57 protein-coding genes, 4 tRNA genes, 2 pseudogenes and 1 riboswitch (1 of these 64 running past the window's edge) are annotated in these 57,541 nt (G+C 47.8%); of the genes and pseudogenes, 8 read left to right on the top strand and 55 right to left on the bottom strand.

From position 1 onward, the window contains the following. From DXA97_RS09400 to DXA97_RS09305, 21 genes are all read right to left on the bottom strand, one after another. A protein-coding gene (locus DXA97_RS09400) for a response regulator (RefSeq protein ID WP_118719751.1) crosses the window boundary here: on the bottom strand, positions 1–1,656 show its 5' portion. 126 nt of this gene lie to the left of the window's left edge; only the first 1,656 of its 1,782 coding nucleotides appear in the window; the start codon lies at positions 1,654–1,656; the stop codon falls past the left edge of the window. 44 nt (positions 1,657–1,700) lie between these two features. Beyond that, complete coding sequence (locus DXA97_RS09395; RefSeq protein ID WP_118719749.1) at positions 1,701–2,612, bottom strand: hypothetical protein; 912 nt, start codon at positions 2,610–2,612, stop codon at positions 1,701–1,703. 207 nt (positions 2,613–2,819) lie between these two features. Further along, positions 2,820–2,892: transfer RNA gene (locus tag DXA97_RS09390), tRNA-Thr, on the bottom strand. Between the two features lie 39 nt (positions 2,893–2,931). After that, positions 2,932–3,003, bottom strand: a tRNA-Glu gene (locus DXA97_RS09385). Between the two features lie 27 nt (positions 3,004–3,030). After that, positions 3,031–3,104, bottom strand: a tRNA-Pro gene (locus DXA97_RS09380). Between the two features lie 77 nt (positions 3,105–3,181). Continuing rightward, positions 3,182–4,456, bottom strand: coding sequence for a bifunctional diguanylate cyclase/phosphodiesterase (locus DXA97_RS09375; protein WP_182436852.1), 1,275 nt, complete (start codon positions 4,454–4,456; stop codon positions 3,182–3,184). 65 nt (positions 4,457–4,521) lie between these two features. After that, positions 4,522–5,187, bottom strand: coding sequence for a hypothetical protein (locus DXA97_RS09370; protein ID WP_118719745.1), 666 nt, complete (start codon positions 5,185–5,187; stop codon positions 4,522–4,524). Between the two features lie 67 nt (positions 5,188–5,254). After that, positions 5,255–6,742 (bottom strand): AAA family ATPase, encoded by a 1,488-nt coding sequence (locus tag DXA97_RS09365; protein WP_118719743.1) that lies wholly within the window; start codon positions 6,740–6,742, stop codon positions 5,255–5,257. A gap of 118 nt (positions 6,743–6,860) precedes the next feature. Further along, entirely contained in the window at positions 6,861–7,721 is an 861-nt protein-coding gene (locus DXA97_RS09360) for a DMT family transporter (protein ID WP_182436851.1), read from the bottom strand. Beyond that, a complete protein-coding gene (locus DXA97_RS09355; protein WP_118719739.1) occupies positions 7,705–8,265 on the bottom strand; it encodes a DUF3877 family protein in 561 nt (186 codons plus the stop codon). Before DXA97_RS09355 ends, DXA97_RS09360 begins: the two co-directional genes overlap by 17 nt. 121 nt (positions 8,266–8,386) lie before the next feature. Then, positions 8,387–8,797 (bottom strand): ACT domain-containing protein, encoded by a 411-nt coding sequence (locus DXA97_RS09350; protein WP_118719737.1) that lies wholly within the window; start codon positions 8,795–8,797, stop codon positions 8,387–8,389. 153 nt (positions 8,798–8,950) lie between these two features. Continuing rightward, entirely contained in the window at positions 8,951–9,418 is a 468-nt protein-coding gene (gene ribE, locus DXA97_RS09345; RefSeq protein WP_118542984.1) for a 6,7-dimethyl-8-ribityllumazine synthase, read from the bottom strand. Between the two features lie 61 nt (positions 9,419–9,479). After that, the gene (locus tag DXA97_RS09340) at positions 9,480–10,682 is read right to left on the bottom strand and encodes a bifunctional 3,4-dihydroxy-2-butanone-4-phosphate synthase/GTP cyclohydrolase II (protein WP_118719735.1); all 1,203 of its coding nucleotides are present in this window, start codon (positions 10,680–10,682) and stop codon (positions 9,480–9,482) included. 27 nt (positions 10,683–10,709) lie between these two features. Further along, the gene (locus DXA97_RS09335) at positions 10,710–11,393 is read right to left on the bottom strand and encodes a riboflavin synthase (protein WP_118719733.1); all 684 of its coding nucleotides are present in this window, start codon (positions 11,391–11,393) and stop codon (positions 10,710–10,712) included. Further along, complete coding sequence (gene ribD / locus DXA97_RS09330) at positions 11,374–12,477, bottom strand: bifunctional diaminohydroxyphosphoribosylaminopyrimidine deaminase/5-amino-6-(5-phosphoribosylamino)uracil reductase RibD (protein ID WP_118726649.1); 1,104 nt, start codon at positions 12,475–12,477, stop codon at positions 11,374–11,376. Before ribD ends, DXA97_RS09335 begins: the two co-directional genes overlap by 20 nt. 372 nt (positions 12,478–12,849) lie before the next feature. After that, positions 12,850–12,964, bottom strand: a riboswitch (FMN riboswitch). Between the two features lie 145 nt (positions 12,965–13,109). After that, positions 13,110–13,838: a Fic family protein gene (locus DXA97_RS09325; protein ID WP_118719731.1), complete on the bottom strand. Its 729-nt coding sequence runs from the start codon at positions 13,836–13,838 to the stop codon at positions 13,110–13,112. 109 nt (positions 13,839–13,947) lie between these two features. Beyond that, the gene (locus tag DXA97_RS09320) at positions 13,948–15,345 is read right to left on the bottom strand and encodes a DNA/RNA helicase domain-containing protein (protein WP_118719729.1); all 1,398 of its coding nucleotides are present in this window, start codon (positions 15,343–15,345) and stop codon (positions 13,948–13,950) included. Positions 15,346–15,381: 36 nt separating this feature from the next. After that, positions 15,382–16,578: a type I restriction enzyme HsdR N-terminal domain-containing protein gene (locus DXA97_RS09315; RefSeq protein ID WP_118719727.1), complete on the bottom strand. Its 1,197-nt coding sequence runs from the start codon at positions 16,576–16,578 to the stop codon at positions 15,382–15,384. 364 nt (positions 16,579–16,942) lie between these two features. Next, a complete protein-coding gene (locus tag DXA97_RS20845) occupies positions 16,943–17,050 on the bottom strand; it encodes a hypothetical protein (protein WP_243107604.1) in 108 nt (35 codons plus the stop codon). Then, on the bottom strand, positions 17,043–17,300 hold the full coding sequence (locus tag DXA97_RS09310) for a hypothetical protein (protein ID WP_243107603.1): 258 nt from the start codon (positions 17,298–17,300) through the stop codon (positions 17,043–17,045). The genes DXA97_RS20845 and DXA97_RS09310 overlap by 8 nt, the downstream gene beginning before the upstream one ends. Before the next feature lie 20 nt (positions 17,301–17,320). Further along, positions 17,321–17,836: a hypothetical protein gene (locus tag DXA97_RS09305; RefSeq protein ID WP_147355554.1), complete on the bottom strand. Its 516-nt coding sequence runs from the start codon at positions 17,834–17,836 to the stop codon at positions 17,321–17,323. A 274-nt stretch (positions 17,837–18,110) separates the two neighbouring features. On the opposite strand from DXA97_RS09305, the gene DXA97_RS09300 reads away from it, so the two are divergent. From DXA97_RS09300 to DXA97_RS22140, 3 genes are all read left to right on the top strand, one after another. Beyond that, the gene (locus DXA97_RS09300) at positions 18,111–20,234 is read left to right on the top strand and encodes a M28 family peptidase (protein ID WP_118719723.1); all 2,124 of its coding nucleotides are present in this window, start codon (positions 18,111–18,113) and stop codon (positions 20,232–20,234) included. Between the two features lie 88 nt (positions 20,235–20,322). After that, complete coding sequence (locus DXA97_RS09295) at positions 20,323–20,829, top strand: N-acetyltransferase (protein ID WP_347561544.1); 507 nt, start codon at positions 20,323–20,325, stop codon at positions 20,827–20,829. Then, a complete protein-coding gene (locus DXA97_RS22140; RefSeq protein WP_347561543.1) occupies positions 20,826–20,957 on the top strand; it encodes a hypothetical protein in 132 nt (43 codons plus the stop codon). Before DXA97_RS09295 ends, DXA97_RS22140 begins: the two co-directional genes overlap by 4 nt. 68 nt (positions 20,958–21,025) lie before the next feature. Here DXA97_RS22140 and DXA97_RS09290 read toward each other — a convergent pair whose 3' ends face one another. From DXA97_RS09290 to DXA97_RS09270, 5 genes are all read right to left on the bottom strand, one after another. Then, positions 21,026–21,745: a biosynthetic peptidoglycan transglycosylase gene (locus tag DXA97_RS09290; protein ID WP_347561542.1), complete on the bottom strand. Its 720-nt coding sequence runs from the start codon at positions 21,743–21,745 to the stop codon at positions 21,026–21,028. A 200-nt stretch (positions 21,746–21,945) separates the two neighbouring features. Beyond that, a complete protein-coding gene (locus tag DXA97_RS09285; RefSeq protein WP_118719721.1) occupies positions 21,946–22,512 on the bottom strand; it encodes a chromate transporter in 567 nt (188 codons plus the stop codon). Next, positions 22,509–23,075: a chromate transporter gene (locus DXA97_RS09280; protein ID WP_118719719.1), complete on the bottom strand. Its 567-nt coding sequence runs from the start codon at positions 23,073–23,075 to the stop codon at positions 22,509–22,511. The genes DXA97_RS09285 and DXA97_RS09280 overlap by 4 nt, the downstream gene beginning before the upstream one ends. A gap of 14 nt (positions 23,076–23,089) precedes the next feature. Next, on the bottom strand, positions 23,090–24,844 hold the full coding sequence (locus DXA97_RS09275) for an ABC transporter ATP-binding protein (RefSeq protein ID WP_243032192.1): 1,755 nt from the start codon (positions 24,842–24,844) through the stop codon (positions 23,090–23,092). A gap of 1 nt (position 24,845) precedes the next feature. Then, positions 24,846–26,597: an ABC transporter ATP-binding protein gene (locus tag DXA97_RS09270; protein WP_118719715.1), complete on the bottom strand. Its 1,752-nt coding sequence runs from the start codon at positions 26,595–26,597 to the stop codon at positions 24,846–24,848. A gap of 258 nt (positions 26,598–26,855) precedes the next feature. Between DXA97_RS09270 and DXA97_RS09265 the strand changes: the two genes are divergently transcribed. Both DXA97_RS09265 and DXA97_RS09260 read left to right on the top strand, forming a co-directional pair. Then, positions 26,856–27,680 (top strand): YihY/virulence factor BrkB family protein, encoded by an 825-nt coding sequence (locus DXA97_RS09265; protein WP_118719713.1) that lies wholly within the window; start codon positions 26,856–26,858, stop codon positions 27,678–27,680. Between the two features lie 291 nt (positions 27,681–27,971). Then, the gene (locus DXA97_RS09260; protein ID WP_118719712.1) at positions 27,972–28,847 is read left to right on the top strand and encodes a LysR family transcriptional regulator; all 876 of its coding nucleotides are present in this window, start codon (positions 27,972–27,974) and stop codon (positions 28,845–28,847) included. Here DXA97_RS09260 and DXA97_RS09255 read toward each other — a convergent pair. The 23 genes and pseudogenes from DXA97_RS09255 to DXA97_RS09165 all read right to left on the bottom strand — a co-directional run bounded on the left by DXA97_RS09255 (position 28,831) and on the right by DXA97_RS09165 (position 49,405). Next, positions 28,831–31,215, bottom strand: coding sequence for an ATP-dependent DNA helicase (locus DXA97_RS09255; RefSeq protein WP_118719710.1), 2,385 nt, complete (start codon positions 31,213–31,215; stop codon positions 28,831–28,833). The two genes, DXA97_RS09260 and DXA97_RS09255, sit on opposite strands and share 17 nt — an antisense overlap. Positions 31,216–31,300: 85 nt before the next feature. After that, positions 31,301–31,370: transfer RNA gene (locus DXA97_RS09250), tRNA-Trp, on the bottom strand. Between the two features lie 276 nt (positions 31,371–31,646). Then, positions 31,647–33,012 (bottom strand): annotated as a pseudogene (gene radA / locus DXA97_RS09245) (DNA repair protein RadA). A gap of 28 nt (positions 33,013–33,040) precedes the next feature. Next, a complete protein-coding gene (locus tag DXA97_RS09240; RefSeq protein ID WP_118719708.1) occupies positions 33,041–33,454 on the bottom strand; it encodes an endosialidase in 414 nt (137 codons plus the stop codon). Positions 33,455–33,677: 223 nt separating this feature from the next. Then, complete coding sequence (locus tag DXA97_RS09235) at positions 33,678–36,146, bottom strand: ATP-dependent Clp protease ATP-binding subunit (RefSeq protein ID WP_118719706.1); 2,469 nt, start codon at positions 36,144–36,146, stop codon at positions 33,678–33,680. 34 nt (positions 36,147–36,180) lie between these two features. Further along, entirely contained in the window at positions 36,181–36,486 is a 306-nt protein-coding gene (locus DXA97_RS22135; protein WP_347561541.1) for a hypothetical protein, read from the bottom strand. Continuing rightward, positions 36,414–37,214 (bottom strand): ATP--guanido phosphotransferase, encoded by an 801-nt coding sequence (locus tag DXA97_RS09230; RefSeq protein ID WP_347561540.1) that lies wholly within the window; start codon positions 37,212–37,214, stop codon positions 36,414–36,416. Before DXA97_RS09230 ends, DXA97_RS22135 begins: the two co-directional genes overlap by 73 nt. After that, on the bottom strand, positions 37,211–37,342 hold the full coding sequence (locus DXA97_RS22130) for a UvrB/UvrC motif-containing protein (protein WP_347561539.1): 132 nt from the start codon (positions 37,340–37,342) through the stop codon (positions 37,211–37,213). Before DXA97_RS22130 ends, DXA97_RS09230 begins: the two co-directional genes overlap by 4 nt. A gap of 176 nt (positions 37,343–37,518) precedes the next feature. After that, a complete protein-coding gene (locus tag DXA97_RS22125) occupies positions 37,519–37,830 on the bottom strand; it encodes a hypothetical protein (RefSeq protein WP_347561538.1) in 312 nt (103 codons plus the stop codon). A gap of 55 nt (positions 37,831–37,885) precedes the next feature. Then, positions 37,886–38,269 carry a GntR family transcriptional regulator gene (locus DXA97_RS09220; protein WP_118719704.1) on the bottom strand — a complete coding sequence of 128 codons (384 nt, stop codon included), beginning with the start codon at positions 38,267–38,269 and terminating at the stop codon, positions 37,886–37,888. Between the two features lie 194 nt (positions 38,270–38,463). Then, positions 38,464–39,180 (bottom strand): hypothetical protein, encoded by a 717-nt coding sequence (locus DXA97_RS09215; RefSeq protein ID WP_118719702.1) that lies wholly within the window; start codon positions 39,178–39,180, stop codon positions 38,464–38,466. Then, the gene (locus DXA97_RS09210) at positions 39,126–39,605 is read right to left on the bottom strand and encodes a cadherin-like beta sandwich domain-containing protein (RefSeq protein ID WP_118719700.1); all 480 of its coding nucleotides are present in this window, start codon (positions 39,603–39,605) and stop codon (positions 39,126–39,128) included. The genes DXA97_RS09215 and DXA97_RS09210 overlap by 55 nt, the downstream gene beginning before the upstream one ends. After that, the gene (locus DXA97_RS09205; protein WP_118719698.1) at positions 39,581–40,090 is read right to left on the bottom strand and encodes a cohesin domain-containing protein; all 510 of its coding nucleotides are present in this window, start codon (positions 40,088–40,090) and stop codon (positions 39,581–39,583) included. The genes DXA97_RS09210 and DXA97_RS09205 overlap by 25 nt, the downstream gene beginning before the upstream one ends. 85 nt (positions 40,091–40,175) lie before the next feature. Continuing rightward, complete coding sequence (locus tag DXA97_RS22120) at positions 40,176–41,120, bottom strand: cadherin-like beta sandwich domain-containing protein (protein WP_118719696.1); 945 nt, start codon at positions 41,118–41,120, stop codon at positions 40,176–40,178. Beyond that, positions 41,041–42,108: a hypothetical protein gene (locus DXA97_RS22115; protein ID WP_347561537.1), complete on the bottom strand. Its 1,068-nt coding sequence runs from the start codon at positions 42,106–42,108 to the stop codon at positions 41,041–41,043. The genes DXA97_RS22120 and DXA97_RS22115 overlap by 80 nt, the downstream gene beginning before the upstream one ends. Positions 42,109–42,174: 66 nt before the next feature. After that, positions 42,175–42,231: pseudogene (locus DXA97_RS22110) on the bottom strand (hypothetical protein); the annotation flags it as partial. Between the two features lie 56 nt (positions 42,232–42,287). Beyond that, complete coding sequence (locus DXA97_RS22105; protein WP_347561536.1) at positions 42,288–42,428, bottom strand: hypothetical protein; 141 nt, start codon at positions 42,426–42,428, stop codon at positions 42,288–42,290. Positions 42,429–42,673: 245 nt separating this feature from the next. Further along, on the bottom strand, positions 42,674–44,086 hold the full coding sequence (locus tag DXA97_RS09190; RefSeq protein WP_118719694.1) for an oxaloacetate decarboxylase subunit alpha: 1,413 nt from the start codon (positions 44,084–44,086) through the stop codon (positions 42,674–42,676). Between the two features lie 67 nt (positions 44,087–44,153). Next, complete coding sequence (locus DXA97_RS09185) at positions 44,154–45,302, bottom strand: sodium ion-translocating decarboxylase subunit beta (RefSeq protein ID WP_118543006.1); 1,149 nt, start codon at positions 45,300–45,302, stop codon at positions 44,154–44,156. Positions 45,303–45,341: 39 nt separating this feature from the next. Further along, positions 45,342–45,707, bottom strand: a complete 366-nt coding sequence (locus DXA97_RS09180) for a biotin/lipoyl-containing protein (RefSeq protein WP_118543007.1) — start codon at positions 45,705–45,707, stop codon at positions 45,342–45,344. A gap of 21 nt (positions 45,708–45,728) precedes the next feature. Continuing rightward, the gene (locus DXA97_RS09175) at positions 45,729–46,505 is read right to left on the bottom strand and encodes an OadG family protein (RefSeq protein WP_118719692.1); all 777 of its coding nucleotides are present in this window, start codon (positions 46,503–46,505) and stop codon (positions 45,729–45,731) included. Positions 46,506–46,522: 17 nt separating this feature from the next. Continuing rightward, a complete protein-coding gene (locus tag DXA97_RS09170) occupies positions 46,523–47,971 on the bottom strand; it encodes a carboxyl transferase domain-containing protein (protein ID WP_118719690.1) in 1,449 nt (482 codons plus the stop codon). Between the two features lie 162 nt (positions 47,972–48,133). Then, positions 48,134–49,405, bottom strand: coding sequence for a D-alanyl-D-alanine carboxypeptidase (locus tag DXA97_RS09165; RefSeq protein ID WP_243032191.1), 1,272 nt, complete (start codon positions 49,403–49,405; stop codon positions 48,134–48,136). 118 nt (positions 49,406–49,523) lie between these two features. Here DXA97_RS09165 and DXA97_RS09160 point away from each other — a divergent pair, with 118 nt between their 5' ends. The 3 genes from DXA97_RS09160 (at position 49,524) to DXA97_RS09150 (ending at position 52,284) form a co-directional block, all read left to right on the top strand. Further along, positions 49,524–49,787 (top strand): hypothetical protein, encoded by a 264-nt coding sequence (locus DXA97_RS09160; RefSeq protein ID WP_118719688.1) that lies wholly within the window; start codon positions 49,524–49,526, stop codon positions 49,785–49,787. 4 nt (positions 49,788–49,791) lie between these two features. Beyond that, positions 49,792–50,724, top strand: a complete 933-nt coding sequence (locus DXA97_RS09155) for an RluA family pseudouridine synthase (protein WP_118719686.1) — start codon at positions 49,792–49,794, stop codon at positions 50,722–50,724. Between the two features lie 123 nt (positions 50,725–50,847). Beyond that, positions 50,848–52,284: a DUF1576 domain-containing protein gene (locus DXA97_RS09150; protein ID WP_182436850.1), complete on the top strand. Its 1,437-nt coding sequence runs from the start codon at positions 50,848–50,850 to the stop codon at positions 52,282–52,284. 96 nt (positions 52,285–52,380) lie between these two features. Here the strand turns inward: DXA97_RS09150 and DXA97_RS09145 are convergent, their stop codons facing one another. The 6 genes from DXA97_RS09145 to DXA97_RS09120 form a co-directional block, all read right to left on the bottom strand. Further along, the gene (locus DXA97_RS09145; protein ID WP_118719682.1) at positions 52,381–53,817 is read right to left on the bottom strand and encodes an RsmF rRNA methyltransferase first C-terminal domain-containing protein; all 1,437 of its coding nucleotides are present in this window, start codon (positions 53,815–53,817) and stop codon (positions 52,381–52,383) included. Between the two features lie 180 nt (positions 53,818–53,997). After that, entirely contained in the window at positions 53,998–54,399 is a 402-nt protein-coding gene (locus DXA97_RS09140; RefSeq protein ID WP_118719681.1) for a DUF6465 family protein, read from the bottom strand. Between the two features lie 147 nt (positions 54,400–54,546). Further along, positions 54,547–54,855, bottom strand: a complete 309-nt coding sequence (locus DXA97_RS09135) for an AzlD domain-containing protein (RefSeq protein ID WP_118719679.1) — start codon at positions 54,853–54,855, stop codon at positions 54,547–54,549. Further along, complete coding sequence (locus tag DXA97_RS09130) at positions 54,845–55,450, bottom strand: AzlC family ABC transporter permease (RefSeq protein WP_347561535.1); 606 nt, start codon at positions 55,448–55,450, stop codon at positions 54,845–54,847. The genes DXA97_RS09135 and DXA97_RS09130 overlap by 11 nt, the downstream gene beginning before the upstream one ends. A 124-nt stretch (positions 55,451–55,574) precedes the next feature. Next, the gene (locus tag DXA97_RS09125) at positions 55,575–56,666 is read right to left on the bottom strand and encodes a M20/M25/M40 family metallo-hydrolase (RefSeq protein ID WP_118719677.1); all 1,092 of its coding nucleotides are present in this window, start codon (positions 56,664–56,666) and stop codon (positions 55,575–55,577) included. A 26-nt stretch (positions 56,667–56,692) separates the two neighbouring features. Beyond that, positions 56,693–57,505 (bottom strand): M55 family metallopeptidase, encoded by an 813-nt coding sequence (locus tag DXA97_RS09120; RefSeq protein ID WP_118719675.1) that lies wholly within the window; start codon positions 57,503–57,505, stop codon positions 56,693–56,695. Positions 57,506–57,541 lie beyond the last annotated feature (36 nt).

The following is a 57,541-nucleotide window of genomic DNA, read 5'->3' as shown; positions in this document are numbered from 1 at the left end:
CTCTGCAAAAGCATTAGCGGTCAGTGCGATGATGGGAATGGAAGAAGCATCCGTCCTGTCAAGCTTCCGGATCTGGCGTGTGGCCTCGTATCCGTCCATCAGAGGCATCATAATATCCATAAGTATCACATCAAATGTCCCCTCGGGGTGACGGGAGAAAAGTTTTACAGCTTCCCTGCCATTGGATACTGCAGTTACCACAGCACCTTCCTCTTCAAGGAGTACCTGTGCCACTTCTCTGTTTATTTCATTATCCTCTGCCAGCAGGATCTTTATGCCCTGAATGGAGTTTCGCTCAGATTCTGGCTCAGAAGAGATATCCGTTTCTTCTGCCTCTTCAAATGGCAAAGTGATCACAAAAGTACTTCCGATACCCGGAGTACTGGAAATCTCAATGGTACCCCCCATCTGTTCAAATAGCGCTTTGGCAATGCTCATACCCAGTCCGGTGCCATGATATACACTTCGGGCATCCATATTCTCCTGAGTAAAGGGTTCAAAGATCTTCTCCAGATATTCTTTGTTGATGCCGATTCCCGTATCAGAGATCGTCCATCTGCAGACCAGCTTATGATCATGGGAAGGGAGAGCATGGATCTCCGTATGGATTGCCCCATTTTCTCTGTTGTATTTGATACAGTTACTGTAAATATTCATCATGGCACGACGGAGGTGCAAAGGGCTGCCGTATACAAAGGGATGTGCGTATATCTCCGGTGCGATATGAACGGTGAAATCAATGCCGTTTTTCTGTGCCTGCATATCAATCAGCATCTGTGTCTCTTTTTCATATCTGATCAGATCAAAAGGTTCATGGTTGAGTACAAGTCCGCCATCCTCGATCTTGGACATATCCAGTACATCATTGATAAGAGAGAGCAGATGACTGGCTGAAATGAATGCTTTTTCACGATTACTTTTCAGGACTCCGATATCATTTTCGTGCTTTTTATCAATTTCCAGCAGACCAATGATCCCATTCAACGGCGTACGCATATCGTGGGACATACGGGAAAGAAAATTGGATTTCTCTGCATTGGCACGTTCGGCAGTATCAAGAGCTTCTTTGAGAAGCTTCTGGTGTCTGATTTCTGATTCCACCACATCGTCCACATTCAAAAATCCCAGAACAATGATACCGGAGTCTTCGTTTTTGATAAAGCGGAACTGATAGTAATGGATACCATCCCTGTCATTTATCCGGTAATTCCCCTTGTATTCGGACTGACTGGACAAAACACTCATTACATTATCCAGTTCCAGTGATTCTTCCAGCATTGTACGGTCATCCGGATATACACGCTGCCGGATATAGTCTGAGAGGAAAAGATCATAGGGGTATGTATTGTTGTGTTTTTTGTCCGGAGCAGGGACATCGCGGTCTTCCTGCTTGATCACAGAGAGAGTTTTTTCTCTGGGATTGATCAGGTATACGTTCAGGTAGTTGCTGCTCAGTGTCTGGACAATACTTACCTGTGTCTCATAGGCTTCCTGTGTTCTGGTGACATCCTCACCGTAGAGGATTGCTTCCAGATGGTTATTGGAAGGATTGAGCAGCAGTCTTGTCACATATTTGGAAAGCCTGGTTATATTGTCATCGTAGAGACAGCGGGAAACTCTGGTGACTTCTACCTGACCGTCCTCGTAGCTTTTCATCAGGGAACTGCGGCAAAATGCGTTGATGAAATCGTTTCTGTCCTTTAATACCGGTATAAAACAGCAGTCTCTGCAATAAAATGGTCAATGGAAGCGTCAGCATCTATCTTATAGGCCAAGGCAGAAGTGCCTCCGATCTTCAGAATCTTATCATCTGTAAGGTCGAGATGAAAGTAGCCGGCAGCATGGGTAATGGATGCCAGAAGAGAGTGGAGCTGATTTTCATAGATTTTGCGTGCTGTCACATCATTGTCTTCACAGGCCACTGCAATTACGAAATCCCGATAGTCATCGGCGTTTCCGTTTCTGGCAATGAGCAGATAATAGTAATGGACAGTATCTGTGACAACCCTGAAATGGAATTTGAAAGAGGCTTCCTGAGAAAGTCTTTCCAGCAGGGTTTCATAATTCAGGTGTCTGGACACATAGGAACGCTCATCCGGATGAATATATTTCTGGATGAGAAAATTAAATGACAGCTTATAGTCTGCATTATCTTTAATATCCGCAAAAGCATCAGTAAATCTGGAACGATATACGGAGATTTTCCCGGTTTCCCGGTTTACGCCATAAACAGACATGTAGTCAGAAGCAAGCAGGTTGATGGCACCCAGCAGACGGAGAGAGTTCTCACCTGTGGGAATAGACTTTGACAGGCTTTCTCCTTCGGCTACTGTGCTGAATACAAGTGCATGTCCTCTGCTACCGTCGGGCTGTACAGTCTCTACTGCATCAACTGTCTCATAAATATGACGGATCGGATCCAGGTAGGTCTTTGGCCCCTGTATCCCCAGTGCTACAGGGCAGGGCGGGCATGGGGAATTAAGCCCCATAAGTGCCTTATAGCATTTCACTCCCGGCTGGAGATTGGGGTACAGTTGTTTGGCAGTGTCGTTATAGCTTAGGATATTATAGTCTTTGTCTATGCTGTAATATCCGGATGAGTGTGTGTTCATAATTTTATACTCCTGGTGTTTAGTGCTTTAAAGTATACTCTTTTTACCAAAAAATAGCAATGATAATGGACGAATTTGTAAAGGTTGTACAATGTTTCGATTACTGTTCACTCCGTTCTTAATCATCCATGCAATAAAAAATCCCCCATCCAGCCGGAAACCCTTGATTTTCCTTGCTTTTTGGGAGATTTTTTTACTTACTTATAAAGCTCCTGGCCGGACTCGAACCGGCGACCCACGCATTACGAATGCGTTGCGCTACCAACTGCGCTACAGAAGCGTCCTAACAAAAATGCTTTGGACAAAAATCCAAAGCATATGACCTCATCGGGAATCGAACCCGAGTTTACGCCGTGAGAGGGCGTCGTCTTAACCGCTTGACCATGAGGCCATTCCTTCAGGTAAAACCTGAAGTGAGTCGAGGCGACAAGATTCGAACTTGCGACCTCTGCGTCCCGAACGCAGCGCTCTACCAAACTGAGCCACGCCTCGCTACGTTCAGTAGTATAATATAAATTGTGTTAATTGTCAACAACAATTTGAATCTTTTTTTATTTTATGATTTAAATTTATAATTCCCGGTCCAGCATCGCTTCAAACTCATCCTGCGACATTGGCTTTGCGTAATAAAAGCCCTGAAAATAATCGCAGCCGTTCTTTTTCAAAAACTCCGTCTGCTCCTTCGTTTCCACACCTTCTGCGATCACCTTCATATCGAGACTATGCGCCAGGTCGATCAGCGCAATGAGGATGTTGTCCGTTTTCTTGCTGGTGCCAATTTTCTGTACAAATCCCATATCCAGCTTAATGATATCGAATTCATAGTCGCGCACGGTGCTGAATGAAGAAATTCCGCTTCCAAAATCGTCGATCAGGATCTTCGCTCCCTTTTTCTGCAACCCGGTCAAAAATTTACTTCCGCTTTCGGTAATATCTGCATAAGCAGACTCTGTGAGTTCATAATGGAACATACTGACCGGAATTTTCTTATCATTTACATTTTCCCAGATGCGTCCCATGATGTCTTTGTCCATCAGGTCCATACGGGAAAGGTTTACCGCAACCGGAAGGACCTTTTTTCCCTCCTGTTTTCGTTTCCGGATCATTTCCCTTACCGTTCTGTTTACAAATGTATCCAGCTTGGTAATATGGCCGCTGTTTTCCAGCACTGGGATAAACCGCCCCGGAAGGACCGGATTTTTCTTATCCGGGATCCAACGGACCAGAGCCTCCGCAGAAACGATTTCTTCGGTTTTCGCATCATAGACCGGCTGATAATAGACACAGAACTCATTCTTTTCAATGGCCTGTTCCAGATTGATCATCACACGGCTATTATCATCGTATTCCATTTTCATGCTTTCATCGTAAATGGAATACGGCTGCACATACTGGTTAGAAATATAATTCTTTGCCAGCTTTGCCCGGTCGCACATATCCGATACGCTTAACGTACACTGTTTCGGGACATAATAAATGCCGCAACGCCCATGGAGTTCAATGTCTGTCTTTCCGTCATGATAAGAATAATGCAAAAGCTGGTTCATCTGATCTAACTTTAAGTTAGCGGTATCCACGAACGCCACAAAACGGTCTGCCTCCATACGAGCCGTTACGAGTGGTTTCAGGAAGCTTTTTTCCAGAGCATCCACGATTTTCTTTAAAATACGGTCTCCCTTCTCGTAACCAAACAGATCATTAATGGCTTTAAAGCGCTGGATATTAAAAAACAAAATTGCATACTGGGCATCGGACTGTTTTCGCAGGATTTCACCCACCTGCCGGAGAAATCCTGCACGGTTTGGAAGTCCTGTAAGCGGATCTGTTTCCAGTTCTTTTGTCATATCGTCCGCAACCAGCAACAGCATATTTTCAGATTTGTCAAACCAGTAATAAGTATAGCGTTCCGTCAGCTATCAGTTGTCTGCGCGGCAAACGAATGCATTCCCTTCTCTTCCATTGTTTTTCTTAAAAATGTAAGATTGGTTTTGGAAAGGAAACGTTCCCTGTCATTTGGATGAATATGATGCCCGCAAACCAGCTCTGCTGCTTTTTTATATGGGATATTTTTACGTTTCTTTATGTCGATGTCTTCCAAATGGCAACTGCGGAAATTTATGATTTCCCGGTCCAGGCTGATCAGGCTGAGCAGCTTATAATCTTTCTGGTAAAGCACTTCGTTGGTAACATTATCCAGATATTCCTGTGTGATATCTTCGATAAACATTTGGGCTTCCACATGGCCGGTGACCGTGTTTTCAAATAGATAAATAGTCACCTTATCTACCAGCATCATATCTCTATTTACAAGATGACACCGGTATACCAGAAACCGTTTTCCATGTTTATATTCACGTAAAAGTGAGGAAACACTGAATTCTTTTTTCATGGTTTCCAATACTTTCGGCGTGGATGCATATACAAAAACATGACGTTCCATCCATGCTTCCATGGTTTCTTTCGTGTCATTTTCCTGTCGTCTTCCCTGGCGCATAACTGCAAGAATGATTCCATCTGTTATGTCAATGTGCAGTGCTTTTCTTAATCGCTCTGTTTGTTCTGTCTGTAAAACCACAATCACACCTCATTCAAATAAATACTCGTAATGATTTTCGTATCGTCAGCGTTATCGGCACTGCTTTTTATGCTTCAAGCAGCTTCATGACCATCTCACGGTCAAATGTCACTTCTGCAACATGATTCACTTCGATCTGGTATAATGCATTTGCCGCAATATGCTCTGCTGCCTGCTCCAGATCACGGATCCCGCTGGTCCCAGCAAAGAATTCTACCACCGCATCCAGGCCATCCGATGCCACATTGCACTCTCCGTCTTTTAATCCCATACGTTTTAATACCTTCGGCAGTGCAAATCTGGAAAAGATGATTTTCTTTTCCTCTGCCGTATAATCCGGGATATCGATCACCGCAAAACGTGACATGAGCGGCGCGCTGATCTGGGATTTATCGTTGGCTGTTGCAATCGGATAAACACCGACGGTTGGAATCATACATTCCATGTAGTTGTCAGTAAAACCAAGATTATCGAGCAGTGTCAGCAGTACATCGGCCGGATTTCCGTTTCCTTTTCCGGAAGCTGCCTTATCCAGCTCATTGATGATAAATACCAGGTTGGACTCCCCTGCCATGGAAAAGGCATCCATGATAATGCCCGGCTTTGCGTTCGCGTAGATACGGGAGCTGCCGGTCAGCTGCTCCGGATCGTTGATGGAGCTCATATCCAGGGTGGTCCATGGAAGCTTTAAGATACGGGCTACTGCGTAGGCGATCTGGGACTTTCCGGTTCCGGCAGGTCCTACTAATAAAAGTCCATAGGCAGGAAGAGTGTGCGTACGGTTGATCTGGATAATGGTCTCAATGATACGCTGTTTTACGCGTTCCATTCCGTACAATTCTTCATCCAGGATCCGGCGTGCTTCCTTCGGATCGATCGATTCAAAGTAATTGCTCTTCCACTGGACATTCATCATAATAGAAAGTGCGCGCTGCGCATGGCGGCGTTCCTCCGGGGATACCTCATGGGAACGCGCTACTGCCAGGTTTCTCCGCGCCCAGAGACGGATGTTGTCCGGAAGGGTTCTTCCAGCACAATTCATGAAATCCGTGATACTCTGAATGCTGGTCAGTTTCATGTCGTCGCCAGCTTCTTCCAGGCTTTCATCGACTACGTTCTCGCCCGGCGCATTGCTCGCAAACAGCCGCTCGATCATAAACTGTAAAAAGCCGTCTTCTGCCGAAAGCTTGGTGCCGCCGCCAAACGCCGTCTCCCGGATTTTGTAAACAGCATACCCTTCCGGACGGTTTTCGCCTGACAGACGGACGCTGATATGATTTTCTCCAAGCCATTTTAACAAGCTGACAAAGCGGGCATCAATTTTTAAAATATCGGCGCTTACCGTGCCATCCTTCTCCTGAAATTCGAAGGTGGTACGTTTTACCGGATTCGTAAACATTCCGCAGGAATGATGCTGCCATTTCCGTTTTTTGTTATCGAGGACAAGGATCGGTTTTTCCGGAGATGCCTCCGGCTCACTCGACTGAAATGTGGTATACGTGCACTCGCCCGGATTCTTTGCGTCCGGAGCATCGCTGAAATCAAATACTGGCATACGGTTTTCCCCTTTTATCTCAAGTATCGTCTAATATCATATGATCTGATGTCAATCACAATATTCTGAATCACAATATTCTGAATCACCATATTCAATGTAACATATTTCTTTTCTGTCAACAAGTCTTTCGATTATTATAAAGAAACATAACTACAGCCATCACACAGATCGTCAGATAGCCGATCACACTCAAGAAATCCGGCACCTGGCTGAACAAAAGAAATCCTAACAGGGCAGAAAAGATGATCTGTGAATAATCGTACACCGAAATCTCGCGCGCCGGAGCATTGCAGTAAGCCGCAGTAATGCTGAACTGACCACCGGATGCCGCAAGTCCTGCAAGCAGAAGAAATCCAAGCTGGGACGCACTCATCGGATGGTAATGCAAAAGCAGGTACGGCAAAGAAACCAGGCAGGAAAAACCGGAAAAGAAAAAGACGATAAAAGGTCCTTTTTCTCCCCGCTCTCCCAAAAGCCGTACAAAGGTATACGCAACACCTGCAAACAGACCGCCGCAAAGTCCGATCAGTGACGGTACCAGTGCCATGTTGGCAAAGGTCGGTTTTAAAATGAACAAGCTTCCGATAAAAGCACCGACTACGCAAAATGCCTGTGTTGGCTTTACTTTTTCGCCAAGGATCAGAAAGCTGAATACAATGGCGAAAAACGGCGACATCTTATTTAACATGGAAGCATCTGCCAAAACCAGGTGGTCGACCGCATAAAAGTTGCAGAAAATTCCCAGCGTTCCAAACGTAGAACGCAGGATCAGATACCCGAGATTTTTCTTTGCATCAGTCAGCCAGATCTTATTTTTGATCAGAAGGATCACAGCAAAGAAAAATGCGATCAGATTCCGGAAAAAACTCTTCTGCACAGACGGGATATCTCCGGCGAGGCGCACAAACACACTCATCAGGGCAAAGCAGAATGAGGACAATACAATATAAAGGATTGCTTTATGTTTCCGGTTCATGCTCAAGCTCCTCAAAACCAAAATCCGCATAATCTTCCGGCAGGAAACGGTGATAAATGATGTGGCAGCCTTCATCCTTAAAGCAATAATAATAAGAATCTTTTGCGCCTTCTGCGAACCGGATCAAAAGATCAAATTCATCACCCTTTACCGGCTTCACAATAATCGGCCATGGCTGTTTTTCAAACAATGCTTTGATTTCTTCCATGGTACAGTCATGGCGTCCGACCAGTTCGACCAGCTCTTTGATAAATTCGTTTGGAAGCGTGTTTTCCTTCACATATACAACGCCTTCCTCCGGAATCAGGAAGCAAAAGCGTTCCTTCTTTGCAGAAACCGTGATCTTTCCCAGGTGTGGTTCTGCCTCCCTGCAAAAGTCAGAAAGCAGCGTGAGCATTTCCTGCTCCCCGCATGATTTTCCAGTCAGGTGCATAAGGGAGCTCAGCGGATAGTACAGACGGATACACTCCTTCCGGTAACCAAGCTTGGCCTGTTCCTCTTTGACCAGATCGATGATATTTTGTTCCAGTTTTTCAAATTGCATTTGTTGTTAGTCTCCTTATTACATTCCATTTTCCCTGCTGTAGTCTTCATTTTCCATATACAGCAAAAATAGGGATGCCGGCCTTTTTTGCCTGAACATCCCTCATTTTTTGATCATTTTTTTAAACTTCGGTCATCTGAAAGCCCTTTGCTGCCAGACATTTTTCTACGAACTCACAATCGTCTGTGTGAAGAACCATGACCGGCTTTCCAGACTGACGGTTGAAAGACAGATACTGGTAATTGACATTGATATTGCTCTCTAAGAATGCTGCCAGAACCCGGTTTAAGCTTCCCACTTCATCCTCTACTTCGATGCCGAGTACATTGGTGAGACGGCATAAGTAACCGGCCTCAGTCAGGATTTTCTGTGCCTTTTTCGGATCAGTAACCACCATGCGGATGATTCCGTATTCCGCACTGTCATTTGTGACAGAACCAAGAATATTGATATCGGCATCCGTCAAAATTCCGGTAACGATCTTAAGCGCACCCTTTTTATTTTCCGCGTATACAGATACCTGCTTTAACATGCTCTATTTCCTCACTTTCCATTTTCCAACGATTTGTCTATTTACATACAGATTTTTAGTTTTCTTCTTTTATTTTAAACGAAAAATAAGATTCGTCAACATGTTATTCTTTTAGAGTGCAAAAGTTTTCAGTATTTTATCGGTGCTTTTTATCTATGCTTCCAATGCACGGATCAGATTCACCATCTCGATGGCACCGGTCGCGCACTCATACCCTTTATTTCCTGCCTTACTGCCTGCACGCTCGATTGCCTGCTCAATGTTATCGGTGGTCAGTACACCAAACATCACCGGAATGTCACTGTTTAAAGAGACATTTGCAATCCCCTTGGAGACTTCACTGCATACATAATCATAGTGGCTTGTGCTTCCACGGATCACGGCACCCACACAGATTACCGCATCATACTTTTTACTTTTCGCCATCTTCGACGCGATCAGGGGGATTTCAAAGGCACCTGGCACCCACGCGATATCAATATCTTCCTCTTTGACATCGTGGCGTTTTAAACCATCCAGTGCCCCGCCAACCAGCTTTGACGTAATAAATTCATTAAATCTTGCTGCCACAATTCCTACACGGATTCCTTTTGCTACTACATTTCCTTCCAGTACTCTCATATGTTTGTCCTCTTTCTTCATAATATATTATAAAATGATATTGCAACAGATTTTTTACCCTCTAATACCGCAGCAGATGCCCCATACGCTGCTGCTTGGTCCGCAGGTAAAACAGATCGTATTTCGTCGCGCTCATCTGGATCGGCACACGCTCTTTGATGGTCATGCCAAACTCCGAAAGCTGGTATACTTTATCCGGATTGTTGGTGAGCAGGCGCATGCTCTTTACTCCAAGATCCCGCAGGATCTGTGCACCGATGTAATATTCCCGTTCATCCCCGGCAAAACCAAGTGCCAGATTAGCCTCCAGGGTATCCATGCCCTTTTCCTGCAGTTCATAGGCCTTCAGCTTGTTGATCAGACCGATGCCGCGTCCTTCCTGCCGCATGTAAAGGAGAATACCACGTCCTTCTTTTTCAATCTGGGTCATGGCTGCCGCAAACTGCTGGCCACAGTCACAGCGCAGGGAACCAAACGTATCGCCGGTCAGACATTCCGAATGAATCCGGCAAAGGACATCTTCCCCATCTCCAATCTCACCTTTTACCAGTGCGACATGATGTTCGCCATTTAATCGGTTTACATAGCCGTAAGCCACAAATTCTCCGTATTTGGTCGGCATTTTCGTCACAGTCACCCGGTCAACCAGTTGATCCTGGGATTTCCGGTAATTTTTCAGGTCCTGGATCGTGATGAATTTTAAGTCCCATGTTTTTGCCAGTTCCTGCAATTCGCTGGTGCGCATCATGGTTCCGTCCTCCCGCATGATCTCACAGCAAAGCCCGCATTCCTTTAATCCGGCCAGGCGGCACAGATCCACGGTAGCTTCCGTGTGTCCTTCCCGTTCCAGAACACCATTCTTTTTTGCCAGCAGCGGGAACATGTGTCCCGGTCTGCGAAAGTCCTCCGGCTTTGCATCCTCTGCCACACAGCGCATGGCCGTGACGGAGCGCTCTGCTGCGGAAATTCCGGTCGTCGTATCGACACAATCAATCGAAACCGTAAACGCTGTCTCATGGTTGTCTGTATTATTGGTCACCATCTGAGGAATCTGCAGTTTCTTTACATATTCCTCGGACATCGGCATGCAGATCAGTCCTTTTCCATGGGTTGCCATGAAATTGATATTTTCCGTCGTGGCAAACTCTGCCGCACAGATGAAATCTCCCTCATTTTCCCGGTCCGGATCATCGGTCACCAGAATGATATGTCCTTTGCGAAGTTCTTCTAACGCTTCTTCTACGGTATTGTATTGAAATGCCATAATTTTTCCCTCCTGCCTTGCGTTTTATTAAAATCCATATTGGGTCAGAAATTCTTTTGTAATTTTGCTTTCTGTCTGTTTTTGTCTGGAATCTGGTTGTTCTGGACATTTGCACTCTGTCATTCCCCCACCCAGCAGCCGCTCCACGTATTTCCCGATGATATCATTCTCCAGGTTCACTTTATCTCCTTCTTTCCGCTCTCCCAAAGTTGTCACGGCATTGGTGTGCGGTATCGTGGAAACGGAAAAAGATTTCTCCGTCACCGATGCCACAGTCAGGCTGATCCCATCGATCGTAACGGATCCCTTCTCCACAATATAGCGAAGAATTGCCGGGCTGGCTTCCACAGTATACCAAATTGCATTATCATCCCGCGAAATCTTCCGGATCGTTCCGGTTCCATCCACATGGCCACTTACGATATGACCGCCAAACCGCCCTTCTGCTGCCATTGCCCGCTCCAGGTTCACGTGCATGCCCGGTTTTGCACCTTTTAAGGAAGAACGGTTTAATGTTTCATGCATTACGTCTGCCGTAAACCCGGAAGTGTCCAGATTCGTCACCGTCAGGCAAATCCCATTGACTGCAATGCTGTCGCCCACTTTGGTACCGGCAAGCACCTGTTTTGCCTGAATGGTCAGCGCCGCCGAATGTGCACCCCAGGTAATCCGTTTTAACGTTCCAATTTCTTCAACGATCCCCGTAAACATCCTGCACCTCGCTTTCCACTAGAAAATCCTCGCCCAGCTTTCGGATTTCTCTGACCTTCAGCCGGACCGCTTCCGAAGGATCTGCCACACCAGGCCCCTCCACCGGCGTTTTGGCTTTTGCACCGCCAAACAGCTTCGGTGCAAGATAAGCATGTACTTCTTTGACAATCCCGCTTTTTAACGCGGACCAGTTTAAGGTACCGCCTCCCTCCAGCAAAATACTGTCGATCTGTTTTTCGCCAAGCAGCTTCATCAGGTCCTTGAGATTCACATGCCCCTCTTCCTCTGAAACCGGCAAAATCTGGCAGCCCGCCTGTTCATAGGGAAGATATCGTTTTTTGTCCGTCTCGCAGACAGCCAGAATTGTAGGAATTTCCCTCGCGGTCTTTACGATTCTGGATTCCATCGGAGTTTTTAAGTGTGTATCACAGATGATCCGGACCGGATTTCTTCCTCCCGGCATGCGGCAGTTCAGCAATGGATCATCTGCCAGTACGGTATTGACACCCACCATGATGCCACGATAACGGCTGCGCTCCCGCTGCACCCAGGCCCTTGCCTCCTCACCGGTAACCCATTTGGATACCCCGGTGTATGCCGCAATTTTCCCATCCATGGTCATGGCATATTTCAAAACCACATAGGGAGTTTTTCTGCGGATGTAATGGAAAAATACCGGATTTAGAGCATCGCATTCCTCTTTCAGCACATGGGTTTCTACCAGAATGCCGCGTTCCCGCAAATACTGGATTCCCTTTCCGGCAACCAGTGGATTCGGATCATCCGATCCCACAAAAACCCGCTTGATCCCCGCCTGCACAATTGCCTCTACGCAGGGAGGCTGTTTTCCATAGTGGCAGCATGGCTCTAACGTGACATAGAGGTCTGCCCCCTCCGTCGGCTCCATACAGGCACGGAGCGCATTGCGCTCTGCATGAAGTTCCCCATACCGCGCATGGTATCCTTCCCCGATGATTCTCCCGTCTTTTACCACCACGGCACCTACCATCGGATTCGGACTGGTCCAGCCTTCGCCTTTTTTCGCCAGTTCCACTGCCCGGCGCATATAATCCTGTTTTGTCAAAGACTCCTTCCTCCATTTCCTGTTCGCATAAGTATCAAGCAGAAGGATGGTTAACGTCAGATGCACCACATATACTTCTGAGTTATGCAATACAGAAAAAAGCAGATCCAAAGAATCAATATTCTTCAGAATTTGCTTTTCTTTTTGTACTGTTTTTCCGTTATTTTTGAATTTTCCGTATCCTGTAGACCATTTTCCAAATCATGAAAAAGAACTTTCTTTGTTCCTGCTCACGAAATCACGAAAAATGCGATCTGCATGTTCCATTTGTTTCATAAAACACAATTCCTATGAAATAAAAGAAGCTCTGGAATTTTCATTCCAGAGCGGTTATCACAAATACGGTATTTTCAAAAATATAAGAAATACACGATCATTCTTCTTTCATCCAGACTATACTGTCGGCTTCGGAATTGCACCGAATCATGCCTTGCGGCTCGTGGGCTTTACCACCGGTGGAGAATTTCGCTCCGCCCTGAAGACTTTATGCTTTTTACGAGTGATATTATTGCACATTTCTATAGGGAAGTCAAGCTATTTTATTCATTTTGCACAAGAAAGTGCACATATTCTCACATAGCTTCACATATCTTATCGGATGTTTGGTGTAAAATTGGTGTAATTTTCGAAACTCAAATCAGTTTAATGTAAGTATCTAACTGTTGTTCCTCTAATTTTGCCACAAAATCTGCAAATGGATTGAGATTTTTATTTACTGCATACTCTTCTAACGCATTGTAATAGTCAAGACGTGTGTCCTTTGCAATCGATACAGGAAGATATCCAGCTGACATAAGCTGATAGTTCATAATCAAACGGGATGTTCTGCCATTTCCATCTATAAAAGGATGAATGCGCACAAATTCAGCGTGTGTCCATGCTGCATATTCAACAGGATTCATTGCTTCTTTTTTCCACTCTAAATCAGCGTAGAAATTTTTAATCTGATGATACATATCATTTCCGACTGGCGGTGTATGCCCTGCTCCACTGATACGGACTTCTTGATTTCTATAAATACCACCAACGATGATATTCTCTGTAAGAATTGCATGAATATCTTTTACAATGACCTCATCGAGTAATCGATGCTCTGCAATACAATGCTTTACATATCGGTATGCTTTTTTATGATTGACCACTTCATAAATTTCTCTTAGTTCCTTTCCTCCTACTGAAATTCCATCTTCAAGTACGACTTTCGTTTCCATTAACGTTAATGTATTTCCTTCGATGGCAGTTGAATTGTGTGTAAATGTAAGTTCGAAGTCTTTTTCATAAGATGCTAACGTAACATGGTCAATATTTTTCTTTTCTCGAGCAAAAAGTTTCTGTTTTTCAGCTAACCGTTCAAAATTCATTTTCTGTCTCCGTTTTCAAATTTATACTTTAGAACATAGAAATTTCCAGGTAAATTCATATATACAGTATAGCAATTTTTGCACTATGCTGCAATCCAGATTACCGAAACTATAACAAGTCCAAAAGCACATCATAAAGCTGGAAATTATTGTTTACAACCAGCAGCAGCTTTTCTTTTGCACCATTCAGCTGATGAAACAGCTTCCTCACAGTATGATTTTCGGAGCGCAAATATTTATTCTCATCATAGAAATACTGCTCATCCAACATCACTGCCAGGCAATCCGGTGTTTTTCCTGTTACCATATGTTCTGACAAAAGTTGATATCCCTGTTCTTTTGCATCCTGAATCAAATTTTCTGTTTCCTGGTTATCGTTGGCATAAAACACAGTAACATTTGGAAAGTGTCTGGTAACTTTGCGTTCTGGAAGATGCATCATATTTTGAATAAAAGTTGAAAGTTCCGCATTGGTCCGGATCCGGTTTGTCAGACGAAACATCCAAACCTCAGCAAGATTTTTCAACTCCTGTTTTATGCTTTGATCCGCTTCTTCCGGTGAAACCGGGCTCTCATCGTCACTGGAAAAAATAACCGGACGACTTCCAGCCAGGTTTACAATCCTATGTAATACATCCTGACTCAGTAAATGTGCTTCATCAACCAGAACGGCACTGTACTCATCTAATTTTGTTTCTTCTGTAATCTGGGAATCCGAAATCCAAATAATACGAAGCAGGCGTTCATGAAGTTTTTTCCATTCCTGCCCGGCAGTTCCACAGTGAATCATACAAACCTTTTGTCTTGCAGAAAGTTTCATGGCAATGTCATACAGGAGCAAAGTTTTTCCCGTTCCTGGAAGCCCAGAAAACCAATAATACCCTCTTCGTTCTGCCCGGATTTTTCTCAGGATTTGCCGTTCGATATCTTTCTGCTGCGCTGTCAGAAAGTATTCCTTTCTCAGAAAACGTTCCGGCTGTGTCAGCGGCGAGATCAGGTACCATTCTGCCTGGAACAATGTTTCCAGATTTCCCGTGTAATCTGGACTTTTCTCCTGCAATTCCTCACACAACTGTTTCCAGTCGGTGTCGGCAATGTGGTCATGATTCGTCAGACGCACCAACCGGTTCTGACTGCTGATGTAAGTGTAAGACTTGATTGGTTTTCCAAGTACAGACAAATAATAGCGGTTCTGTATCAGCTGCCTGCGTATGGCATCTTCGGAAACCGCACCGCTTTTCAGTTCAATGTTTACAATCTGGTTTTCTTTCACCTGGAGCAGGTCAAATTCCTTTCCAAGCCGTGGAATCTGAAAGGAGTAGAAAAAGCGTAGACGGTATACATGCTCCATATGAGCTTCCAGCTGATCCACCAGGGCTTTCATGCTATTCAGTTCCCATGTACGAAACTTCAGTGGCTTTTCTCGTTCAGATAAATGATACTCCAGTTTGGTAAGATTGGTCAGGTTCTGTTCTCTTGTCAGTGCATAAATTGGTATTGACTTCATTGACACACTCCAATTTTCTACATTTTACAGCATGATTTAGATCATATAATTTGCATTTTCTTTCACAAACGCGCGATATTCATCCCGGATCAATGCATAGGAAATCAGATTCCTGATCAGATTTATAATTTCTGGATCGTCCAGATTCCAGAGACGGTTATTCGTAAGCTTCCCAAGAAAGAACTGCTTTCCAGATACCAGTTCCGGTGCCCGGTCTTCCACAAAAATTCGAAGTTCACTCACTTTTCCTGATCCCACTTTTCCAACGGCAATGCGTCCATGATGATAAAAAAAACAGTTTTTACCGACTACGCGAACATTATCATCCAAAACAAGCTGCAGCGCATGATGCGCTGTTTTTTCGTTATCGATGACAACATTTAATACGGTTTTCGAAACATCCGGATGTGCCCATGTTATATAAATGCTTAAGCCCAATGATACAATTTCTGTATTTCCATCATATTCTACCAGGAAAGAACGATATGGACCAGAGAATTTCCCACCAGCTGCATTTCCATATTCCAACAGACGTACTCCAAGATCCTCTTTCAGCATAAACAAACCATAATCACCAGCCGGAAAACAGGATTCTGGATATAACAGACATTCCCATAAATTTGTTGCCATCTGTAAAACCGGCTCCGGCGTACTGTCTCCCATATCTGATCCAATATAGTCCCGCCACCCATCATCTTCCATGATTTCATTCCAGGAAAGCCGTCTGGGTATTTCCGCAGGTTTTCTATAGATAAAATCTCCCTGCAAAAGTTTCTGATAATCCGGCAAATCATTGATTTCCATATACTGATCGGATTCCATATCATAATGGTAACAAAACGTTTCTGTTCCATTGGTCATAACCATATAATAACATCCAAGCTTTTCTGAGTAATCTATCATCTGGTCAGATGCTTTCATGCCAAGAAGCACGCCCGTAGCCTTGCACTCAATCACCACAAGCGGATGAATCAGGTTATCTTTCTTTGAAATCGCATCCACAATGATATCTGCTCTGCGTTTCGTTTCTACACCGTAATGCAGCAGCGACTCTTCCACCCGGATCATATCGTGTGGGACCTCGCATTTTTGTAATAACCATGCAATCACCTGTTGGCGCACAGTTTCTTCTGGCGTGATGTAGATTAATTTCTGCCGTACCGGATCCAGATAACACTTCCGGTGATTCCGGCAAAAAATGGGTGGTAATTTTTCCTTTGTAAAGTCGATCAATTTTTATACCTCAAGTCCATTTCGTTTTCCTAACTCTCTCTGCTATATTCTTCCAGTCCTAATCCATTTGTTCTTTTCCTCTGGCTTTACTGCCACAATAACCAGGATGCGTAACCGGAAAAATTTGCGTACTGCCATATTGATATGGTGTGCCATCTCCAATCAGATCCGCAAGAGTTCTGCTTCGAAATTTTTTATCAATCAATGCCTGGCACAAATCTTCGCCTGGAAGCAAATCACACCAGGATAGTTTGACTTTATGCTTTTGAAGTGTTTTATCCAGATATCTCTTTTTGGCTCGTTGCACCAAATTGGTATATTTCTCTGTTTTTTCAATTTCATCGTTTCACCCAGTTTTTTTGCTTCATTTTTTCGATGCAGTCATCTGATAGCTATAATCAATCAAATTTTTAATCGTCTCATCATTTTCTGAACTAAAAAGTAAAATTGATATCCACTTTTCTTTATTCATGTGATACGCTGGATAAAACCCTTGCTGCTGACGAAGGTACCCAGAAAAACACTGGATCATATTTTACATTCATAATATCAACTTTTTGACCAACAGGAAGTCCCATTTTGCTACCATCAATTGTCATAACTAATCCATACCATTTACTATTATCTGGATGGCGCAAGACTGCGTTATAATCATGCCATGGGTAATCTGGTTCTGTATGATACTGTTTTTTACAGTAGTCAAATATTTCTTCTCTTGTCATTCCCTATCACCTTAACTATATTAGTCTATTTGCTTTTCTATTCTTGCATAAACCGCCATCAGTTCATCCATATTCTTCGAATTACAGCATTTATTAGCACGATCCGCGTAGATTTTTGCAGTCTCCCAATCATCAATATCACAAAACGCTGCCGCTAATGAAACATACACTGGAGAAGAAGCAATACCTTTTCCATACTTCTTGAAATATGCAAGTGCAGTGCCAATTGCTTTCTGCGGTCTATTCTGTTTCCGGTAGCAGGAAGTTAGCCGTGGCAACAAAAATTTCATCTGCTCTTTTGACGCATCCAATGTAAGAGTTTCATAGTACTTTAATGCCATACCAATGTTTTCCGATTGCTTTGCATTATCAGCAATTTTTAGCTTATTCGCAAACGACAATTCATCAAAATTATCATTGCATAATAATTTATTCAGTTCTGACAATATCCCACTTGGGACAGTGGTATAAGAACTGGTTAACCACTTTCCGTTATTATAATAATAAATTTCATCATTATATGTATACTTTTCCATAATTTCCATCCCATCCGCATAATCTTCATTGCTACACAATGAATGATACTTGTGCTATTTCTTTCATATCCTTATCATACCATACAAATATATATCTAACAATCTGAACCAACGGAAGAAAAGCTCTTGAAAAGCTCTGAGGACAATACATATAAAAAAACGTGAATAGGAACACTTTTTCTTTTCTCCTCCGCTATTCAGTGCTATAATGAAACGGCAAAGCAGTCACGTGACTTCGTCACGGAATCGACTGCACAAACGGAGGTTAACCCACATGAATTTACAACAATCAATCCTAGAAAACCTTGATATAAATTACTCTTATCAGCTGGCGAAGCGCATGGAACAGTTCCGCTCCAACCCGGTGCTTGGTTACCGGCCGGCCGGTTCCAAGGCAGAATTCGAGACCGGCGAGATGCTGAAACAGGAAATGGTAGCCATCGGCCTTTCCAACGTCACAAAAGATGCCGTAAAGGTAGACGGCTGGGAATTTAAAAAGGCGCTGCTTTCTTACACCGATGAAAACGGAACACGTCATGAGATTCAGCTCGGTGCTTACCAGACCACCTTTGTGACCGATGGCCCGAAGGACTTTTCCCTGATGTATCTTGGAAAAGGAACTGCTGCCGACTACGAAGGCAAAGACGTTACCGGGAAGCTGGTTCTGGTCGACATCAACCAGCGAGACGAATGGTGGATCAATTATCCGGTCTATCAGGCTCATTTAAAAGGTGCTGCTGCGCTGATCGCTGTACAGATCGGCGGCTACGGCGAGATTGACGATGAGGCGCTGAATGCGCAGGATATCGCCGGACCGGAAAATGCGCCTGCGTTTTCTATCTCCAGAAAAGATGCAGACCCGTTAAAGAGTCTGCTCCTTGCAAAAGAAGCTGCTTCTAACACACACATAGATGCGGATGCCCCTGCAGGCGATACCGCGCTTACTTCCGAGATTACCGTAACCCTGGATGCAGACAGCCGCGTAACCCGTGACTGCACCACTTACAATATCGTGGGATCGATTCCGGGAAAGCATGCAGACCGCATGATCCTGTTATCTGCCCACTATGACTCTTACTTCAGTGGTTTCCAGGACGATAACACCGCGGTTGCGCTGATGTTTGGAATCGCGAAAGCACTTTTAAAAAGCGGCATGAAGCCAAACAACACCATTGTGATCTGTGCGATGGCTGCGGAGGAATGGGGGGTTGTAGACTCCAACTTCGACTGGTCGACCGGCGCTTACGAGCAGGTGTTTACCGCGCATCCGGAGTGGGTTGGAAAGGTCATCGCTGATTTAAACTTCGAGCTTCCGGCGCTTGCACACGGCACCCGTGCCCGCATCCGCAGCTGCTACGAATATACCCGCTTTTTGGAGGAGTATCTTTCCGAGCTTCCAGACCTGACCCAGGCATACCCGGAGGAGACCCGCATTACTTCCCCGATTGAGACCTGGTCGGATGATTTTTCCATGGCGATTGCCGGAATCCCGTCCATGGTCAATGATTTTACCGGCGGCAGCTTTATGGAAACCCATTATCATTCCCAGTTCGACAATGACGCATTTTATGACGAGCAGGTCTACCGGCTTCACCACGAGCTGTTTGCCCTTCTTGTGGCTGCCCTGGACGAGACCTGCGTGATCCCGTTATGCTCTGCCCCAGTTATGAAACGTGCACTGGACGGATATGCTGCATCCAAAGAGGTGCTCCGCCCATTTGTTGCCATGGATCTCATCAGCCCTATGACACTGGCTTCTCTCGTGGAAAAGATTGCAAACCTGGAAGATATGTTACAGCACGCACAGGAGGTTGCAGAAAGCCGCTATGAATCCCGCATGCATACCAACAGCCGTTACCAGGCGCTTCTGGCAGAAGGAAAAGCAGAGGAAGCGGAGGCTTTATTTATGGAATCAAGGGAAGCCGAGCAGGAAGCACTGAGACGCTTCAAGTGTGCGCAGGATGAGCTGGTCCGCATTGACTGGTATGGAAATGTGCATTATCCGCACGAAATCCTGCTTCAGAATATCCGCCTCATCGGAGGAGCGATCGCAAACTTAAAAGAGCAGAAGCTCTCTTCTGCCCTTCGCAAACTCTACCAGGTCGACAACAATGCTTACGCATTCATGTTTGACCAGGAAGTCTATGACCATTTTACGGATTACGTATTAAACCAGCCGCAGGACCGCCTGAAATGGGGATACAAACGCCTGATGCCGCATGAGAACCTGTATGCTCTGGTGAAGACACTGCTGGCACAAAAAGAGACTGCCCAGGAGGAGCTTCAGCTTTCTGCACAGATCAGTCATCTGGAACGGATCTTCCAGGACCAGTGCCGTCTGCTGATCCAGACGACAGACCGGATCCAGTGCCTGGTGCATGACCAGTTTTTAATCTGACGATACCAGAAGCAAAACAGACGAAATCTGATATACTACAAATTACCAAACAAAAGAAAGGACAGACGGTCTCCCGTCTGAACACATTATGGAAAGCGATAAACTATACCGCGTACAGCGTGAAGACCTGCCGAAACTGGAAAAGCTTTTATATACCTGCTTCAAGCATGACCCGCTCTATGAGACCCTGATCCCGGACCCGGAAATCCGGGAACGCCTCATGCCGGAGCTTTTCCACTGCGATATGGACGAATTTTATGAAACCTGTGAGATTTTTTCTGACAGTGCCGATTTAAACGGAATCCTGGTGGTTTCCGACGAAGCGGAGCCTTACAACATCTTTCAGTTTTACTTTGCAGAAGCGCGCGCAACCCTTCAGACCGATACCTACCTGATCAAAGAGGATCCATCGTTAAAAACCTTCCATAACTTTTTAAAGGGTGGCGATTACTTAAACTCCAGCTGGACGGACCAGCTTCATCAGAAGCAGCGGCTTCACATCATCTATCTGGCTGTCGATCCAAATATGCAGCACCACGCATTGCCGCGCACCTCATGCAGGAAGCCATCGATTATGCCGATGAGCACCGCATGATGATCTCGCTGGAAACACACAACGAGCATAACGTGGAATTCTACAAAAATCTCGGTTTTAAGGTTTATGGGATCATGAAGCAGAATTTCCCATTAAAGCAGTATTGCATGATCCGTGAGATCCAATAAAAGAAAAAGGCATAGACAAACCCCCAGGGAGCATATCATATCACACTGCCCCTGGGGGTTTCGTTTTATCATTTCAAAGCCAGCAGTTCTGCACTCATCACACTGGCTGCCTGGTCATTCAGGTATCCACATGCTTCCATGCGGCTGATTACCTTCTGCTGGCGTTTTTCAGCCAGTGCCAGGTTTTTGCTTGGCGCATATCTGGACGGTGCATTTGGCACGCCTGCTAAAAGTGTCGCTTCGTAATCATTCATCTGGGAAGCTGGTTTCCCGAAATATCCTTCACTGGCTTCCCCGATGCTGTAATAGCCATCTCCAAAATAGATGCTGTTTACATAGAGTTCTAAAATCTCATCTTTTGTATACTTCTGTTCCAGTTCAAATCCCAGAAACACTTCTGCTGCTTTGCGGTTCATGGTTTTTTCCTGGGAAAAGTAAAGATTCTTTGCAAGCTGCTGGGTAATGGTACTTCCACCTTCCACGTAACGTCCTGCCTTTAAGTCGTTGACCAAAGCCCGTCCAATAGCGATCGGATCAAGTGCCCCATGCTCATAAAAGCGGTGATCTTCTACCGATATCACAGCCTGGACGTAAGTCTCCGGCAATTCCTCTATGGAAGTAAAATTCTCCTGGCTGCGGATTTTTGCGACCTTTTCCTCCAGACTTACTTCTTCTACTGCATTTTTGTATAAGCCATAGCCCTCTCCGGCTAAGCTAAATCCACATCCTGCAACGATCGTGCAGGCAAATGCAAACATCCATTTCGCAATTTTCATTCTGCTCATCATAAAAAAGCCCCCTCATCTGTGCTGTCTGAATTCTGTCTTGTTTTCTTATGACATCATTCTAGCACAATGAGGGGGTTTAAGACTTTACCGTTCCCTTAGCGATTCTGACACTATTCCTACAATTCTGACGGGAATTGGAAAATTCTGACAAAAATCTTACATCCCGTCAAGAGAATCTTATACTTGTAAACACCAAATGATCACAAACCTGTGGCCACGGATACAACCACCTTCATAACACCTGCCAATACCATGACCCAGATAGGATTCATCTTCCCCTTCTGCAAAAGGATAAGACAGACCACAAAGATTCCGGCCATAACCCAGTTGGTATTTGCAAGTGCGATCTTGGCATTGCTGCCCCAGAACGCATTGACCAGGATCGCGATTCCGGCAGAGCCGATCAGCGCTACCACGGCTGGTCTGAGCGATGCAAGAATTCCCTGCAGCATTGCCATGTTCCGGTATTTTAAATACAGCTTCGCGATCAGCGTCACAATGATGCAGGATGGAAGGATGCAGCCCAGCGTTGCCGCGAGCGCACCCGGCACTCCTGCGACCTTCATTCCTACAAACGTGGCCGAATTGACTGCGATCGGTCCCGGCGTCATCTGTGAGATCGTGATCAGATCAGTAAATTCTGCCATGGAAAGCCATTTGTGCCCAGTCACTACCTGTCCCTGGATCAGAGGCATGGCTGCATAACCGCCTCCAAAGCTGAACATGCCGATCTGAAGAAAGCTGATAAATAACTGAAGATAGATCATCCTGCATTCTCCTTTCGCGAAAGCAACGTCCGTGCCACACCAAGAAGTCCGCATGCGATCACGACAAAAATGACATTGACCTGGAAGATGCAGGATGCAGCAAAGGCACAAACCATGATCAGGATGGAAGCCTTCTGCTTTCCGTGGACAATCCCGGCGCCCATTTCATAAGTAACCGAAGCGATCACTGCACCTACCCCCGACTGCATGCCCTGCAGCATCTGGCTCACAATAAAATTATCGCGGAACGCATTGTAGCAGACCGAGATCAGGGAAATGATCAAAAATGGCGGAATGACCGTGCCAAGGATCGCTGTCGCAGTTCCCACAAGACCAGCTAACTTATAGCCCACCACAATGGCACCATTTACCGCAATGGCGCCCGGGGAAGACTGGGCGATCGCCACCAGGTCCAGCATCTCTTCTTCCTCGATCCAGTGGTATTCATCTACAAACTTTTTCTTTAGCAGCGTTACAATGACATAACCACCGCCAAAGGTAAAGGCACTTAAGTAAAACGTTGAAACAAACAACTTCCAGAGCATCTGTTTTTTCTTTTCCATAATGACGCCCTCCATCAACCGGCAAACTGGCTGTTATAGAGGTTTGCATAGAAGCCATTCTGTGCAAGCAGAGATTCGTGCGTGCCCTGCTCAATGATATGACCGTCCTTCATCACCAGGATCACATCGGCCTCACGGATCGTGGAAAGACGGTGCGCTACAATAAAGCTGGTACGTCCTTTCATCATGGTAGCAAAGGCCTTCTGGATCCGGATCTCGGTACGGGTATCGATGGAGGAGGTCGCCTCATCCAGAATCAGCATCGGCGGCAGGCACAGCATAACACGGGCAATGCACAGAAGCTGTTTCTGACCCTGGGATAAGTTTCCACCGTCTTCAGAAATAACCGTATCGTAGCCCTGTGGCATACGCTTGATAAAGCTGTGGGCATGTGCCTCTTTTGCTGCCTGGATGATCTCTTCCTCAGTCGCATCCGGTTTTCCGTAAGCAATGTTCTCCCGGATGGTTCCTGCCTTTAACCAGGTTTCCTGCAGCACCATACCATAATTGGTGCGCAGGCTCTTTCTGGTGACATGACGGATATCCTCGCCAGACACTTTGATAGAACCACTGACCACATCATAGAAGCGCATCAGCAGGTTAATCATGGTTGTCTTTCCGCAGCCGGTCGGTCCTACGATCGCGATGCGCTGTCCCGGCTTTACATCGAGGTTTAAGTCCTCGATCAGGGAAGTTTCCGGATTGTAGGAAAAATTAACATGCTCCAGCTTCACGCTTCCATCGACATTCCGGAGCGTCACTGCATCTGCATCCTCCGGGGTAAACGGCGGCTCATCAATCAGTTCAAACACACGGGCCGCGCAGGCAAGTGCGTTCTGCAGCTCTGTTACCACACCGGAAATCTCGTTGAACGGCTTGGTGTACTGGTTTGCGTAGCTTAAGAACGCAGAGAGCTGTCCGACAGACAAAAGACCGCGGATCGCTGCAAATGCGCCTGCCACACCAACACTGGCATAAACCATGCTGTTGACAAAACGGGTTGCCGGGTTTGTGATGGAGGAGAAGAAAATCGCCCGGAGGCTGTAACCCTGAAGGCGGCTATTGATCTCCTCAAACCGTTTCTGTGCCTCCTCCTGATATCCAAATGCCTGCACAACCTTTTCGTTTCCAACCATCTCGTCTACCAGGGAGGTCAGTTCTCCTCTGGTTTTTGACTGCAGCTGGAACATAGAGTAGGTTTTCTTCGCAATAAAGCTTGCCACACACAAAGAAAGCGGTGTCACGCAGACAACAACTACCGTGATAAACGGATTTACCAGAAGCATAAAGCCAAGCGTTCCGAGAATCGTCAGAACACCGGTAAAAAGCTGGGTAAAGCCCATCAGAAGCCCCTCTGAAAACTGGTCGATATCTGCGATGATCCGGCTGATGACATCGCCATACTGGTGCGAATCGATGTACTTGAGCGGCAGGACCTCCAGATGATTAAATGCTTTCGTACGGATATCTTTTACGACCCGGTAGGTGATCTGATTATTGATATGGTTCATCAGCCACTGGGCCAGAGCCGTAACGGCGATCACAACTGCGATTTTTCCAAGGATTGTAAACAATCCTGCGAAATCTACATTGCCGGGGCCCAGGATCAGGTCTACGCCCTCTCCCACCAGGATCGGAGCATACAGCGTGGTTGCTACCGTCACGGCTGCCAATACCAGAGACAGGACTACCAGCCACTTATAGCTGCCAATGTAATCCAGGATCCGTTTTAAGGTTGATTTGTGTTTTCCGATTTCAAGCTTTGCCACCTTACTGCACCTCCTCTTTGGAAAGCTGGGACAGACAGATCTCACGGTATACCTCACAGCTTTCAAACAGTTCTTCGTGCGTACCGATTCCCACTGCTGCTCCATCGTCCAGAACAACGATCTGGTCCGCATGGCGGATCGTAGTCGCACGCTGGGAGACGATAAATACTGTCATGTCCTTTGTGTCCTTCTGGATCGCCATACGAAGCTTTGCGTCGGTTGCAAAATCCAGGGCTGAAGCGCTGTCATCCATAATTAAAATTTCCGGATCACGCACCAAAGCGCGGGCAATGGTCAGACGCTGCTTCTGACCACCGGATAAGTTCTTTCCGGCCTGGTCAATATAAAGATCCAGTCCTTTTTCCTTGCTGTCTACAAACTCGCGGGCCTGGGCGATATCCAGTGCATGGTAGATTTCCTCGTCCGTAGCATCTTTCTTGCCCCATTTCATATTTTCACGCAGCGTCCCCTTAAACAGGATCGCTTTCTGAGGAACGACGCCGATCTTTTCACGTAAGGTCTCCAGCTGGTAATCCTTGACGTTCACGCCATCTACCAGGACTGCGCCTTCCCGTACGTCGTAAAAACGCGGAATCAGGTTAACCAGAGAAGATTTTCCGGAACCGGTACCACCGATGATACCGATCGTCTGGCCTTTTTTCACAGTCAAGCTGATATCAGTCAGGGAATCCGCCTTTGCGCCTTTGTAAGCAAAGTTCACATGGTCAAAGCAAACCTTTGCCGGTGCCTGCGCCAAATCTTCAGACAGCTCTGGCTTTTTCTCCATACCTTCTGCCGGACTTACAATGCTGCTCTTCTCATCCAGAACCGTGCTGATACGGTTTGCGCAGGCCAGGGCCTTGGAGATAGAAACGATCAGGTTTGCCATCTTGATCAGCTCAACCAGAATCTGGGACATGTAGTTTACAAGCGCTACAGTCTCACCCTGGGTGATGATGCCTGCATCTACCTGCTTACCGGAGATCCAGACTACTGCAATGATTGCAAGGTTAACGACCACATAAGTCAGCGGATTCATCAGCGCGGAAATCTTTCCGACAAAAACCTGGAATTTTACCAGCAGGCTGTTGGACTCGTCAAAGCTTTTGATCTCATCCTCCTGGCGGTTGAATGCACGGATGACTCTCGCACCTGTTAAGTTTTCACGGGTTGCCTGGGTTACATGATCCAGCTGCTTTTGTACTTTTTTATAAAGCGGCATACTGATTGCCATAATGCCGAATACAATAATAGAAAGAACCGGAATTGCCACAACAAAAACCATAGCTGCCTTCGCATTTACCGTAAAGGCCATGATCATGGCACCAAACACGATGAATGGGGAACGCAAAAGGAGACGAAGCGTTAAGTTTACGCCTGACTGGACCTGGTTGATGTCGCTGGTCATACGGGTGATCAGCGCAGAGGTTCCGATCGTATCCTGCTCACTGTAGGATAAGCTTCCAATGTGGGCAAACAGATCGTTTCTCAGGCCTGTTGCAAATCCGACAGCTGCCTTCGCTGCAAAAAACTGAGCGGTAATGGAACAGGTCAGGCCAATGACGGCTAAAAGAAGCAGCAGACCTCCCATTTTCAGGATATACCCCGTATCCTGGTTTTTAATTCCCACATCAACAATCTGTGCCACAACTAGCGGCACAAACAGTTCAAAACTGGCTTCTAACATTTTAAAGAGCGGGGCCAGCACCGACTCTTTTTTGTAGTTGTCTAGGTAACGCAACAACCTCTTCATGGGACCCCTCCTGTTATCTTAGGTTTTCGTTTTGCATCCCGCAAAACAGGATTCCGTTATTATACCACCTTTTTTTAGTCCAGACAAGAAGCGATTGCTGTTTACCCGCTGCGCAAACAGCAACAAAAAAATCCTGCCCACGCACAATAACAAGAAGCTCTCCTTGCCATATTTTTGTATGCATGATACTATGATGATACCAAAAGCAAAATCCCAAAAGTCTGTTATTCCAGACAAAACGAAAGGATAACTCCTGCTATGATTTCTTTGATTTTTCGCTGTAAGCATATATGGGACCGGTGCGTAAAGGATGAGATTACCGTGTACGCGTCACAGGCATCCTTTTTTATTGTAACCGCCTTTTTCCCTTTTATCATGCTGCTTTTAACCCTGATCCAGTGTCTGCCGAATGTCGGCAAATCCGATCTGCTTTCCGTCATGGTCCGGATCATGCCGCAGATGCTGCATTCCCTGATTGTGAGCATTGTCGATGATCTGTATATCAAATCTCCCGGTACAATCTTGTCTGTAACTGCCCTGACTGCCCTCTGGTCTGCTTCTAAGGGAATGCTTGGCATTGAGCGCGGGCTAAACCGGATCTACGGGGATTTCAAGCGCCGCAACTATGTGCTCCAGCGGCTGTTTTGTTCCATTTACACGCTCATTTTTATGCTGGTGTGCGTGATGTCCCTGGTCCTTCTGATTTTCGGAAAAAATATTGAACGGCTCCTGTTTCGTTATCTTCCGATCCTGGCGCCGGCAGCCCGCCTGGTGATCAGCCTGCGTATCCTGTTTGCTTTGGCTGTATTCCTTTTTACCTTCGTCGGGCTTTACACCATTGTTCCGGCGAAAAAGCAAAAACCGCGGCAGCAGCTCCCGGGAGCTGTTTTCACCGCGGTCGGATGGTTAATTTTTTCCTATGCTTTTTCCATTTATTTTACGCACTTCAGCAATTTTTCCTATATGTATGGTAGCCTGACAGCCGTTGTCCTTCTGATGCTGTGGCTTTATATCTGTATCTGTATCCTGTTCGTCGGAGCAGAATTAAACGGATTTCTGGAAAAATCACACTATCATATCTAACCTTTGGAAGTCTCCCCCGGTTCCAATGCCGGTGGATATGTCACGGACAATTCCGTGACATCTTATAAAATCTCCACATCGGGATCACCCCGGTGATGTCTGCGATCAGCCAGCCGATCGGAATGGACGCCCAGATTCCCTCCACTCCGATTGCCGGGATCGGTCAGATCCTGTTTCATAGTAAAAAAATCCCCCATCTCTATTTTTATACACTTTTCTCTGTCCATTTTCCTCTTTACAACCCATCAGCTACGTGATAAAATAACGGTGGTTTTATAAGGAGGGCTAATATTGGATATCAATTATGAACTTTATAAAGTGTTTTATCATGTAGCAAATACCTTAAGCTTCTCAGAAGCCTCCAAGCAGCTGTTTATTTCCCAGTCTGCAGTCAGCCAGTCCATTAAGGTGCTGGAAAAAAAGCTGAACCAGCCGCTTTTCATCCGCAGCACCAAACGGGTACAGCTGACACCAGAGGGCGAAATCCTCTTAAAGCATATCGAACCAGCCATGAACCTGATCCGCCAGGGCGAAAACCAGCTTCTGGAGGCCAACACCTTAAATGGCGGCCAGCTGCGTATCGGCGCCAGTGACACCATCTGCCGCTATTATCTGGTTCCATACTTAAAGGAATTTCACCGCCGCTATCCAAACGTGCATATTAAAGTTACCAACCAGACGTCCATCGCCTGCGCAAAGCTTCTGGAATCCGGACAGGTTGACTTCGCCATTACCAACTACCCGAACTCTGGTCTTTCCAACACACAAAACGTACGGATCATCCGGGAATTTAAAGATGTCTTCGTTGCAAATGACGAATATAAGGAATTAAAAGGGAAAACCGTCAGTCTGAAGGACTTAAAGCAATTCCCGATCCTCATGCTGGACCGCAAGAGCACAACCAGTGAATTCCTTCACAGCATGTTCCAGCGCCACCAGCTGGATCTGGTACCGGAGATCGAGCTTTCCAGCAACGATCTGCTGATCGATCTGGCACGTATCGGTCTCGGCGTTGCCTTTGTCCCGGATTACTGTATTCCGGAAAATGAACACAATCTTTTCCGCGTCCAGACCGAGGAAGATCTTCCTGCCCGCCAGCTTGTTGTTGCAAGCAATGAAAGCCTTCCGATTTCCCAGGCCGCAAAACAGTTTATGGAGATGCTGTAGCATCTCCTTTTTTGACCTTCTCCCAGAAATTCCGCAGCCATCCATCTACCGTTTCCCGGGTCACAAGACCATATTCTGTCCATTCCCGCGGAAACAGCTCCTGAATCTCTCTGCGCAAAAACCGGTCATCCAGAAGCAGGATCACGCCCCGGTCCTCTGCTGTCCGGATCACGCGGCCTGCGGCCTGCAGTACCTTGTTCATCCCAGGATACTGGTAGGCGTAATCGTATCCGTTCTTCCCATGGTCATCAAAATACTGCATCAGGATTTCCTGTTCACTGCACACCATAGGAAGGCCGGTCCCTACGATGATCGTTCCTTCCAGGCGTTCTGCCTTTAAGTCAATCCCTTCTGAAAAGATACCGCCCAGTACACAAAGCCCTACAAACGATTCTTGCTTTTTCCCCTCGAACTGTTCCAGAAACCCTTCCCGTTCTTCTTCCGTCATGTGGTTCGTCTGCATCTGCCACCGGAATGTTCCATCGTAGTGTTCGTCTAAGATCCGCTTTACCGCTTCCATATAATTATAGGAAGGAAAGAACACCATATAATTTCCGGTATGGCTGTGCGCCAGTTTCGTGATATAATCCGCCACCTTGCCAAATTCCGCACGGTTTCTTCTCGTATAGCGGCTGCTGACATCTTTCGCGATTAGGATCTGGCGTTTTCTGCTGTCAAAAGGAGAATTGGCATAGATTGCAAAATCCTCTGTATTTCCGCTGAGCAGCCTTTTGTAATACATCACAGGGATCATGGTTGCAGAAAAGAAAATGCCGGCAACTCCCTGCTTAAGACACGCATTCAGGCAGCGTGACGGATCGATGCAAAACAGATACAGGCAAAATTTTCCATCTGTCCCCAGCTCCGTATAGATCCGGTAATGGTCATCCAGACCGTCATACATATTCAGGAAATGGCGCAGGCCAAAATAAAACTGCAGAACAATCTCACGTTCCGAAAACTCTCGGTGTTCATCCAGAAACGGCTCAAATTCCCCCATTACAGTCAGAAGATTCGATACCAATAGATTCGCCTCTGGTAAAATCCGATACCCGGCCGACTCCCGTTTCCACTCCAGAAGATTACGGTTACAGCGTTCCAGTGCACGCTCCAGACGTGGAGCTTTCCCCTTTATGATCCGCTTCACCTGTAAAATATCTTCCTTTACCAGACAAGCACTATACATCCCCCTGGCGCGGTTTACCAGGTTATGGGCCTCATCGACCAGAAACAGATAATCTCCCTGGTTTCCATCTGCAAAATACCGCTTTAGCTTCGCATTCGGGTCAAATACATAGTTATAATCACAGATGATCCCGTCCGCCCAGCTGCTGATATCCAGACAGAATTCAAATGGGCAGACCCGGTAGTTTTTTGCGTATTCCAGAATGATATCCCGTGTGATCCCCTGTTGCTCATGAATGATATCATAAACCGCATCATTCACCCGGTCAAAATGTCCTTTTGCATAAGGACATGCATCCGGATTGCACTCTGCCTTTTCCAATGGACAGAGTTTTTCTTTCGCCGTAATCGTGACCGTTGTAAAACACATGCCCTGTCCCCGGAGCAGGGAAAAACAATTTTCTGCCACGCTGCGGGTGATCGTCTTGGCTGTCAGGTAAAACAGCTTTTCCCCGTTCCCACTTCCCATGGATTTTAATGCCGGATATACCACGGACAGCGTTTTTCCGATTCCAGTCGGTGCCTGAATGAACAGGTTGCGTTTTCTTGCCAGTGCACGGTACACCGACACTGCCAGCTCTTTCTGTCCAGGCCGGTATTCATACGGAAATTCCAGATCCCGCAGGGATTCGTTCCGGCGCACGGTATGACGGTATAAATATTCTGCCCATTTCACGTATTCATGGATCAATCCTTCAAACCACTCTGTAAGTTCTTCCCTGCTCTTGTCCTGCCGGAAGCGGCGGATCTCCTCTGTTTCCAGATTGCAGTAGGTGATCTGGACTGTGACCGAATTCAGGCTCTCATGGTCGCAGCAATACATGTGCGCATAGCAAAAAGCCTGGGCCAGATGGACCTGGGCCGCTTCCTCCAGCAAATGAAGATCCATGTAAACACATTTGATCTCGTCGATGGTCACACCAGAAGCCTCTTCGATCACGCCATCGGCGCGGCCCTCCACCAAAATCCGGTAGTCCTCCTGCTCCATGATATGTTTCATTGCAACCTCTGCGTGGTAGCTGGCACCCTGCCGCTTCTGGATCTTCCGGTGCATGCGGCTTCCGGCCTGCATGGCATCCTTTTCTGCTGAGGAAGTACGGCGGTTGTCGATATCACCACTGCGCATGACAAATTCTACAAGATTGCGCACGGATATGCGTATCGTTTTCCAGTCAGTGCTCATACCAGACCCTCCTATTGCTTTCTTGAAACCTTTCTATGCAACGAAAAAAGCGATAAAGCCCTAAGACTTTATCGCTCTTATTTAGCAGGGGATGAGGGCTCGAACCCCCATCGACGGTTTTGGAGACCGGTGCTCTACCATTGAACTAATCCCCTATGTTGTTTCCGTTGAGTTCTTTGTTTTTTCGTTTCCCTCAACGCTCATTTATAATAACACGGATCTATTCATCTGTCAACAAATTTTTAAAGTTTTTTGAAAAAAATATATTTTTGGTACGAAACCCTGATTTTATGCGAAAAACAGGACGCCAGAAACTTACATTCCTGGCGCTCTGCTCTCCGGCATATGATGATAAATCATAACGATTCAGCAGGCCTTGCGCATCCACTATGCTGGCCGTAAGAAGCCATGGACTGGCAGGCAAAAATTCATCAGATCAGCCGGATCGCCTCCCGTACGTTGCTGACTCCGTACAGAGCGATCTTGTCGGTCTTTTTCATTTTATCCAGAGATACCTGTGGAAGAATGCAGGCTTCAAAGCCCAGCTTGATGGCTTCGTGCACACGCTGCTCTGCCTGGGATACCGCACGCACCTCGCCCGCCAGTCCTACCTCACCGAATATGATGCATTTGGGATTCACTGGCTTGTCTTTCATGCTGGAAACCAAAGCCAGGATAATAGCCAGGTCCAGAGCCGGCTCGTTCATCCGCATTCCGCCTGCAATATTCACATATGCATCGTAACGTGACATTTCATAGCGGCAGCGTTTTTCCAGAACTGCCATCAGCAGGTTGACACGGTTAAAGTCCGTTCCTGCAGCTGTCCGCCTCGGCATTCCGAAGTTTGTCTGGGTCACAAGCGCCTGGACCTCTAAAAGGATCGGCCGGGTTCCTTCGATCGAACAGGCAACCACAGCACCTGATGCCTCCTCGGGTCTTCCGCTGAGCAGATACTCCGAAGGTTCTCAACCTCTTCCAGACCATTCTCCTGCATTTCAAAAACCCCGATCTCGTTGGTAGAACCAAAACGGTTTTTCACACCGCGCAAAATACGGTACGATGCATTGCGTTCTCCCTCAAAATACAATACCGTATCCACCATATGCTCCAGCACACGGGGACCGGCTACTACACCTTCTTTTGTCACATGGCCCACGATAAACACGGAAATCCCCATACCCTTTGCAATCTGCATCAGGACATTCGTGGATTCACGCACCTGGCTGACACTGCCCGGCGCCGATGCCACATCCTCCCGAAACATAGTCTGGATGGAGTCGATGATAACGGTTTCCGGCTTTGTCTCCCGGATTGCCTCCTCAATGGTATCCAGATTGGTTTCGCAAAGGAATAGCAGCTCCCCGCTTATGGTGCCGATGCGGCTTGCACGCATTTTGATCTGTTTTAAGGATTCCTCTCCGGAAATATAGAGTACCCTGTGACCGTCCCGCGCCAGATTCCGGCACATTTGAAGAAGCAGGTCGATTTTCCGATGCCGGGATCGCCTCCAACTAAAACCAGGGAGCCGGCTACAATGCCGTTCCCCAGTACACGGTCCAGTTCCGGATACCCGGTAGATATCCGGTCCTGTTCTTCTATGGACACTTCCTCCAGCTTCACCGGCTTTGCTATGCTGTGGTGGGCAGCACTCCCCGCACGGCCTGCCGGTGTCTTTTTTGCCACCGGCTCCTCCACAAGGGTATTCCACTCCTTGCAGGCAGGACACTGTCCCAGCCACTTGCTGGATTCGAAACCGCATTCTTTACAGAAAAACACGGTTGTCTTTGCTTTTGCCATACATGTAATTTCCTTTCGCCGCCAGGTCTTAGCGTTTTACAACCTTTACCTGACAGGTAACACCTTCATTTAATTCTACACTGACAACCAGCTTGCCGCTCATGTTGGTCTTCATGCCGCCAACTGCAACGCCATCTACATATACCTCGTATTCTGCATCATCCTCCAGCTGGATCGTGATCTGTGCGTCCTTGTCTCCAGATACGGTAAACTCTACGCCATCATGCTTTGCAGAGAAATGCTCTACTGCGGTTCCCGGTACAGACTCATAAACGAAAGAACCGTTGCGCTCTAATTTTGTGATCTCGTAAAAGGTTTTGATCTTATATAAATCTCCCGCATGCTCGAAATTGTCAAGCTTGCTCTTGCTGTCTAATTTGTAGTTGCCGAAGCTGATGGTCCCATCTGCCTCAGAGCGGATTAAAGATTCGATTACTGGCATGTGTTTGCCCTCCTGGTATTTTCATTTTGCATTTTTTGCTGCTGTAAGAAGGAATGTGGCTTGGAACATTCCCGCGCCGGCACGTGGCAGCTTTGGCAGCCATCTGCCCTTGCTCCTGATGTACACATTGCAGCTGCCTGGCCTGCTATGCAGGCCAGGCAATACACGGCACTTCTGGCTATGCCGCTTCTCATAGGATTATACAACAATGGGGAAAATTAATCTAGTTTTTTATCACTTCTGACGGCAAAAATTTCAATCCGTCTTCCCCTTTTGTAACAGTTACAGCTTCACCGGCTTTTACCTGGCCATCCAGCACGGCCTCTACAAGGCCGTCCTCAAGAAGATTCTGAATCGCACGGCGCAGCGGGCGTGCACCGTATTTTTCATCATAGCCCTTTTCCACCAGATATGCCTTTGCAGCATCGTCTACCGTAAGCTTTAAGTTCATCTGGGTCAGGGTCCGTCTGCATATATCCTTTAACATGATATCCACGATTTCCTTCATATGATCCTGGGACAGCTGGTGGAACACGATGATCTCGTCGATACGGTTTAAAAACTCCGGCTTGAACATCCGCTTTACCTCTTCCATAACGCGTTCCTTCATAAAACGGTAGCGTTCCTTTGCATCATCATGGGAAGCAAAGCCCAGACGCTTCGGAGCAATGATGTTCTCCGCACCTGCGTTGGAGGTCATGATCAGCACCGTATTTTTAAAGTCGATCTTTCTTCCCTGTGCATCCGTAATATGGCCATCGTCCAGAACCTGCAGCAAAATGTTGAACACGTCCGGATGGGCTTTTTCGATCTCGTCGAACAGGATCACAGAATAAGGATTTCTGCGTACCTTCTCACTGAGCTGGCCGCCCTCCTCATATCCGACATATCCTGGCGGGGATCCGATCATCTTGGAGACGCTGTGCTTCTCCATATACTCCGACATATCAACCCGGATCAGGGCATTTTCCGTACCAAACATCGCCTCAGCCAGCGCCTTGCAAAGCTCTGTTTTTCCAACACCGGTAGGTCCTAAGAATAAGAAGGAGCCGATTGGACGCTTCGGGTCCTTTAAGCCGACTCTTCCGCGGCGGATCGCTTTGGCAACCGCAGTAACTGCTTTCTCCTGGCCAACCACTCTCTCATGCAGGATGGATTCCAGCTTCCGAAGCCGTTCCGATTCCTCCTCAGCCAGCTTTCGTACCGGGATCTTTGTCCATCCGGAGACCACATCGGCGATCTCTCCCTCTCCGACCACCAGCTTTCTGGATGTCTTTTCCTTCTGCCATTTTTCGCGGATCTTTTCGATCTTTTCCCGTTTTTTCTGCTGGCGTTTTTTGATCTCACCGGCCTTCTCATATGCCTCTGTCTTAATCGCCTGCTCCTTCTGGTTCTCCAGCTTTTCAATCTCTTCTGTCAGACTCTTGATCTGTGCAGGCTCCTCGTAGGCAGTCAGGCGGATCTTTGAGGCTGCCTCATCGATCAGGTCAATGGCTTTATCCGGCAGAAAACGGTCGTTGATGTAACGGGCAGAAAGGCGTACTGCTGCCGCTAAGGCATCATCTGTGATCGTCACCTTGTGATGTTCTTCATATTTAGGTCTTAATCCCTTTAAAATCGCAATGGACTGCTCCTCCGTCGGCTCCTCTACTACGACCGGCTGGAAACGGCGCTCCAGAGCTGCATCTTTCTCAATATATTTGCGGTATTCTTCCCGTGTTGTAGCACCGATCAGCTGGATCTCGCCACGTGCCAGGGACGGTTTTAAGATGTTGGAAGCGTCAATCGCTCCTTCTGCCCCGCCCGCACCAATGATCGTGTGGATCTCATCCAGGAACAAAAGTACATTTCCATCCTCCGTTACCTCGGAGATCACCTTTTTAATACGCTCTTCAAATTCACCACGGTACTTGGATCCAGCCACCATGCCGGAAAGATCCAGCGTCATGACACGCTTGTCCGCGATCGTTTCCGGGACACTGCCACCAGCAATCATCTGGGCCAGCCCCTCGACCACTGCAGTTTTTCCTACGCCCGGTTCTCCGATCAGGCACGGGTTATTCTTGGTCCGGCGGCTCAATATCTGGACAACCCGCTGGATCTCGTGTTCCCTGCCGATCACCGGGTCCAGCTTGCCTTCTCTTGCAAGCTTTGTCAGATCGCGGCTGAAGCTGTTTAACGTTGGCGTGGAAGCGCTGCTGTCTCTTCCGCTTCTTGAGGACTGCAGCTCCTCCTTCGCCTCTGCCCCATCTTCTCCCATGGCACTGCACAGGTCTATATATAGCTTTTGCAGGCTAACATCCATGGTATTAAGCAGGCGGACTGCAGCGCAGTCACTCTCCCGGATCATGGCGATCAGAAGATGCTCGGTGCCGATCAGCGGCGCTTTGAAGCGGACTGCCTCCCGGTAGCTCTGGTTTAACACCCGTACTGCACCAGGTGTATACACGGTTTCCCCGATCGTGGCAACATTCTGGTTTGGAAAGATCAGCTGCCTGATCAGCTCCTTTACCTTATCTGCCTTTACACCATTTGCGTCCAGAACCTTTGCTGCCACACCTTCCTCTTCCATTAAAAGACCAACCAGAAGATGCTCGGTCCCTACATAATTATGGCCCAACTCCTCCGCTGCCTGGGTAGACAGCGCAATGGCATTCCAGGCCTGTTCTGTAAAGTGATTTCTATCTATCAAATTCAGGTCCTCCTTTATTGTCACATTTTAGATCTTAAGAAAGTAATGCCGGAAGCTCTGCCCTTAAGTAAGATGCCCTAGCTATCTCCAGCTCTTCCCGTCCCAACGGGCGGCTGGAAAGCTTCTGAAGATTTGCCGGCTGAATACCAAGCATCAGCCGGTATACCGCGCACGGCTCCTCCATGCGCAAAAGGCCATCTGCACAGCCGGCCATCAGGCGTGACAAAAGTGTCATTGCCTCCTTCATGGCCAGCTTTCTGGCATATTTTAAAATGCCATAGGCGCGGTAAGCGTCATCCTCCCTGGAGGAACGGTTTTTATCGAGCGCAAGCTTGCGCATCTGTTCCTCCTGGCTGTCAGCTGAAGCGCCACCTTCGAGACCATATCCAGGATTTCTTTTTCAGTCATGCCCAGAGTTTTCTGGTTGCTGACCTCAAAAAGTGCGCCGCAGTTTTCCTCTCCTTCTCCGTACATGCCTTTTACAGACGCACCAAACCGCGTCATTTCCGTTACCATACCGTTAAAGCGCTTGCTTTGGGATAACAACGGGAGATGCAGCACTACGGAAGCCCTAAGGCCCGTCCCCACACTGGTCGGAAATGAAGTCAGATACCCGTATTTTTCATCAAAGGCGTAAGAAAAACGCTCATTTATATAATCATCGATTTGGCTTGCCTGATTCCACAAATCATCCAGATGAAGGCCGGAAGCAAATAACTGGATCCGGATATGGTCGGTTCCATTCAGAACGATTCCCACCTTTTCGTCATCTGATACCATGACTCCGGCAGGTTCCTTTTTCGAGGCAATCGTCGAATTGAATACCCTGCGCTCACGCAGCGCCCTGCGGTCCAGTTCGCTAAGCTCCCTAAGTCTCGCCTGTTCGTAATGACGGCCATCTAAAGCTCCCAGCTCTCTAAGACCTGTTTCCAGCTGTGTGATCATTTCACCGGCCTGTTTTTCTGTCAGACGGGAAGGGAAGGCATAGTCCTCAAGATTCCGCACCAGACGCACACGGCTGCAAATGACAGCCGGTCTGGCAAGATTTACTTCTTCAAACCATTTCATTGTGCCTGTGCCTCCTTTAATTCCCGGATCTGGTCACGGTACCGGGCCGCCGCTTCATATTCCTCATTGCGGACAGCCTCGTGCAGTCTTGCCTCCAGCTGGCGGATCTGCTTCTGGCGCTCCGCCACGCTATTTCCTGTCAGTTCACCCGGATTGTTTGCCTTATTTTCTGTGTCCGGTTCTACAGCTGTCTCTGGAGATTCTGTCGTTGCAAGATGGAACGGATCTGCCTTTATCTTCTGGAACTTCGGGTGTTTTCCAGTATGACAGGTATTGCCCTGCAGCTGTTTGATCTTATCATGGATCAGAAGATCAAAGACGCTGTAGCAATCCGCACATCCAAAACGGCTGTCCTTAACAAACTCTTCATAGCTGGTCCCGCAGGTAGGACATACGATCTGGCTGGTTTTTTCTTCCTCCTCAGCTCTCCCGGAACACCTAAAAGGCCGGACAACAGCTTTCCAAGTGGGAATTCTCCCTCAAAGATCGCAGAATACGGGCCAAAATCCATTTCCTTTGCACACTGGGAACAGTAATTATGTTCCGTGCGGACTCCATTGGCAATTTCCGTATACTGGATATTTGCTTCTCTTATTTTACAACGCTCACATAACATGGCATTTCCTCCATATTCGCTTCCAGATTCAGACTCTTACTTGTCTGTTTGTGGTCTATACACCTCTGCCGCCTGTATAATAATCATAGATCTCGTCCACCAGATCATGCACTTCCTCTCTGGATATATTCTTACAGACGCTTCTTGCAAGGAGAACAGAAAGCTCTTCCCGCAAACGTTCGATTGACTGGATTTTGTCAATATCAAGAGCGATCACAGCCCCGCGCCGGCGGTCCAGCTTGATATAGCCCTCCTGCTTAAGCACTGTATACGCCTTATTTACTGTATGCATATTGATCCCGATATTTTCCGCAAGCTGGCGGACCGATGGCAGGGAGTCTCCTTCATGGATCCGGTCCGTGGCAATGCCCATGATGATCTGGTTCCGCAGCTGGATATAGATTGCCTCATCACTCTCAAAATCAATCTTAATGATCATGTTTTCACCATCTTTCGCATTCTCTGTTATAGAAATCATATAACAACATTATATCAAAAAAAGCGGCGAAGTCAATACACCGCTTTTTCCCTCTTTCTGTATATCAGTGGAGGCGCTTCTGTAACACCTCCACTGACTTGCTTATGATCTATAGGAACAATAAGCTAATGTTCCTTTTTCAGGATTCGGAATGATCAGGAAAGATCATCATCGTCCAGGTCGAACACTTCAAAATCATCATCAGCATCAGATTTGTTTTCTGGTGCAGCTTCTGTTTTTCTGTTCTCCTCTGGCTGGCCAGGCTCTCCTGACACGCTTGCTGCCAGCTGCTTTTTTACCTGGTCGAGCTGTGCATCTGCGTCATCTGCCGGGTCCGGCAAAAATTCTTCTGCATCGACAGGCTCCAGCTCATCGTCCTCCGGACCAGTTACCTCCAACCCGTCCTGAAACTCTCTGGAATCTTCTTCGGACTCATAATCCTCGTCATACTCATCCTCTTCGCCCATCATGTAACGTTCCTCTTTGCTAAGCTTGTTTCCGCCTTTACGGGCTTCCCGTCTGGATTTCTTATCTGCCTTCACCGGCTTTTCATCCAGTCCGGCGTAAGCAGCGTCCTCCCTGCGGGCATTTCCTTTCCGACTAATGATCAGAAGCACCAGGAGGATCACAGCTACTACAGCCACTGCGATCAGTGCGATTCTTGCAATGTTGTAATCGTCTACCAGGGCATTGTAGCGGTTGGTTACATCCTGCAGCTCCAGTGTCTGGGTATTGCCCTCGCTGCTCTGCTCGAAATAGCGCTGGATGGTCTTATCCGTCAGGTCATAACGGTAATAGCCTACGGTTCCGTTTTCGCCTACGCCATAGAAAATGCAGTATTCCGGCTGGCTTCCCTGGGTATCCGGTACCATCCCTGAACCTTGGTTTCTCCGATGGTAATGGAGGTTTCCTTCATTCCGTACGGAACAGCTGCATCTGCCGGCAGGGCTGCGATGCCGATCTTAAGCGGGGTTCTGGATGCCTCAAGCTCTGCTAAAACCTCTACGTTCTCTGCAGCAGGCTCAGACTCACTGGTTTCCCCAAGGCTCTCGCCGCCTTCCACACGGTTTACTAAGATCGTATAGGTACGCACGGTAGAGCCATCTTCCGCTGTTACCGTACAGGTTACGGTATTTTCACCATCCTGAAGGTCTGTGCCGCTTAAAGCAACGGTTGCCTTGTCACTTGCAGGAACCGCACTTACCGTAAGCTTTTCTGTATCAAGACTTACTGAAGCAGTATAACTGTCAACATCTGCACTAAAAGCTGGACTTAAGGTGCCAGGGGAAATCTGCATGGAAGCAAGGAAAGCATCCGAGGAGCTGCCGCTGTAGTGCTTCCTGCCTGGATGGTGACAGAAGAGCTTCCAAGCTGGGTAATGTCAAGAAGCTGCTCATCTGCATCGTAGCCTTCATAATCGGTCACCTGGATCTTGCTGCTTCCTGCCTTCAGCGCCTTAAAATGCAGGGTGGATGCAGACTCACTGGTACCGCTTGCACTGCCGATCACACGGATTGCACCATTTCCACCGCTGACATCCGGTTCGCCGCTCACAAATTCCATGGCACTGGTATCGTAAGAAAGCATCACAACTGTCTTACCGATTTTTTCGCCTGTCGTACAGGTAAATTTTACATTGACGGTAAATTCACTTCCCACCTCTGCGGTAGGGTCAGAGAACGCAATCCGTGCGTTCCCTGCAAAGCTCTGGAATGGGATTGCCACAGCAAGCATCAGCACCATGGCAAAACGGATCCAGATCTGTTTCCATTTTCTGTTCATAATAATTTGTTATCTCCTGTTTCTTTCATAATTGTTTCGTAACTGTTTTGTACCTTCACAGCCAGTAATTTCAGAAAATCTGATATTAGTTTCCACCAGGGCTCGAGAACGTCACATTGCTTCCTCCCGATGAGGAGCCTGTGTTCGGGGTAGATGTGACAGAACCACCATTCGGCCCCGCTGTGATCACTCCTGAGGAAGAGCTTCCGGATGAAATTCCCGCTGAACTGCTTCCAGGACCTCCCACAGTAACACTGGATGAAGAACCATTAGAAGTACCGCCTCCGATTCCACCATTGTAGGTCGGGCCGCCAGCCTGACGTACCACATGGATCGTATAAGTCCGCTCCGTTCCGTTTTCTGCTCTTACGACCACAGAAATATCATTGATTCCGCTGGCCAGTGATACATTTCCGTTTCCACGGATCGATGCCTTGGAATCGATTGCAGAAGCACTGACTGTCACATTGGATACGGAATGGTCCACGATCAGATCGTAGGAATAGGTATCGCGGTTAAAGGTCGGTGTTAATGTAAAGCCATCTACACCAAGGCCCTTCAGCTTGTTATTCGGGCTGCCGCTTAAGGTCGGCTGTGTACACGGAGTCTCCGGCATATTGTTGTATACCGGAATCTTAAAGTTTAATGCTGTATTTTTCTGCTGGCTTGTAAAGCCCTCTGCAAAGATAGAACCTTCCGAAGACGCACCGTCTACATTTGTCATGTACTGGTGCTTATACATATTGCTTCCCTGTACGTTATACTTCTTCAAGTAAAGCGTATCCTGGCCGGCCTTCACATAATTCGTCCCGTAGAACTGGGCTCCGCCGGCAATAGAGGATTCCGGCGTTGTCCATGGCCTTCCATAGCTTCCACTCTGGGATGCATACCAGAGACCTCTCTGGACTGCTCCCATTCCGTCGGAGGCATATGCACCGACATTGAAATAGTTATAATAGCCGGTATAACCAGCGTAATTTCCGGAAATGGAATTGCCGGTTCCGTTTCGTCCCTGCTCCTGCAGAATCATGGCAGCGATCACATAAGCTTACGCCGGAGCTCTGTGCCGCACTCATAATGGCATCTGCATAATTGACACCAGACGAAGCATTTCCTGTGCTGGCAGAAGTGCCAGGAGTCTGGGAACCTCCCCCAGAGCTGCCTGACGGACTGGCAGAGCCGCTGCTTGTGCTATTGCCTGAGGTTGCCGATCCCGGACCTGCTCCGATCACAACACTGGATGCCAATAGTCCTGCCTGTTTTTTGCTGATCGATGCACTCGGTCCCTCCAGACGCACCTGATGGCTGCCGCCTGATGACGGGGTCTGGCTGGTGGTGCCTGATGACTGCCCGGATGAGCCTCCCGGACTTGAAAACGTGATGCCCGAATTAGCACCGCCCGAAGCCGATGATGAACTGCCCGAGCTTCCTGCACCCGGAGTTGCGGATGTACTTCCTGAGGAAGATCCACCGGAAACTCCCGGACCAGCCGTAATAACACCAGAAGATCCCGAAGAAGAACTGCTTCCTGAGGAGGAGCCAGAAGATGTACTGACCGACGCAGATGCCCCGGAACGGATACTTCCCTCCATAAAGGTTCCCTTCAGCATCGATTGAAGTCCCTCTTTCGTGTGAAGAGAGGAATTGTAGCTCTGGTCCAGAAACTGGAATACATTCACCTCATCCAAAAAGTTTCTAGGGTCCATATAATAACTGATGATTTCCGTAGAGGCAGCCACCCAGGTGCTTCCGTCAAACCCGGTCCAGGTGCCGGAATCCCAGTTATAGGCTCCATCTGCCAGTGATTTATAGGAAGAAATACTGTTGGTATGCACCAGATTTCGTCCCAGAACTCCTTCGTTCTGAATGACGTTATTCCAGTCAAGGCCGGTTTTTACTGCAGTAAAGGTCCAGTTTGGATACTGGGCATGGATCTGCCGCAGGCCTGTTTTATAAGACTCCGGGAACCCCTGTGCAGAAAGCTGGGATTCAAAGCTGGAATCATGGCTGTACGACACGGGGAATTTTACATAGGTACTCAGAACATAACCCGTCTGCGTGCTGCCGCCGCTCGTAAAACGGATCTGATACCAGGTCTTCCCGTCAGAAGCCGACTTTTCTCCTATTACTGTAACAGCAGTCCCGCGGCCAAGCTTTCCTACCGAGGAATAGGAGGTTCCTGCCCCGCTTCGGACATTTAGCTGGACGCATTGATCGTAGCCGACCGTTCCTGTGCGTAAGCAGAAAGCTGTAACAGACTACCTGCCGAAGGAGTCTGCACACAAAGTGCAAGTCCCAGCACAGCAGCCAGACCTTTTTTCAAGGCATTATTTTTCATGGTATGATCTCCTTAGTATCACTTTTTGCCGGAGCTGGTGACCACATCCGGCAAATTTACGCTACGTTACATTATAATGACAAATCCGCCCTAGTCAACGGAAAGCACAGAAACTTCAAAGAATCGCAAAAAATTGTAAGAATTAAAGACAAAGACAGACCCAAAAACCGTTTTCGCAGTTTCCGGGCCTGTCTGAAATCAATCATTACTGTTCATGTATCCATGTCCAGTAAATAAATATTATATTAAACCGGGTATGCTTTGCTCTCGGTATCTGCTACGGTAGCATCAACCTTGGTCTGCTGAGCCTCTCTGTACTTGAAGAACTCTTCTGCTACCTTCGGGAACAGAGCATAGGAAAGGACATCCTCATCCTGCTGCTTCCACTGAGCACACTCTTTCTCGAACTGCGGCAGCTGCGGAGGAATCAGATCTGCAGGTCTGCAAGTGATCGGGGTCTCGTCGCCGATGATCTTCTTCTGCACTTCTGCGTTGAACGGCTTTACAGTCTGGCCAAACTCGCCGAGCATGATCTTCTTGGACTCCTTCGGAACCAGTTTGTAGCGCTCGCCGGAGATAACGTTCATAACAGCCTGGGTACCAACGATCTGGGAAGACGGGGTAACAAGCGGCGGCTCACCGAAGTCCTTACGAACGCGCGGGATCTCCTCCAGAACCTCCTGGTATTTATCTTCCTTACCAGCCTCTTTTAACTGACTAACCAGGTTGGACAGCATACCGCCCGGAACCTGATAACGAAGGGTCTTGATGTTAACGCCCAGTACCTTCGGGTTTAACAGACCAGTCTTCAGAGCTTCTTCACGGATCGGTGCAAAGTAATCAGTGATCTCAGCAAGCTTGTCCTGGGATAAGCCGGTATCGTACGGAGTTCCCTTGAAGGTCTCTACCATAACCTCGGTTGCCGGCTGGCTGGTACCAAGTGCCAGCGGAGACATTGCGGTATCGATGATGTCGCAGCCTGCCTCTACAGCCTTTAAGTAAGTCATGGAAGCTACACCGGAGGTGTAGTGGGTATGCAGGTCGATCGGCAGCTCGGTAGACTCTTTTAATGCGCCAACCAGCTCCTGTGCTGCATACGGGGTTAACAGACCAGCCATATCCTTGATACAAATGGAATCTGCACCCATATCTTCGATTCTCTTTGCGATGTCTTTCCAGTAATCCAGGGTGTAAGCATCACCCAGGGTGTAGCACAGTGCGATCTGAGCGTGTGCCTTCTCTTTGTTTGCTGCCTTTACAGCGGTCTGCAGGTTGCGCAGGTCGTTTAAGCAGTCGAAAATACGGATGATATCGATACCGTTTGCAACGGATTTCTGCACAAAGTACTCTACTACGTCATCTGCATAGTGGTTGTAACCCAGAATGTTCTGGCCACGGAACAGCATCTGTAATTTTGTGTTTTTAAATCCGGCTCTTAACTTTCTCAGTCTCTCCCACGGATCCTCTTTCAGGAAACGAAGGGAAGCATCGAAGGTAGCGCCGCCCCAGCACTCTACTGCATAATAGCCAATCTTATCCATTTTATCGATGATCGGAAGCATCTGCTCGGTGCTCATTCTGGTTGCGATCAGGGACTGATGAGCGTCACGCAGGACAGTCTCAACGATCTTAACCGGTTTTTTCTGAATCTCAGCCATGATTCTTTACCTCCAAATTTATATGTTGCGGCAACTTTATATTGCTGCAGCAAGAAATGATTGAATTTTAAACGCCGAAAATTGCCATGAATGTACCGGCTGCAACTGCAGTACCGATAACACCTGCTACGTTCGGGCCCATTGCATGCATCAGCAGGAAGTTCGTCGGGTCTGCCTCAGAACCAACCTTCTGGGATACACGGGCTGCCATCGGCACTGCAGATACACCTGCGGAACCAATTAACGGGTTTACCTTACCGCCTGTAAGCTTGCACATGATCTTACCGAAGATAACGCCGGCTGCGGTACCTACTGCAAATGCTACCAGACCCAGGGCAACGATCTTTAAGGTGGTTACCTTTAAGAAAGCCTCTGCACTGGTGGATGCGCCTACGGAAGTACCAAGCAGGATAACTACGATGTACATCAGGGCATTGCTTGCGGTCTCGGACAGCTGTTTTACAACGCCAGACTCACGGAACAGGTTACCAAGCATTAACATACCAACAAGCGGTGCGGTAGTCGGCAGAATCAGGCAGACTACTACGGTTACGATAACCGGGAACAGGATCTTCTCCAGCTTGGAAACCGGACGAAGCTGATCCATCTTGATCTTACGCTCTTCTTCTGTGGTCAGAGCCTTCATGATCGGCGGCTGGATGATCGGAACCAGCGCCATGTAGGAGTAAGCTGCTACTGCGATCGGTCCCATGAACTCAGACTGTCCAAGCTTACCTGCAAGGAAGATGGAAGTCGGGCCGTCTGCTCCACCAATGATGGAGATAGCTGCTGCTGCCTTATCATTGAAGCCCATGAAAATTGCAAGGAAATATGCACTGTAGATACCAAACTGAGCTGCTGCGCCAAGCAGGAAGCTCTTCGGGTTTGCGATCAGCGGGCCGAAATCGGTCATTGCGCCGACACCCATGAAAATCAGAGACGGAAGGATACTCCACTCATCCAGAATGAAGAAGTAGTGAAGAAGTCCGCCTACGCCATTGGACATATCTTCCGGGTTAGCCATAATATCCGGGTAGATATTAACTAACAGCATACCAAACGCAATCGGAACCAGTAAGAGCGGCTCGAATCCTTTTCTGATTGCCAGATACAGGAACACGAATGCCACCAGGATCATGATAAAGTTTCCAAAGGTCAGATTGAAGAATGCGGTCTGCTGAAGAAGATTGGCCAAAGTAGATCCAATATAATCCATTTTAATCCCTCCATGTGGAACTTGCTTTTTGGCAAGCTATTAGTTTAATGTAGCAAGAGTTGCGCCAGCTTCTACTGCGTCGCCTGCTGCTGCATTAATGCTTGCAACGGTTCCATCCTGAGGAGCTACGATATCGTTCTCCATCTTCATAGCCTCGAGAACCATGATAACGTCGCCTTTCTTTACAGCCTGTCCGGCGTTAGCCTTTACTGCCAGAATCTTACCCGGCATCGGAGCGGTTACAACTACAGAACCCTGAGCGCCAGCCGGAGCTGCTGCCTTCGGTGCTGCAGAAGCTGCCTTCGGTGCTGCTGCAACCGGTGCCTGAACTACGCCTGCAGTGGTTCCTTCTTCAACAGTTACATTGTATACATTGCCATTCACAGTAATTGTGTAATTTTTCATGATAAGAATCCTCCTATTCGCTTATGCTCTTTTCCATTTTGCGCCCGGTGCACGTTTGATGGAGCGTACTACCAGGGAGTCGGTTGATGAGTTGGTTGATGCTGCGATAGCCGCAGTGATGACAGCCACCAGTTCCAGATCATCCACAAGCTCTTCCTCTTCTGCTGCCGGTGCTGCCACAGGAGCTGCTGCCGGTGCCGGAGCTGCGTTCTTTGCTTTCACCTTGTTTTCAAAAACGCTGATGAACTTGAAGCAGCTGATCAGGATGCTGATGAAGATCAGTACCAGGAATACAGTACCCATACCAAGTAAAGTATTCATGCCTGCTTTTGCCATGTTCTCGCCTACGGTGTATTCCGGGCTGAAGGTCAGGCTGACCGGGTTTAAGTTCTGGCTCTGCGGATCCATGGTGTAGAATGCTTTGAACTCTACATTGCGGTTCTCAAACTGTGCCTGAACCACACATACATACTGGTCATCCTCACCAAGCTCGGTGTCAGAGGAAAGGATGCTTACGAATGCGCCGGTGTCTTTCATAACACCGATCCAGGAAGTCAGGCCGCTCGCAAGGCCGTCCTCACCCTGTTTGATCAGGCCGGTCTCAGACTCCTCTGCTGTGGCCTCGTCCATCTCGGCAATGGTCTGGAGCAGGTTTTCCGAGATCTGAGAAATGTAGGAAGCTGTCTGCGGATCCATAGTTTCTGCCTCAGCAGCATTCTTGTTGGAGCATGCGGACAGAGCAAAGAGGCTGACTACCATGCTTAACACTAACAAAACTCGTTTCATATACTGTTTCATATATTTGTCACCTCATTCTAAACCGTTCCATGTTTTCTGTCCGGACGATCCTCTCTTTTGGTAAACAGCATCTCGAATGCTGCGATCACACGTTTTCTGGTGTCACATGCCTCGATGATATCGTCTACATATCCTCTCTTTGCCGCTGCCAGTGCGCTGGACTGCATCTCACGGTATTCAGCCGCCTTCTCATTGATGAGAGCAACGGAATCATCTGCCTTTGCGATTTCGTCTGCGTACATGATCTTGGCTGCGGCGGAAGCATCCATCATGCCGATGGTTGCGTTCGGCCATGCATATACCACATCTGCACCGATAGACTTGGAGTTCATGGTCAGGTATGCGGTGCCATAAGCCTCGCCGACTACGACGGTTACCTTCGGAACGCTTGCGTTTGCAAAAGCGTAGGTCAGACGTCCTGCGTTCTTTGCGATGCGGCGCTCAGTGCATTTGCATGCCTTGTAGCCCTTTACGTTCACCAGGGTCAGCAACGGAATGTTGAATGCGTCACAAAAAGAAACAAACTTTGCTGCCTTCTCTGCGCCGTTAGCGGAGAGAACTGCATCGAACTCGTCTTCCTTCACGCCGTCTGCCGCGTAAACAGCAGTGCGGTTTGCCACGCAGCCCACGGTGGTTCCGTTCAGACGGATAAAGCCAGTTACCATGGACTTGTCATAGTTCTTCTTCACCTCTAAGAAGAAGTTGTCATCAGAGATCTGTGCCAGTGCCAGATCGGTTGCTCCTGCATAATTTTCAAGATCGGAGCATACACGGTTTAAATCGTCGGTGCACTCGCTGTAGGACATGTCATCCTCGTTGTTGGCCGGAAGGATGGTTACCAGGGAGCGGATCTGGGATAAGATATCCTCTTCGCTTCCGGTGAAGTCCACAAGTCCGGTTTCCTCACTCTGGAATGCAGCGCTGGAAGTATCGCACTTCTCAACACGGTTTCCGTCGATCGCGTTCGGAGAATTTACAAATAATTTTGCGTTTTTCTCTTCCATAAAGATAAAGTCAGCCATAGCGGAAGCTACTGCCATACCGCCGCCGCAGGTACCAAAGATAGCGGAGATCTGCGGAACCACGCCGGATGCCATGGTCTGGCTTAAATACATCTCACCAAAACCGTTTAATGCGTCCGTTGCTTCCTGCAGACGAAGACCTGCGCAGTCTACCAGGCCGATGACCGGTGCGCCCATCTTTACTGCCATGGAATAGATGTTGGAAATTTTCTTTGCGTGCATCTCACCTAAGGAGCCGCCCAGTACGGAAGCGTCCTGGCTGTACACATACACAAGGTTTCCTTCGATGGTACCATAACCGGTGATTACGCCATCTGCCGGAGTCTCCTTGGCAGCCATGTTAAAATCGGTGCTTCTTGCAGTGATGTAAGCGCCAACTTCAACGAAGCTGTTCTCATCAAGTAATGCATTGATTCTGTTACTTGCTGATGTTTGATTACTCATTTTGCAATCCTCCATTTTGAAATATTTGACGATCGCTTTTCCTCCTCTTTGGTATTGTTAAGAGAAAGACAAACTATCGTTTAGTAAATCCAATTTCTGCCGATTATAATAATATAATGTCAGCGGATAAAATTCAAGTATTTTTGAAATATTTTTACAATTTCAGAATATCCAGAAATCGAGGATCCGCTGCAGACAGTACGACAGCCCCCAGGCCGCTGCATCTTCCTCTGAGCAGTAGTGGCTCTGGCCGATTTCCTCCTGTCCGAGCCGGTAACGGACCACTCCGACTTCATCCCCTGCCTTCACCGGAGCATCCAGGATCGTTTTCATATCGTACTCTGCCACAGGCCGCTCCGTTTCCGATACCAGAAGATGAAAACTCCTCTTCTGTCCCGGACTTTCAGAAACTGCATAAATCCAGTCTTTATACGCTCCTCCCAGCAGAGGGATCCGAAGTCTGTTTTCTTCAAAAGCAAAATCGCAATAGAAATAATTCTGTTTGCCATAGCTGTACAGTTTCTGTACATCCTCCCATTTCCAGGTTTTATGCGGAGGCCAGCCGCATCCTAAAAGTGTGAGGATAAAGCTCCTTTCACCGTCGGACAGTTCAGCCGCATAACAGTAGCCGGCGCCTCCGGTAAATCCGGTCTTTCCGGTCACAGCCTCCTGTGTCATATCCAGGAGAGCGTTATGATTCTGACAGCTGTAGGTATTATATCCCTCAGAGTCAGAAAAAGAATAACTTCGGCAGCGCGTTATCGTTAAAAATTCATCATGTTTTGGAGACATTTTCGTACAATAATGCAGGATTTTTGCCAGCTCAGCGGCTGTTGTACCATGACGGATCACCTCTCCATCTGCGTTTTGCTTCTCTGCATCCAGTCCGTTCGGCGTCAGGAACGTGGTATCCACACAGCCAATATCCTGTGCCTTGCGATTCATTTTTTCCGTGAAAACCTCGACGCTGCCGCTGATATGCTCCGCAATTGCCACTGCCGAGTCATTGTGGGACTCAAGCATCAGGGAATACAAAAGATCCTTAAGCCTGATACGGCTCCCGGTCGGCGCGCCAAGTTTCACCCTTGGCTGTCCTGCCGCTTTTTCTGAAATCTCACAAAAATCCTCCGGATTCCCAAGCTCCAGTGCAAGAATGCAGGTCATGATCTTTGTAGTGCTGGCCATAGGCCGTACCTGATGCTCGTCCTTTCCATACAAAATACGCCCACTGTCTGCATCCATCAGCACGGCACTCAGGGAATGCAGGGATAGCTGCGGTTTCGCCTCTGATACCGGCCGACTGCTCTCAATTGCTATACTTTCCGTACCCTGCCACAGATCCTGCTCCGGGCATACGCTTCCCCACACCGCAAACCCGATGCTGATCCCTGCCATCAGTCCGATGATCCTGTTGTTCTTTCCTGTTCTGTTCAATTCACATGCCCCACGATTATCGCATTGTCTTTCTATCCTATTCTGGTAAAAATCCGGATATTCTGCTATGATAGGAAACATATCAGGCTCACCATGCAGCAACAGGAGAAATAGAATTATGGAATCCAGAAAACGGCTGATCGGACTGCGCACTTCACAGATCCAGGAGGATCCGTTTGAACAGATGAGCCTGTTTGAAGATGAGCGGCAGAAGAAAATGCGGGCTATGGAAAAAGCTGTGGACCATATCCGCGGCCGCTACGGCATCGACAGCGTGCAGCGCGCCAGCTTTCTTAAGGAAAACAGCCCGACTCCCCACGCCGTAAGCTGTAAGAAACATTTAAATCAGGCATCGCAGCATAACACCGGAAAGGAATTCTGACAACATGGACCATATCATCCGCCACTCCTACACTGCTTCCACAGACGGACAGTCCGTAGAAGCACTGCTTCGCTCCCATGGATATTCCAAAAATCTGATCAACCGTATCAAACTGACTGAAGACGGACTGATGATCCGCGGGGCAAAGGTTTATACCACCTTCCGCATGAAAGCCGGTGACCGGCTGGATGTCACATTTGCAGAAGAGACTTCTTCGGAAAATATTGTTCCTGTGCGCATGCCGCTGTCCATTCTTTACGAAGATGAGGATCTGATGGTCATAAACAAAGCCGCGAATGTTCCAATCCACCCATCCCAGGGCAATTTCTCCAACTCTCTGGCAAATGGACTTGCCTGGTATTTTAAACAGAAACAAAAACCCTTTGTTTTCCGTGCCGTCAACCGCCTGGACCGTGATACCACCGGGCTTCTGATCGTCGCAAAAAATGCACTGAGCAGCTGTATCCTTTCTGATATGGTGAGGAACCGCCAGATTCACCGCACCTATCTGGCCGCAGTCAGCGGGAACCTCTCAGGACAGCCGGAAGGAACGATTGACGTTCCCATTGCGAGACTCCCGGGCTCCACGATCGAGCGTGTCCCGGACCCGGTCCACGGAGAAGCTGCGCTGACCCATTATGAGCTGCTCTTCTACCAGCCGCAAACCGACACCTCTCTCCTTAAAATTCACCTGGAAACAGGACGTACCCACCAGATCCGGGTCCATATGAAGCATATCGGCCATCCCCTCTACGGTGATTTCCTTTATAATCCGGATTACCGTTTTTTACAGCGTCAGAGCCTGCACTCCTGGAAGCTGTCCTTTTCACATCCGGTCTCCGGGATCCCCATGGAATTTACAGCCCCTGTCCCGGCGGATATGCAGCAGTTTTTACCAGATGCCCGAACAAATGCCTGCCCTGCAGTCACACAGTAACTTTGCACTAAATTCCGTACAAGTTTCGTTACGAAATTACCTTGAAATGAAATACCCGCTGCTCTATAATTGAAAGTCAGAACACTACTCAGAATGAAAAATATTGCTACAGGGGATTTATGCATGGAAGGTAAAAAAATATCCAACAGTACTATCATCAACGGGATAGCTCTCGGCTTCTCCGTTTCTTTTCTGATTTCTTCGCTGGTCGCAGCCATCTACACAGGAGAACTTGGCAGCATACTCCACGGCTGGTATCTTATCATGACATCACCAAGCCCGCTGGTTACAGACTATCTGGAGATCGGCGGTCTGCCGAGCGCCATGTTAAACGCCGGCGCCTGCGGCATGGCCTGCTGGCTTTTTATGGTCGGTTTAAAAGGAGATTCCCGTCCCAGCACACTGGCCGGTTATTTTCTTGTAGTAGCACACTGCTTTTACGGACTGAACTTTTTGACCATGTGGCCATGCTTTCTGGCCCCGTTTCTCTATCTTCGATTAAAGAAGCTGAATTTTAAAAACAACCTGCACGTCTGCATGTTCACAACTTCATTCAGCCCATTTATCGGTGAACTTTTATTCCGCTACACCCAGGATACCTTTGTGTTCGGGCATCCGACACTAACGGTCAGCGGCGTGCTTTTGACCATCGCCTTTTCGATCATGCTGGGCTTTATCGTACCGGCCATTCTCCCCGGGGCCCACGCATGGCACAAAGGTTACAACTTGTATAATGGCGGACTGGCATTCGGCGTGTTCGGTTTTTTCCTGTTTAACCTTTTTTACAACACCATGGGAATTGATCCATCTTCCAAGCTGACCCGCTTCAATCCGGTTTACGAACAGTTTGGCCGCTCCTTTCAGCTGTATGCCAACTGTTTTTTCCTGCTTGTTTTTATTATCTGCATTCTGACCGGATTTTTCTTAAACGGCAAAAGCTTTCTTGGATATGAAGAGCTGACCCGGGACACCGGACATCAGAGTGATTTTGCCGCTCAATACGGTATGCCGCTCTGCCTCATTAACATTGGCACAGTGGGAATATTCTTCCTGTTCTACCTGGATATCATCATGGTCTACACGGAAGGTGCCGGTTTTACCGGTGCCACCATCGGTGTGATCCTGGCAGCTCTGACTTTTACCTGCATGGGGCAGCATCCGAAAAATATCTGGCCGATTCTTGCGGGATATCAGCTTCTGTATCTATTCACACTGACGATCTGCTATCTCAACGGCAGAGAGATCAGCTGGACCATTACCACGCAGGGATACATCAACGGTGTGGCATTTGCCACCGGCCTGTGCCCGATTTCCGGGCGCTACGGCAGACGCGCCGGCATTGCCGCCGGCTTCATGTGCGCATCCATGTGTACCGCAACCTCTGCCCTGCACGGCGGCCTGGTGCTGTACAACGGCGGCTTCACCGCAGGTATCACAGCGCTTATACTGCTACCGATCCTGGAACATTACATTCCGGAAACCAGAAACTTTATGAACAATAAAAAGCTGAACAAAGAAGATATGATCGCAATTGTTGAAATGTTCCGAACCCATGACTGAGCAGCACAGCGGCAATGCATCTGTTTTCCATGATATTTTTTATATGATAGGACGCAATTTCCTATCATATAAAAAAGGGCTTCGCACATCAGGGATCTAACCCTGTATGCGAAGCCCTTTTGGATAATGATTTTTTACCACACCGGAAACTGCCTTTCCCCATCCAAGAGGATACTCCCCAATGCAGACCAGCGTCCACCCAGAGAGACCGGCCTCTCCACGGACTGTGTTTCCCTTCAGATAATCCAGTACCTGGGGATCTTCCGGATCCAGACGGCACACAGATACTGCATGCTGAGGCTTCAGAAAATGAGAAAGCGCATGGGACGGCTCAAAACGTTTTGTTTTGAATTCCCCAAGATGCAGTCCGGGACGAAGCACTCTCAGACGGTCCAGTGCCGGCATGCCATCCGGCAGCATATACAGCTGATCTCCAAACAGGATCAACTGCTCCATACCATCCTTTAACAGCGCATATCCTCCTTCCGTCAGGGACTTTTCGAAAAATTCCCCGAGATAGGCTCTGCCTGCTTTGTCATTCCAGTATTTTGGCTGTTTTCGCTTCCGGCTGTCTTCCGACGCCCAGGCTCCGTCCTTTTTAAGCAGGGCCAGATAATGTCCCTCTCCCTCCGACTCATGGGGCCAGATGCGGAAGGTGTACTTAAGATCTGTATTTTGATCCTGACTCCATTCCGGGTGCCCGCAGGACAGACCCTCAGGATATTCGCCCGGCTCCAGGCGCACTACCGAAAACTCCGGATGTCGTTTCAAAAAGTCAGAGATTCCGGCTTCATCTTCCTCCGGTGCGAACGTGCAGGTAGAATATACCATTCTGCCGCCCGGCTTTAACATCTCTGCCGCATTGTCCAGAATCTCCTGTTGGCGTTCTGCGCAAAGTTTTACATTTGCCTCACTCCACTCATTTCTGGCCTGTTCATCTTTCCGGAACATGCCCTCTCCGGAGCACGGCGCATCCACGACCATACAGTCAAAAAACTCCGGAAAAAATGAAGCCAGGGTTCCCGAATCCTCATTTGTCACGACAGCGTTGCCAATGCCCATACGCTCCACATTCTGGGAAAGGATCTTTGCCCGCGCCGGATGGATTTCATTGCTGACCAGAAGTCCGCGTCCTTCCAGACATGACGCGATGTGTGTTGTCTTGCCCCCCGGAGCCGCGCACAGATCCAGCACACGTTCACCCGGCTTTGGACCAAGCAAAGCCACAACTGCCATGGCACTGGGTTCCTGAATGTAATATACTCCTACTTCATGGTAAGGATGGCGTCCCGGACGGCTCTCCCGGTCATAATAAAAGCCTTCCCGGCACCAGGATACCGGGCGCAGGGAAAATAAAGCCTGATTTTGACCGGCAAACTCCGCTGCCGGAACCTTCATGGTATTTACTCTGAGTCCCAGAGCCCGCTCTTTTTCATAGCTTGCAAGAAATGTATCGCATGCGTCTCCCAGCATTGCTTTCATTCTTGCCACAAATGCCTCTGGAAGTTTCCAGGTCTCCTGCTGCTGTTCCATCCGTTTCTCTCCTTTATCCGTTTATCCGGCAGCGATTCCTGCTCCCGGTCCTTATTTCCCGTAATTTATAACAAACAAATGAAGGGTTGTCACAACATGGAATCCAGGACATTCTGGAACCTGTCTGCAACAGCCCCTCCACTCTTTACAAAGTATACAGATACAACTGAGAATCCTGAACTATAAGGTTACCTTATAATCGTCAGAACCTTCTCCGTTTACAACATAGTAAGCAACATTTTCTTCCGGTTTTACATAAACTTCAATGGTTTTGATCTCTGCGCCCTTGTGGTTTGCCTCATATGCTTTCACTGCCTTGTCCAGAACATCTTTTGCAACGATCTGTTTGCCTGAGAACTCAATAACTACGCAAGCCTTCGGGTCTGCCTTCTTTGCAGGAGCTTTCTTTGCTGGTGCTTTTTTGGTGGTCTCGACTGGCTTTGCTGCCGGTGCTTCAACAACTGCTTTTACCGGAGTCTCTGCTTTAACCTCTGCTGCAGCTGTCTTAACTTCTGCTTTTGCGGTCTCGGTCTTCGGTGCTGCTTTTGCTGCTGCCTTAGCTGCGTTTCTTCTTGTTGCCATAGTTCTTATCCTCCTCATTCGATTCCAATTATGAATTGCTCCCCATCACCTGTTTTTGACAGACGATGATGGCATTATAAATCGGTTTCCTGTATTTGTCAATGTTTTCCAGTGGTTTACAGGCCTCTGCACACGTTTGTTCCGACTTTAATGCAAAATCATCTCCGCAATATAGACTGCTACACAGGCACCAATGGAAACACGGAACAGATTTCCGTCGATCCAGGCAAGGATCACCCCTGCCACAAATCCGACAATTCCCGTGATCCGGTTTCCTGTTGCAGAAAGGATGGACGGAAACGTCATAACAGAAAGACTCACATAAGGAACATAATATAAGAAAGACTGAATAAACGGATTCCTGATTTCCCTGCGGATCAGCGTCAGCGGCAGGGCCCGCACGGCATAAATTGTCAGGAACATGACCAGAATGGAAGCGTAAATATTATGATGCATGCTGCTCCTCCTGTACCGGGAACAGGATTGCCGCTGCAGCCGAAATCAGCACGGTCAGCAGGATAATCTGAAACCCCGATGCGATATTTTTAAGTCCCGGAATGCTTTGGAATAAAAAGCTTACCGACATGGATATAACTACCACTGCGGCAATGATCTTGTCCTTTCTTGCCGGCGGGATCACCACTGCAAGAAACATGCCGTATATAGCCACACTCATAGCGCTCATGACCGGTGCCGGAAGGATCATGCCCACCATCGTGCCAAGAAAGGTTCCGAGTACCCAGCCGGGCGCTGCCACACTGGCTGCACCGTATTGATAAAACGGATTCAGCTTTCCCGGAACCGTCATGGATATACCAAAGATCTCATCCGTCACCGCATAAGACATGAAGATTCTGTGGAGAAATGGCCTGTTTGGCTGCACCTTCTGGGATAAAGCACTTGACATCAGCAGGTAGCGCATATTGATGACCACTGTAGTAACGATCATCTCCATCACCCCTGCTCCAGATCCGATCATGCTGATCGCCGCAAACTCCCCCGCCGATGCGAGCATCAACGCAGACATCAGGGAAGACTGCAGGGCATTCATCCCTGCCTTACCTGCGGTAATGCCAAGTGTAAAAGCAACAGCAAAGTACCCAAGCGCGATGGCACTCCATCGCGCATTCCCTTAAGAAAAGATATTCTGTCGTTTTGTTGTTCCATAGTCTGCATTATAATACATCCTGACGCATAATGTGGCGGATACGCTCATCATTTAAACCGCGGATAACCTCAACAGCCATTTTAATGGTGGATTCGATATCTTCCTTTGCGCAGAAGTTGTAGTGGGTATGCACATAACGGGACGGAATACCAAGAACCAGAACCGGAACCGCCTGATGGGTCAGATGGATTTTACCTGCATTGGTACTTCCGCCGCGTCTTACCGCATCCTGACACTTGATTCCGTATTTGTCAGCAATCTCATGTGCATAGGCCATAAATGCGTCATTTGCCACATAGCTGTTATCCATATGGCGGATCTGCACACCTTTCTTTAAGCAGCCCTGGGCTACACCGGTACGGTAATAGAAATCGTCTGCCGGAGATCCCTCAAATACGATAGCAAGATCCGGCTTTACCTGCTGTGCAGTCACGGTTGCGCCGCGCATGCCAACCTCCTCCTGGGAAGCAAAGGCACCGACCACATCCACGGCCAGGCTCTCCGTCTCCTTCATCAGGGCTTTCATGGTCTCAATGATGCAGACACAGCCAAGACGGTTATCAAAAGCCTTTCCGGAACAGATGCCGTGTTTTTCATCATAGGAGAAGGTCACATCCGGCATGATCGGATCACCGACGTGGATTCCGTAATCCTCTTCGATCTCCTGTCTGCTGCTGGCTCCAACATCCACCTTTAATTCCTCGATCGTCAGGGAATTGTCGGCCTTCTGGGCAGCCGTTAAGAAATGTACCGGCTTGGATGTAATGATTCCCTTGATTTTTTCGCCTTTACTATTACGCACAATGACACTGTGGGCCGGAAGGCTGGTCATATGAAATCCGCCCAGGGTGATGATACTGAGAAGTCCGTTATCCTCCACGTTCTGGACCATAAAGCCGCATTCATCGGTATGCGCATCCAGCATAAACACCGGGCGGTTTCCCTTTGCGTCCGGCATCGTCGCATATACATTATACATCGCGTCGTTTCTTAAATTCAGCCCCTCGCAATGCTTCTGTACTGCTTTTACTACTTCTTCCTCAAAACCGCTCGGGCCAAAAGCGTTGGTTAAATCCTCAATTGTCTTTAAATCTGCCATGGTTCATATCCTCCCTGTATGTTCTTTTAATATACCACAAATGAATGAGCTGTCACAATATCCATCCAGTTTTTACTGGTAAGACGATTGGTGCGCGCGTCTACTGCCTTCATGCCCGGATAAAAGGACATCTGGTAAGCCTTTTTCAGATCCTTGTAGTTTACCTCATAGGTAAACTGCTCCGGAAGCGTGATTCTGCATGCAGCAAGCTTTGCCTCTATATCACCGGAAAGCACTTCTGTGACGGATGCCTTCAGATCTGCGATCACAGTCTTTGGTGATACATTCCAGGCACTTCCGCCCACACCCTTCTTGGAAGACACCGTCGTGATCTGCGGAACCAGCTCCTTTGAGAGCTCACAGATGCGCTCGTCACCGGATAAGAACAGCACCGGGACACCATACATGGCCGCTGTATAAGTGTTCAGCATGAATTCACTCATCCGTTTTCCGTTTAACTCAATAAAATTGCTAGCCCCCGTGGAAGTATGGCTCAGTGGGCTTCCCGGATCACCGGCGGGTGCATGATATCCAATATAAAACACCGCATCGAATGTCTCATCAAGACCATACATCATGTTGATGGGGTGCCCGCTCTTTCCGCGGATCAGAGTGACATGCTCCGGCATGGCCATTACATCAATGTTGGTGGCATCTCCGTGTCCATCCTTTACTACGATCTCATCCACGCCGGCAGCCAGAGCAGCCTCGCAGACAGCCACGACCTCATCGGTCATCTGCTTTGCATATTTCTGATAAGCCGGTTCTTCTTTGTGGGTTTCATAATTGAGGGTTGTTCCGGCACAGCCTTCAATATCCGCACTGATAAACAGTTTCATTGTTCGTGCCTCTCTTTTTATAAAAATTTCAATTGT

It is taken from the genome of Clostridium sp. OF09-36, from assembly GCF_003481985.1.
Lineage (GTDB): Bacteria > Bacillota > Clostridia > Lachnospirales > Lachnospiraceae > Brotaphodocola.
Note: the sequence above shows the minus strand (reverse complement) of the source record. Positions and strands in the feature narration are given on the sequence as shown.

Excerpts from the sequence above, each read along its gene's own strand:
- DXA97_RS09395 (WP_118719749.1), bottom strand. The coding sequence starts at position 2,612 with ATGAACACACACTCATCCGGATATTACAGCATAGACAAAGACTATAAT.
- DXA97_RS09375 (WP_182436852.1), bottom strand. The coding sequence starts at position 4,456 with ATGACAAAAGAACTGGAAACAGATCCGCTTACAGGACTTCCAAACCGT.
- DXA97_RS09365 (WP_118719743.1), bottom strand. The coding sequence starts at position 6,742 with ATGCCAGTATTTGATTTCAGCGATGCTCCGGACGCAAAGAATCCGGGC.
- DXA97_RS09360 (WP_182436851.1), bottom strand. The coding sequence starts at position 7,721 with ATGAACCGGAAACATAAAGCAATCCTTTATATTGTATTGTCCTCATTC.
- DXA97_RS09355 (WP_118719739.1), bottom strand. The coding sequence starts at position 8,265 with ATGCAATTTGAAAAACTGGAACAAAATATCATCGATCTGGTCAAAGAG.
- DXA97_RS09350 (WP_118719737.1), bottom strand. The coding sequence starts at position 8,797 with ATGTTAAAGCAGGTATCTGTATACGCGGAAAATAAAAAGGGTGCGCTT.
- ribE (WP_118542984.1), bottom strand. The coding sequence starts at position 9,418 with ATGAGAGTACTGGAAGGAAATGTAGTAGCAAAAGGAATCCGTGTAGGA.
- DXA97_RS09340 (WP_118719735.1), bottom strand. The coding sequence starts at position 10,682 with ATGGCATTTCAATACAATACCGTAGAAGAAGCGTTAGAAGAACTTCGC.
- DXA97_RS09335 (WP_118719733.1), bottom strand. The coding sequence starts at position 11,393 with ATGTTTACGGGGATCGTTGAAGAAATTGGAACGTTAAAACGGATTACC.
- DXA97_RS09325 (WP_118719731.1), bottom strand. The coding sequence starts at position 13,838 with ATGAATTTTGAACGGTTAGCTGAAAAACAGAAACTTTTTGCTCGAGAA.
- DXA97_RS09320 (WP_118719729.1), bottom strand. The coding sequence starts at position 15,345 with ATGAAGTCAATACCAATTTATGCACTGACAAGAGAACAGAACCTGACC.
- DXA97_RS20845 (WP_243107604.1), bottom strand. The coding sequence starts at position 17,050 with ATGAATAAAGAAAAGTGGATATCAATTTTACTTTTTAGTTCAGAAAAT.
- DXA97_RS09310 (WP_243107603.1), bottom strand. The coding sequence starts at position 17,300 with ATGACAAGAGAAGAAATATTTGACTACTGTAAAAAACAGTATCATACA.
- DXA97_RS09305 (WP_147355554.1), bottom strand. The coding sequence starts at position 17,836 with ATGGAAAAGTATACATATAATGATGAAATTTATTATTATAATAACGGA.
- DXA97_RS09300 (WP_118719723.1), top strand. The coding sequence starts at position 18,111 with ATGAATTTACAACAATCAATCCTAGAAAACCTTGATATAAATTACTCT.
- DXA97_RS09295 (WP_347561544.1), top strand. The coding sequence starts at position 20,323 with ATGGAAAGCGATAAACTATACCGCGTACAGCGTGAAGACCTGCCGAAA.
- DXA97_RS22140 (WP_347561543.1), top strand. The coding sequence starts at position 20,826 with ATGATGATCTCGCTGGAAACACACAACGAGCATAACGTGGAATTCTAC.
- DXA97_RS09290 (WP_347561542.1), bottom strand. The coding sequence starts at position 21,745 with ATGATGAGCAGAATGAAAATTGCGAAATGGATGTTTGCATTTGCCTGC.
- DXA97_RS09285 (WP_118719721.1), bottom strand. The coding sequence starts at position 22,512 with ATGATCTATCTTCAGTTATTTATCAGCTTTCTTCAGATCGGCATGTTC.
- DXA97_RS09280 (WP_118719719.1), bottom strand. The coding sequence starts at position 23,075 with ATGGAAAAGAAAAAACAGATGCTCTGGAAGTTGTTTGTTTCAACGTTT.
- DXA97_RS09270 (WP_118719715.1), bottom strand. The coding sequence starts at position 26,597 with ATGAAGAGGTTGTTGCGTTACCTAGACAACTACAAAAAAGAGTCGGTG.
- DXA97_RS09265 (WP_118719713.1), top strand. The coding sequence starts at position 26,856 with ATGATTTCTTTGATTTTTCGCTGTAAGCATATATGGGACCGGTGCGTA.
- DXA97_RS09255 (WP_118719710.1), bottom strand. The coding sequence starts at position 31,215 with ATGAGCACTGACTGGAAAACGATACGCATATCCGTGCGCAATCTTGTA.
- DXA97_RS09240 (WP_118719708.1), bottom strand. The coding sequence starts at position 33,454 with ATGCCAGTAATCGAATCTTTAATCCGCTCTGAGGCAGATGGGACCATC.
- DXA97_RS22135 (WP_347561541.1), bottom strand. The coding sequence starts at position 36,486 with ATGCGCAAGCTTGCGCTCGATAAAAACCGTTCCTCCAGGGAGGATGAC.
- DXA97_RS09230 (WP_347561540.1), bottom strand. The coding sequence starts at position 37,214 with ATGAAATGGTTTGAAGAAGTAAATCTTGCCAGACCGGCTGTCATTTGC.
- DXA97_RS22125 (WP_347561538.1), bottom strand. The coding sequence starts at position 37,830 with ATGTTATGTGAGCGTTGTAAAATAAGAGAAGCAAATATCCAGTATACG.
- DXA97_RS09220 (WP_118719704.1), bottom strand. The coding sequence starts at position 38,269 with ATGATCATTAAGATTGATTTTGAGAGTGATGAGGCAATCTATATCCAG.
- DXA97_RS09215 (WP_118719702.1), bottom strand. The coding sequence starts at position 39,180 with ATGGTACCGGATACCCAGGGAAGCCAGCCGGAATACTGCATTTTCTAT.
- DXA97_RS09210 (WP_118719700.1), bottom strand. The coding sequence starts at position 39,605 with ATGCAGATTTCCCCTGGCACCTTAAGTCCAGCTTTTAGTGCAGATGTT.
- DXA97_RS09205 (WP_118719698.1), bottom strand. The coding sequence starts at position 40,090 with ATGAACAGAAAATGGAAACAGATCTGGATCCGTTTTGCCATGGTGCTG.
- DXA97_RS22120 (WP_118719696.1), bottom strand. The coding sequence starts at position 41,120 with ATGATTCTGCAGGAGCAGGGACGAAACGGAACCGGCAATTCCATTTCC.
- DXA97_RS22105 (WP_347561536.1), bottom strand. The coding sequence starts at position 42,428 with ATGAAAAATAATGCCTTGAAAAAAGGTCTGGCTGCTGTGCTGGGACTT.
- DXA97_RS09190 (WP_118719694.1), bottom strand. The coding sequence starts at position 44,086 with ATGGCTGAGATTCAGAAAAAACCGGTTAAGATCGTTGAGACTGTCCTG.
- DXA97_RS09185 (WP_118543006.1), bottom strand. The coding sequence starts at position 45,302 with ATGGATTATATTGGATCTACTTTGGCCAATCTTCTTCAGCAGACCGCA.
- DXA97_RS09180 (WP_118543007.1), bottom strand. The coding sequence starts at position 45,707 with ATGAAAAATTACACAATTACTGTGAATGGCAATGTATACAATGTAACT.
- DXA97_RS09175 (WP_118719692.1), bottom strand. The coding sequence starts at position 46,505 with ATGAAACAGTATATGAAACGAGTTTTGTTAGTGTTAAGCATGGTAGTC.
- DXA97_RS09170 (WP_118719690.1), bottom strand. The coding sequence starts at position 47,971 with ATGAGTAATCAAACATCAGCAAGTAACAGAATCAATGCATTACTTGAT.
- DXA97_RS09160 (WP_118719688.1), top strand. The coding sequence starts at position 49,524 with ATGGAATCCAGAAAACGGCTGATCGGACTGCGCACTTCACAGATCCAG.
- DXA97_RS09155 (WP_118719686.1), top strand. The coding sequence starts at position 49,792 with ATGGACCATATCATCCGCCACTCCTACACTGCTTCCACAGACGGACAG.
- DXA97_RS09150 (WP_182436850.1), top strand. The coding sequence starts at position 50,848 with ATGGAAGGTAAAAAAATATCCAACAGTACTATCATCAACGGGATAGCT.
- DXA97_RS09145 (WP_118719682.1), bottom strand. The coding sequence starts at position 53,817 with ATGGAACAGCAGCAGGAGACCTGGAAACTTCCAGAGGCATTTGTGGCA.
- DXA97_RS09140 (WP_118719681.1), bottom strand. The coding sequence starts at position 54,399 with ATGGCAACAAGAAGAAACGCAGCTAAGGCAGCAGCAAAAGCAGCACCG.
- DXA97_RS09135 (WP_118719679.1), bottom strand. The coding sequence starts at position 54,855 with ATGCATCATAATATTTACGCTTCCATTCTGGTCATGTTCCTGACAATT.
- DXA97_RS09130 (WP_347561535.1), bottom strand. The coding sequence starts at position 55,450 with ATGAATGCCCTGCAGTCTTCCCTGATGTCTGCGTTGATGCTCGCATCG.
- DXA97_RS09125 (WP_118719677.1), bottom strand. The coding sequence starts at position 56,666 with ATGGCAGATTTAAAGACAATTGAGGATTTAACCAACGCTTTTGGCCCG.
- DXA97_RS09120 (WP_118719675.1), bottom strand. The coding sequence starts at position 57,505 with ATGAAACTGTTTATCAGTGCGGATATTGAAGGCTGTGCCGGAACAACC.